Raw genomic sequence first — 57,671 nt, 5'->3', positions numbered from 1 at the left:
CTGGATTTAAAAACCTATATCTATGCACGGATCATATTGGATTCTACGAAAAAATTGGTTTTAAATACATCGGGCAAGGGTATCATCCTTGGGAAGAAGAATCCAGAATTTATCAAATAGATTTGTAAACTTATTTTAGGAAAAGACAATGAACACAATCTAAATAAAAAAAGTCATGAGAACGGAACTTGCGCTAGCAGAGAAAATATTCCGTTAGGAATATCTCGTCGGTAGAAATAATTGTATCGTTTTGTATTGTGTCCTGTAGGGACACTTGTTTTGCGGATAATATATCTGTTACATTATTCAAACGTTCCTACGGAACGTATAAACACAAATCTTTTTTTTGGCTACCAACGAGACATTCCTAACGGAATGAAGCCTCACTGGCCAACTCACCGGCGAAAAAACCTGAAACCTGAAACCTGAAACCTGAAACCTGAAACCTGAAACTTGAAACTTGAAACATTTTTAATCTCAAAATGCAGCTTCGCGTGAGGGATAGAGCTAAGCTACCGAAGTAGCAGCGAAAGCCCGACAGCAATAAAAAAAATACCCAATGAACGCAAAGTTGATTGGGTATTTTTTGTATTGGTGGCACGCCCTGCTATTTAATTATTAGAACTTGGACTTGATCGATATGGAACTGGCGGTACAGTTTTTTCTGTTGGAATTTCTTCTTCTTCGAACAATAATTTGATATTTTCGTAAGAGTTTTTTAGCGCTTCTTTGATTTGCTCTGGGTTTAACCAGGCTACTTTTTCGATTCCTTCTTCGATCTGGCCTTTTGGAGTTCCTTCAAAATCGGACTGCATTTCGAACCAATGCGTGATTTTGAGTTTGTATTTTCCGTTGCGTTTGAAAATATGATAGGTTTTTTGAAGTTTATTTATGATTCTGAGTTTACCTACACCCGTTTCTTCTTCGACTTCGCGCATTGCGGTGTCTTCAATATCCTCCCCTTTTTCGATACCGCCCTTTGGTAAATCCCATTTTCCGTTTCTAAAAATGAACAAAACCTCGCCTTTCTTGTTGTACACAAAACCGCCGCCGGCTTTGTTTACTGGGATTTTGGCTTTTAGGGTTTTCATTATTTCACTTTCATCGGGATGATATAAAATAGCTTTTTGAATTTTATTTTGAAAAATTTTTATGATAAGATGTTCTATATCAATACTCTCCAACAAGAACAATTGGAAATCTGTTTCTTTGGAGATTTCATTTGTCAAAAAAAGTGGTTTGTCGTTTACAAAAACTTTATACATTTGTACTATGATTTTTAATAAAGATACTGCCGAAAAAACAGCCGAATTGCTTTTGCAAATAAATGCAATTAAATTGAATCCCGAAAATCCTTTTACATGGGCTTCTGGTTGGAAATCTCCTATTTATTGCGATAATAGGTTAATTCTTTCATTTCCGAGCATCAGAAATTATGTTCGTGATGAATTTGCAAAGAATATAGAAAAACAATTTGGAAAACCTGATGTAATTGCTGGTGTTGCCACTGGAGCCATTGGAGTTGGGATTTTGGTTGCCGAAAGTTTGGGACTTCCATTCGTTTACGTGCGCCCAGAACCTAAAAAACACGGAAGACAAAACCAAGTTGAAGGTTTTTTGCAAAAAGGCCAAAATGTTGTAGTTGTCGAAGATTTAATTAGTACCGGAAAAAGCAGTTTGATGGCTGTTGAAGCTTTAAGAAGCGAAGGTGCAAACATTAAAGGTATGGCTGCAATTTTTACATACGGTTTTGGTGTTGCAGAAGAAAATTTCAAGGAAGCTAATATTGATTTATTCACTTTGAGCAACTACGAAAACTTATTAGATTTGGCGGTTCAAAAACAATATATCACCGAAGAGCAACAATCGACTCTGCTGGAATGGAACGAAAGTCCGTCTACTTGGGGACAGGAAGAATAGATTTTAGTCCCGAAACCTCGGGATTGGATTTTAGATTTTAGATTTTAGATTTTAGATTTTAGATTTTAGATTTTAGATTTTAGATTTTAGATTTTAGATTTTAGATTTTAGATTTTAGATTTTAGATTTTAGATTTTAGATTTTAGATTTTAGATTTTAGATTTCTAAAAGTCGCTTTGCTCCTTTTGAATTTATTTAAAGTTTAAGCTTTGCGAACTTAAATAAAGTCAAAGTAACATAAAAAAAACCTTGCGTCCTTTGCGGTAAAAAAACATTTGCAGTAAAATAACAAAACAAAAATAAAAAACAATATGAACTTAGAAAGTCCAAAAGTTACTGTTCAGAAATCAGCTCAAGATTTATTTGATCAATTGACTGATGTTAAGAATTTTGAAAAATTAATGCCGGATAATATCGCTAAATTTGAAGTGACTGGTGAAGACGCTTTTATTTTTGGATTGAAAGGGATGCCGGAAATCAAATTAAAAATGAAAGACAAAGTGGCTCCAAACAAAATTGTTTTGGGTGCTGCAAGTGATAAACTTCCATTTACTTTGACTTCTAATATCGATAGTATTTCTGATTCTGAAAGTGCTGTTCAGTTATTTTTTGAGGGCGAGTTCAACGCTATGATGGCGATGATGGTTAAAGGACCAATTAGTAAGTTTATAGAAACTTTGGCAAACAATATGAATAAACTTTAATTAATGGTTAATTATTAATTGTGAATTATAAATGGAAGCCTGATCTAAATGATTGGGCTTTTTTTTATGAGGATTTTTTTCTGCGTTTATTAGTGAAATTACTGTGTGGTAACTTTGCGTTAGACACACTGCAGTGTGTCTCTACAGAAAAACCTTTGACGCTTTGTACTTTGAACCTTTGCACCTTTGTCGCTATGCACCTTTTCACCTTTGCACCTCTCAATAAAGCATTTTAACCTCTTTTATTTCAAATTCTACAACAGAATCGTCTTCTAATAAAACCTGTAGTTTTCCAATTGGAGAAACGCCTTGGATTATCCCCATGAAATTTTGATCGTTTAGGTTTTTAAAAGGCATTGGAACTCCTTTTTTGAATAAAGAATCAAAATAATCTTTCCATAAATCATTTGATGACGTCTGCCATAATTGGATGTTCTCTTTTATTTTTTCTACGATTAAGATTGCAAGTGTTTCTTTATCGAAAAATCTGCCTGAAATGACAGCAAGAGAAGAAGCATTTGGCAAATCGATGTAATCGGTTTGATTTACATTGATTCCGATTCCGACAACTGACACGATCCTGCCATCGCTTTTTATAGTGTTTTCGATTAGTATGCCAGCCAGTTTCTTATTGTATGACAGAATGTCGTTTGGCCATTTTATAGATATATCAGGAATATTTAACGATTTTAAAACGGCTGTAACGGCTAACGAAACTACGATGCTTAAATCAAAAACCTGCTCGTTATTAAAAAGAAAATCCTTTACCAATACACTCATAATTAAGTTTTTACCGACTTCAGACTCCCACTTTCCGCCCATTTGTCCTTTGCCTTTTGTCTGATTTTCAGCTGTTACCACAGTAAAATTCTCCTGCTGATCCTGACTTGACAATGCTTTCAGGAAATCATTTGTTGAATCTATGGCATCGAGTTTGATTAGTTTCATTAAATAATTTAAATAACTTAATTTAATATTTTGTTAAGGTTCAAAAATAATCACAAAATTTGGTAACTTTACAAATTCACATATAAAATAATTCATGGCGAAAAAGACGATTAATAATGATGTTCTACTGGCGAACATAATAAAAGGGATAGAGGAAGTAAAAGGAAATGATATCGACATTCTTGACTTAAGAGAAATAGATACAGCTGTATGCGATTACTTTGTAATCTGCAACGGTAGCTCGAATACCCAAGTTAACGCCATCGTAAACTCAATTCAAAAAACAGTATCAAAAGACTTAAAAGATAAGCCTTGGCACGTAGAAGGAACCGATAATGCAGAATGGGTTTTAATGGATTATGTACACATTGTGGTACACGTTTTCCAAAAGCATATTCGCGAATATTACAATATCGAAAGCCTTTGGGGCGATGCCAAAATAACTACAATCGAGAACAAATACTAAAGAAACTTTCATTAAATGGCTAAAGATAATAATCCAAATCCGAATAAATTTAAAATAAGTCCTTGGTTAATATATACCGCAATACTTTTAGTTTTTTTATTCATAAGTTTTGCCACAGGAGGATCAAGCTTAAGCGAACCTGCTCAATTAACTTCTTCTAAATTCAACGTTCTTTTAGAAAAAGGCCAGATTGATAAAGTTATTGTTTACAATAAGGCAGAAGCTGAAGTATATTTAAATACTGCCGCTCTTAAAGATCCGGCAAATAAAAAAGTAGCTGAAGATATTTTCAAACAGCCAAACAAAGGTCCGCACTACACTTTGGAAATTGGTAATGATCAAATTTTTCAGACTAAACTTGAAAAAGCGGTTAGCGAAGGCAAACTGAAAGATTTTAATTTCCTTCAAAAAAACAATTGGAGCGATATTTTAATCAGCTTACTTCCTATCATCATCATTGTGGGTGTATGGATTTTCATTATGCGTAAAATGTCTGGCGGAGGAGCTGGCGGAGGCGGGCAAATTTTCAATATTGGAAAATCTAAAGCCAAACTTTTTGATGAAAAAACAGATATCAAAACAACATTTAAAGATGTTGCAGGTCTAGAAGGTGCGAAAGAAGAAATTCAAGAAATTGTTGAATTCCTTAAAAACCCTGAAAAATATACCAACTTAGGAGGTAAAATCCCTAAAGGAGCTTTACTTGTAGGACCTCCAGGAACTGGTAAAACTTTATTAGCAAAAGCTGTTGCTGGTGAAGCTCAGGTACCTTTCTTCTCTTTATCAGGTTCTGATTTCGTAGAAATGTTCGTAGGAGTTGGTGCTTCACGTGTACGTGATTTATTCAAACAAGCAAAAGAAAAATCTCCTGCTATCATTTTCATCGACGAGATTGATGCTGTTGGTAGAGCGAGAGGAAAAAGCAATATGTCAGGCGGAAATGACGAAAGAGAAAATACTTTGAACCAATTACTAACAGAAATGGACGGTTTTGGTACAAACTCTAACGTAATTGTACTAGCAGCAACAAACAGAGCTGATGTTTTAGACAAGGCTTTAATGCGTGCAGGACGTTTTGACAGACAAATTTTTGTTGACTTACCAGACATTCGCGAAAGAGCTGAAATCTTCAAAGTGCACTTAGCTCCTATTAAAAAGGTTGAAGGTCTTGATTTAGATTTCTTAGCGAAACAAACTCCAGGTTTCTCTGGTGCTGATATTGCCAATGTTTGTAACGAAGCTGCTTTAATCGCTGCACGTAATAACAAAGCAGCTGTAGACAGACAAGATTTCCTTGATGCTGTTGATAGAATTATCGGTGGTCTTGAAAAGAAAAACAAAATCATTACTCCAGAAGAGAAAAGAGCAATTGCTATTCACGAAGCGGGTCACGCAACGGTAAGCTGGATGTTAGAGCATGCTGCGCCACTTATTAAAGTAACTATTGTGCCTCGTGGACAAAGCTTAGGTGCTGCTTGGTATTTACCAGAAGAGAGACAAATCGTAAGAACAGATCAAATGTTAGACGAAATGTGTGCTACTATGGGAGGAAGAGCCGCTGAAAAGGTAACTTTCGACAGAATTTCTACTGGTGCTTTAAGCGATTTAGAAAAGGTAACCCGTCAGGCTCGTGCTATGGTAACGATCTACGGATTGAACGATAAAATCGGAAACGTTACTTATTATGATTCAACTGGACAAAGCGAGTATAACTTCTCGAAACCATATTCTGATGAAACGGCAAAAATCATTGATGCTGAAATTTCAGAGTTAATCGAAGGTCAGTACCAAAGAGCAATCCAGATACTAGAAGAAAATAAAGATAAATTAAATCAACTAGCTGATATTCTGATTGAAAAAGAAGTTATCTTTAAAGATGATCTAGAAAATATCTTTGGGAAACGAACTTTTGACAAAAATCTAGAAGAAGTAGTTTCATAAATAATTACGAAATACGTAATAATTTTTCAAAATCTTAATTCAAAACACCCTTTTGAATTAAGATTTTTTTATCTTTGAACGTTTTCAATTAACATGTAAAGTATTTCATATAAAAAATGAATTTTTTCAAAAAAATATTTGGCTCAAGTGAAGCCGCTTCTGACGAAGAGAACGAAAGCGAATATGCAGGTACATCTGCGCAGAACAGTCATTTATCTTTAGACGAACAATTTATTTTCAATTTTAAGAAAAATGGAGGTAAATTCTTATACTGTGAAAACTCTCAAGAAGTTGCTGAACAGTTTGAAAACATACTAGAAGAAAATGACTGGTTTGAAAGTGAAGTTTTATGTTACGAACAAGCTTTTTTTAATTTATTAGACGAAAATAAATTATTCTATATCGCTCCTTCAAAACCTAAATTCTTATTAGCAAGCTGCGAAAATCTTATTGCTGATGAAGGTTCAATTTTATTTTCATCCAAACAAATCAGACAAAACAAACCAAACGAATTACCTGCAAATATTGTTATTATAGCAACCACAAGCCAAATCCTGCCAATGAAAAGCGACGGATTAAGCGCTATAAAACGAAAATACGAACGAGACTATCCTACTAATATCACTACAATAAAATATTTCGAAAAAGCGAAAGAAGAAGACTTTACTCAATACGGAAGTGTTGCCAAGAATCTTTATTTATTGCTTTTAGAAGATCTTTAAGATGAATGAAACGCTGAAGAGAACCATTTCTGGTGCTGTTTATATCGCTCTATTATTAACTTCGATATTGTTTTCTACCGAAAGCTTCATTACTCTTTTTGGTGTTTTCTTAATTATCACAGTTTATGAATTTTCTAATTTAGTAAACTTAAATAAAGTATTTTCGATCGTTTTTGGAATGTTAATCTATGCGACAACAATTCTCATAAGCCATTACAACAAACAAACCAGTAAATTCTTAAACGAGACTTTCAATTCTAACATCACTTTAGAAACCAATATCAAACAGCTGGATTTAGTTCTTTTAGCCGTTACACTTGTTGTTTCTATAAAATGTATCATCTTCTTGTTTTATGATTCTGTTCAAAAAATAAGTACTTCATCAAAATATTTGTATCTGCTTGGATACATTACACTTCCTTTTATTTTTATAGTTAAAATTTCATTTGGAACAAACGATTATAATCCGAAAATTATTTTAGGTTTATTCGTTTTGATTTGGACGAATGATACTTTTGCCTATTTAGTTGGAAAATCCATTGGAAAACATAAATTATTTGAGCGTGTTTCTCCTAAAAAAACTATTGAAGGATTTCTGGGCGGTGTTGTTTTTGCAGCATTTGCAGGTTTTTTGATTTCCAAATTTTACATTCAGCCAAATCCTGAATTCAGCGCAAAATCAATTTTAATCTGGACAATAATTGCTTTAATTGTGAGCATTTTTGGAACTATCGGCGATTTGATTGAATCTAAATTTAAAAGAATTGCAGGCGTAAAAGACAGCGGTTCGATAATGCCAGGCCATGGAGGTATTCTAGATCGATTAGATAGTGTTATATTTGTAGCACCAATTATATTTTTATTTTATCAAATTTTATATTATGTTTCATAAAGAAGGAGGCCCATCCATTTTATTAGGAGTAGTTTTTACGGTTGTTGTGGTTTTATTAGCTGATAAATTTATTGACATCACTTGGCTAAGAACACTTGTTCAAATTGCAGCACTGGTAATTTTGATCATTATTTTACAGTTCTTTAGAAATCCTAGAAGAATTGCAGTTAGAAACAGCGATCACATCCTTGCTCCTGTTGATGGAAAAGTTGTGGTTATCGAAGAAGTTTATGAAGGAGAATATTTTAAAGATAAACGTTTACAGGTTTCTATTTTTATGTCGCCAATCAATGTTCACGTAACACGTTACGCGATGGATGGTATTATTAAATTTAGCAAATACCACCCTGGGAAATTTCTTGTTGCATGGCATCCAAAAGCAAGTGAAGAAAACGAAAGAACGACAGTTGTGATCGAAAATGAAACTTTCGGCGCTATTTTATACCGACAAATTGCTGGAGCATTGGCTCGTAGAATTGTAAATTATGCTCAAGAAGGCATGCAGGTTGTTCAAGGAACAGATGCAGGTTTTATTAAATTTGGATCGAGAGTAGATTTATTTTTACCTTTAGGTACACCAATCAATGTTGCGTTAAATCAAAAAGCGATTGGTGGAAAAACAATTATTGCTACGAAAGCATAAATGGCTGAAAAAGATTTAGATATTCGCTTTGCGGAAGCTGTAGAAATTGCATTGACAATGACTCAGGCTTCACTGCCGCAAGATGTGCAGTTAAGACTTTACGCTTTTTACAAACAGGCTACTTTTGGTACAGCAATTTACAATCAATCTGAAAATTTTGATTTACGAAATGCTTTTAAAACTAATGCCTGGATGCAGATCAGTCATATGTCTACCGATGAGGCCAAAGAACATTACATCGAGATCATTAATTCATTAACATCAAAATAAATATCATTATGAAGAAAAACGTTGTTCTTTATAGCATTTTAGCTTCATTTTTACTATTGTTTTCTTGTAAAGAAGATAAGCTCACAGAAGTTGTTGAAGTGCCGCTTCCTACCAAAGAAGAAAAAATAACAATTGGTTCGCCAAACGATGTTAAAGCTGATCCCGGTTCTTTTGAAATGACAAAACTGTCTTTTAATTATGATGGTCTTGCGCCTGACATCCGAACTTTGACTTTAGAAACACATTATTCCAAACATTATTTATCGTATACAAACAATTTTAATAAAGAAATTGTTTCGACTGAGTATGAAAATATGCCTATCGAGGATATCTTGAAAAAGATGGATTTAAATAATGCAAAACTTCGTCAGAATGCAGGAGGTTATTACAATCATACGCTTTATTTTAATGTTTTAACACCAAAAGAGCTGACTCCAAAAGATACGCTTGCAGGCTCTATTAATAAGGAATTTGGTTCTTTTACTAATTTAACGAATCAATTTAAAGCACAGTCTGAAAAGCAATTTGGTTCTGGGTGGGTTTGGTTAGTAGTCGACCGCTATGGGAAACTTCAAATTACGACAACTCAGGATCAAGATAATCCGTTAATGAGAAATGCTTTGATTCCAGGAACTCCTATTTTAGGAATTGATCTTTGGGAACATGCTTATTACTTAGACTATCAAAATAGAAAAGGAAGTTATATTGATGCTTTTTACCAGCATATTAATTGGGAAAAAGTAAACGAATATTATATTGAGGCACTGAAAAAGGTCAAAAAAGTGTAAAAAAAAAGCTGATACAAATTAAGTATCAGCTTTTTTTTATACCTTTTATATCCTATAACTGAATTAATATGAAAGACATTGCCCATCGTTTTGCAGAAAATCCGCTGCTTTCACCAGCAGATTTACCACCAAGCAGAGAAGGATTGGAAATTACCTGCCTTCTTAATCCTGGAGTATTTCAATTTCAAAATAAAACCTGGCTGGCTGTCAGGGTTGCCGAAAGACCAAAACAGCTGGAAAACATCATTTCTTTTCCTGTACTTACAGAAACAGGGGTAATTCAAATTATTGAAATCCTAAAAGATCATCCTGAACTTATTGCAACAGATGCGCGTGTCATAAACTATCAAGGAATTGATTATTTAACGACTTTATCGCATATCCGATTACTATGCAGTGATGACGGAAAACATTTTTATGAGCCTGAAGATTATCCTCATTTAGTCGGTGAAGGAATATTGGAAACTTTTGGAATTGAAGACTGTCGTGTTGCATTGGTTGAAGGAAAATATTACCTGACATTTACATCGGTATCTGGAGATGGCGTTGGTGTAGGCTTGCGCACTACAACGGATTGGAAGAATTTTCAAAAACATGGATTGATATTACCGCCACATAATAAAGACTGTGCAATCTTTGAGGAAAGAATAAACGGCTTATTTTACGCATTGCATCGTCCGAGCAGTGTTTCTCTCGGTGGTAATTACATTTGGATTGCTTCTTCTCCAGACGGTATTCACTGGGGAAACCACAAATGTATTATTAAAACCAGAAAAGGAAACTGGGACAGTGTAAGGGTTGGCGCGGGAGCAGCTCCAATAAAAACAGAAAAAGGCTGGCTGGAAATTTATCATGGAGCCAACGAACATCATCAATATTGTCTGGGTGCTTTTTTATTAGATCTTGAAGATCCATCAAAAGTAATTTCCAGAACGGAAACTCCTATTATGTTTCCACAAACTGATTATGAATTGAGCGGCTTTTTTGGGAATGTAGTTTTTACAAACGGACATATTTTAGAACCAGACGGCGATACACTTACGGTATATTATGGTGCTTCTGACGAATTTGTCTGTGGTGCAAAATTTTCAATCCAAGAAATACTTTCACTTCTAAAATAATTTTAAAAAAACAAACCTGCTTAGAATCCAGTAGATTAAGCAGGTTTTATTTTAAACTATTTATTTTATTTCTTAGTTAACTTCATAAATAAATGATTCAGACGGCTTTATTTTAACTCGAGCCGAACCTTCACCATTTTTGACTGTAAGATAAGTTTTGTTCTCTGAATACAATTTATCTACAAGCACATAAGAACCATCTTTTAAATTCCATTTTGAAATCAGAGATGATGGGATTTTTAGATTGAATTCACTGGCTTTTTCAGAAGAGAAATTAGCAACTACAATGAGTTTTTGATTTCCTGACCAACGTGCGTACGAATACAATAATGCATCATAACCCTCATTGTTTTGACGATTTGCAGATTGAATTTCTTCAAAACTTCCCATCAAGGCACTGCTGTTAATCGTGAAATTTAATAAACGTTTGTAAAAATCACGAAGTTCTTTTTCAGAAGTAGAAAGCTGACCTCCATCAAATTTTCCCTCGTTCATCCAACGCTGATGATTTGGTACTCCGATATAATCAAAAATTGACGTTCTGGAACGTTTTCCAAAACCAGCGTCTTCATTTCCTGCCTCTCCTACTTCTTGTCCGAAATAAATCATTGTCGGCGAAGTGCTTATCGTTGCTGAAACCACTATTAATGGTTTTCCTCTTTCTGGAGTTCCCGCAAATTCTGGACTTGCTAAACGCTGTTCGTCATGATTATCTAAAAAGTGAAGCATGTGATGCTCAATATCCGACATTCCATTTTGAATATTTGTCAATTCATCTGGGGAAGATTTTCCGTGAATAACATCCTTCAACTTATCATAAGTTTCTACTTTGTCGTATAAATAATCCATTTTTCCTAAACGGATATAGTTGCGATACTCATTCGGATTGTAAACCTCTGCCAGTAAAAATGCATTCGGATTTTTCATTTTAATGGAAGAATTCATATAACTCCAAAACTCATATGGTACCATTTCTGCCATATCGTAACGAAATCCGTCTACTCCTTTTGCTGTCCAATACAAAGCAATATCTCTAAATTTTTTCCAAGAATCCGGCACATCTTTATCCTGCCAAAAAGCAAAATGCTCTTGATACGATTTTTGGTCAAAACCTGCGGGAAGTTCAGGAAAATCTTTACTGCCATCTGTGCGTATTCCGTAATTTACTTTTACGGTTTCGTACCAGTCATTTTGATCTGGCTTCGCTTTACGCGATCCGTTTCCTGTCCATTTTGCTGGATTTTCGTCAAATTTCCCATCAATCAATGCGTTTGGCTCTCCATTTAATGGAATATCTCCATTTGGAATTTCAAAATGCTCTTTTGGAATATAATAGAAATTATTATCTCTTTTATATTCAACAGTAACATCATCATTGGCACCAAAATCTTTTACACCTTCAGGATTCGTTTTTCCTTCATATTTACGTGCAATATGATTTGGAACAATATCGATGATCAATTTTAGTCCGGCATTGTGTGTCCGCTTAATCAAAGCTTCGAATTCTTCTAAACGTTTCGCTGGGTTTTCGGCCAAATCTGGATTTACATTGTAATAATCTTTAACAGCATAAGGCGATCCTGCTCTTCCTTTTACCACTTCTGGATCGTCATTTGATATTCCGTAAGCGGTATAATCACGTACCAGAGCATGATGCGGCACGCCAGTATACCAAATGTAAGTAACCCCTAGATCTTTTATTTCATGAAGCGCTTTATCTGTAAAATCATTAAATTTTCCAACTCCATTCTCTTCAATGGTTCCCCAAGGTTTATTCGTTTTATTTTTATTTCCAAATAGGCGTGTAAAAACTTGATAAACTACCACTTTCTTTTCTGTCGCAGTTTCTTCTTTTGCTGTACTCATTTTTAATCCTTGTGTTTTACAGGCCGAAAACAGTACAGTTAACGTAATTCCAGCTGCAATTAATCTTTTACTTATCATATAATTGTTGAACTAATCTAAATTTAGTCTTTATAATTTTAATTGTCTTAACAGCGATATTAAAACAATTTTCTAAATGTAACTCATTTTTTAAAATTCAGAACACGCTCTTTTTAATTTGCATCATTTAAGAACTGAAATAGTGTAACTACAACGTGAGAGTTCTATGTTTTGTTGAAAAAATAAATGAAGTCTAATTTATCATTCAAAGTGTTGATGACTTATTATAAATTAATCCTAATAGCAGCCATAGGTTGTAACCTTTTTTATAAATTTGACAAAAATTTAATCAGTTGAAGAAATCACTCTTTTACATATTTATTTGTCTGTCTTTTTTAAGCAGTCAATTCATTTCCGCGCAAGCAAAAAAGAAACCTGCACAGGCTCCAAAACAGATTATTATCGAAAACTCTGATAATGCAGATGTTAATCAGGATCTAGTACCTGATGGTTTATTATTGTCTGGTAATGTCAAAATTAACCATGATGGTGTTGTGCTTACCTGTAATAAAGCGTATTTCTTTCAAAAAGAGAATTATTTAAAAGCTTTTGGAAATGTACAATTAGTACAGGGCGATACTTTGTTCCTAAATAGTAAATATGCGGAATACAGCGGTAATGAAAAAAAAGCTTTTGCAACAGGAAATGCTGTTTTGACTTCACCAGACGCTACATTACAAACGGATACTATTAATTTTGACAGAAATATTCAGGAAGTTTTTTATAACACTAAAGGTACGATTGTTAATAAAGACAATACTTTGGTCAGTAAATCTGGTAGATATTATGTAGAACAAAAGAAATTTCAGTTTTTAACTGAAGTTACGATTACGAATCCTAAATATGTAATCAAATCAAATCATTTGGATTATTACAGTAATTCTGGACATACGTATCTTCTTGGTCCTTCAACAATTACAAGTCAGGCGAATTACATTTATACTGAAAAAGGATTTTACGACACAAAGAAAAACCTTGCCCATTTTCTGAGGAAATCTTATATCAAATACGATGACAGGCGTATAGAAGGCGATAGTTTGTTTTACAATCGAAATACCGAATTTGCTTCGGCAACCCGAAATGTAAAGATTACAGATTCTATCAATAAAGGAATTGTAAAAGGGCATTATGCGGAACTTTACAAACTAAAAGATTCCATGTTTGTAACCAAAAGAGCGGTTGCGATCAATTTGGTTGAAAATGATTCGGTTTACATTCACGGACAAAAACTATTGGTTACAGGAAAAGAAGGCGAAAGAATTTTAAGGGCTTTTAAAAATGTTCGTTTCTTTAAAATAGATATGAGCGGAAAATGCGACTCTATTCATTCAGATTCTAAAAGCGCTTTGACCAAATTAATTGGAAATCCGATTTTATGGAATGGAGAAAGTCAGATTACTGGAGATTTAATGCATTTGATTGGTGATAATAAAACGAGAAAAATAGATTCTTTGAAAGTAATTAATAATACTTTCCTCATCTCCAAGGATACGCTCGGAACTGGTTACAATCAAGTAAAAGGCCTCAATTTGTTTGGAAAATTTCGGGATGGAAAACTGCATGATGTTGATGTCGTCAAAAATACCGAAGTCGTTTATTTTATGCGGAACGATGCCAATGAGCTTATCGGAATTAATAAAAATGTCAGCAGTAAAATCAATTTGATTTTAGAGAATAATGCTGTTGAAACCATTACGTTTTTCAATAAAGTTGACGGAGATATTTTTCCAGAAGATGAACTTCCCGAAAACGCCCGAAAACTGCGAGGAATGGTTTGGCGTGGAGACGAAAGGATAAAATCTAAAGATGATATTTTTACCGCAGAAGAAAATGAACTTAATGACAAACTGATTAAGCAAGGTAAAGACGAGGAAGAGAAAGGAAAAAATATCCCGATGAAAGTCAGGAAGGAAACTTTGAATTACGACAAAAAGAAGCCCCAGCCTACAGCTAAAAAATAGTTTTCAGTCGCGGTCCCAGTTTTCAGTTTCAAACTTCACTGCAAGCTGACACTGAAAACTGAGACTTAACTTAGATCTTAAAAAAATGAATCCAGACTTTATAAAATACCAGGCTCAGACTTCTCCTTATCCTTTAGGAATGGAGGTTTCGCACGCCATTGGATCTTACATATACGACACAAACGATAAAAAATACCTAGATTTTGTAGCTGGAGTTTCGGCTTGTACACTTGGACATCAGCATCCTAGAGTAAATCAGGCTATAAAAGATCAATTGGATAAATATTCACACGTAATGGTTTACGGTGAATATTCGCAAAGTCCAGCTGTTGAATATTGCAAATTAATGGCTTCCCTCCTTCCAGAATCTTTAAACAAAACCTATTTGGTAAATTCGGGCACAGAAGCTATTGAAGGCGCTTTAAAGCTTGCTAAGAGAACAACAGGACGCAGCCAGCTTATTTCTTGTCATAATGCCTATCATGGCAATACAATGGGTTCTATGAGTGTTATGGGATTTGAAGAACGCAAACAAGCTTTTAGACCTTTGCTCCCAGATGTTGATTTTATTACTTTTAATAACGAAGCAGATTTACAAAAAATAACCACCCGCACGGCAGCAATTCTTCTTGAAACAATTCAAGGTGGTGCAGGATTTATTCAGCCGGAAAATGATTTTCTGCAAAAAGTCCGCAATCGATGCGATGAAGTTGGAGCATTGATGATTGTTGATGAAATCCAGCCTGGATTTGGAAGAACAGGTAAACTATTTGGTTTTCAGAATTATGATGTTGTTCCTGATATTGTTGTAATGGGAAAAGGTATGGGCGGTGGAATGCCTGTCGGAGCTTTTACTGCTTCTGCTGAAAAAATGGATCTTTTAACAGAAAATCCTAAATTGGGCCATATAACAACTTTTGGAGGGCATCCTGTCATTGCGTCAGCTTGTTTGGCCACTTTGCAAGAATTAACTGAAACAAATTTAATGGCAGAAACACTGGAGAAGGAAAAGCTCTTCAGATCGCTTTTGGTACATCCTTTGATAACAGAAGTAAGAGGAAAAGGATTAATGCTGGCTGCAATGACAGAATCGGCAGAAATTACCAACGAAGTCATTTTAAATTGTCAAGACAAAGGACTTATTTTATTCTGGCTTTTATTTGAAGGATGTGCTATACGAATTACACCTCCTTTAACTCTTTCAGAAGACGAAATCAAGGAAGGATGCGCCATCATTTTAGATGTTATGAATGAAATAATGAAAAAGAATACTAAATAAAATTACGGATCCTATTTTAATACCTTGAAGAACATTGAGTTAGTTTTAATTGAATTTAAATTGCAGCAAAACTATCCAGCATTAATAAAAAAATAATAGAACGGAAGTTAATCCCTTAAGAATAAAGGAGATTTCTTCCCAAAACAGAATAAAAAACGCTATATATTGTTAATTAAATTGTTCAAAACAATTAATTCTCTTTCCTTACAACAACTATATGGTTGCCTAAATTTATAACAGGCTAATTTCAAAAATACGAAGTATGCAATTAAGCAACGAAGAAGAAGATTATAACCTATCCCTATCCAAATTTGAGTCGATGTTAAAAACTAACAAAGTACTCTTTTTTGATTCTGAAGAATTTGAAGAAATCATTCTTCACTATTTAGATATAGGCAAGGCTAATTTAGCAAAAAAGGCCTTGAAACTTGCATTAGACCAACATCCAAAATCTACAGGCTTAAAATTAGTACAAGTAGAAATGCTGGTTTATGATGATAAACTCGAGCTGGCTGAAAAGCTGTTGAACGAGTTATACGCAATTGAACCCAACAACGAGGAAATTTACATCCAGAAAGCTAATATTTGTTCCAAAAGAGATCAGCACGAAAAAGCAGTTGAACTGTTAAAAATCGCGCTGCAATACACTGATGATTATGCTGATGTATATAACTTGATTGGAATGGAATATCTTTTTATGGATAATCTGGAACTGGCAAAAGAGAGTTTTATCAAATGTCTTGAAGAAGACTTAGAAGATCAATCTGCTCTTTACAACGTGGTATACTGTTTTGAATTTTTAGATCAAAATCAGGAAGCTATTGTATATCTAAATGATTACATCAATAAAAATCCATACAGCGAAATTGCATGGCATCAGCTTGGGCGACTTCATTACGGAGTGAAAGAGTATGAAAATGCTATTCGTGCGTTTGACTATGCGACGCTTATTGACGATGAGTTTTTAGGCGCTTTTATGGAAAAAGCAAAAGCTTATGAGCGTCTGAAAAAATACAATGATGCCATTGAAAGTTACAACAGAACGATTGAACTGGACGATGCAACATCCTATGCCCTGCTTCGAATTGGTAAATGTTATGAGAAACTTGGAAATTTAGCGAAAGCGATTCAATACTATAACCAAACGGTTCATGAAGATCCGCTTTTGGACAAAGGCTGGATTGCGATTACTGATTTTCATCTTCGCCAGAAAAACTATCAAAAAGCATTGTTTTTTGTAAACAAAGCATTGGCAATTGACAATCAAAATCGTTTGTATTGGAAAAGATACGCAACAATCAACAAACACATGAATTTCTTTGAAGAAGCCGAATTTGGTTTTAGAAAAGCAGTTGAGTTTGGAGATTACGCATTAGACACTTGGTTGTATTGGGTTGACATTCTTCAGTTTTTAGGAGAATTTGAAACGGCTGTTCAAACTTTATTACAAGCTTCAGAATATTTTCCGGAAGAAAATGAAATTGAATATCGTTTGGCTGGATTATACTTTATGATTCAGGACAGCACGAAAGCTAAATTTCACTTAAGTAATGGTTTACGTCTAAATTTTGACAACTATATCTTAATTGAAGATTTGTTTCCAGTTGTATGGGCAAAGAAAACAGTAAAAAATTATATAGAAAAACATCGTAAATAATAATGGTTGATATTTTACTAAGAAGACGTTTTGGATTATTGGGCCGTAACATTAGTTACTCTTTTTCAAAAGGTTACTTTACAGAGAAATTTAATAATGAAGTATTTGAAGGCAACAGCTATGAGAATTTTGACATTTCTGAAATAAACTACTTTACTGAACTGATTAAAAACAATCCAGATTTAAAAGGTTTAAACGTTACAATTCCGTACAAAGAACAAGTTATTCCTTTCTTAGATAAACTATCAAAAAAAGCAGCCTTAATTGGCGCTGTCAATACTATTAAATTTACCAGAAACGGTAAGTTAAAAGGATACAATACGGACTATTACGGATTCAAGAAATCGCTAAAACCTTTATTGGAACCGCATCATAAAAAGGCACTTATTTTAGGTACCGGCGGAGCTTCTAAAGGCGTGGCTTTTGCTCTGGATGAACTTAATATCCCTTACACTTTTGTTTCAAGAGAAGCCAAAGAAAACATAATTGATTACGATTTGATTAATGCCACAACTTTCGACAATTTTCAAATTATAATTAATTGTACGCCAGTTGGAACAAGTCCAAATATTGAAGCATGTCCAAATCTGCCTTATGAGTTTTTTACAGAAAAGCACATCGCATACGACTTAATTTACAATCCGGCAGAAACGACTTTTTTGAAAAAAGCTAAAGAAAAAGGAGCTGTAATCAAGAATGGTCATGACATGTTGATTTTTCAAGCAGAGAAAGCCTGGAAAATCTGGAACAAATAAATAAGAAATAAAATAAAATGTTAATGTATTTTTTGTATTTTTAAATCACTTATTAACAGGTGGTTATGAGAAAAATACAAGTAGTTAGCATTTTATTTTTTTTATGTAATAATCTACTTTCGGCTCAAGAAAATGATACTTTGCAAGGTCCTTTTTCCGAGCCTCGCTATCATTATTTTCTCAAGACAATCATTTTATTTGATGAATATCTAGACACTGATAACGGATCTTTTAATACCACTCAAGTACGAGTTTTACTGCCAATAGGAAACAAAGCCTGGAATTTACGTTTTGATCTTCCGCTGATTTCTGCAAATACCAATTCCATTAATAAAACAGCAATTGGCGATGTTGGTATGGGCGTTACCTATATACCTTTTATGCAAAATAGTAACGGTATAGCTTTACGAACGCGAGTGTATGCTAATACTGCTGCAGATCCAAATTTTGGAACTGGAAAATGGGTCGTTATGCCGGCAGTTGTTTATGGAAAATATCTTTATGAGAAGAAATTTCTCTGGCTTTCAACTTTAGAATATCAAGGCAGTTTTGCGGGCGCTGAAGACCGAAATGACATTAGCGTCACCGTTTTTGAAAATGTTATACTTCATTTTTTTGGCAAAAACTGGATTGCCGGAGATGTAGCATTTAGATATAACGCTATTTTAGAAGGATTTCAAAACAATGCTTTTCTTGAATTCGGTCGTAAAATTACGCCAACCAATTTAGTCTACATACATCCGAGCGCAGGATTTGGTGTTAATCGAACCTATAATTTTGGTATTGAAATGGGAGTGCTGATCCTTTTTTAAATATTAAAAATTAGAAAATACTTTTATAAATTTACAGATATAGAAGAATATTGTAAAAAGAATATATAATTTGAATTTATAGATACTGTAATAATTCAATAAAAATATATTCAACATAATAGCTAATAAGTCCAAAGAATAAGAATTTCATCGTAAAATACAGCATAAACAAGCGATTTATTTTGTATTTAGAAACACCTTTACTATCTTTCGCACTGTTAAAAACCAAAACCTTACACATTTTAAAGATGTTAGAAGAAAAGAATGACAACCTGCATGAAGCAGACGGAAAAACAGGAATCGAAATAAACGATTCTATAACAGATGATGCAGCTGAAATATCTAATTCAGAAACTCTAGCTGAAGATGCAGCTCCAGAGAATGAAAGTACATTAGATACAAATGAAAATGATCATCAAGAAGCGCTGGATGTAATTACTAATTCAAATGCAGCAGAAAGTGAAGACGAAACATTAAAAGACCGTCATGACATTCCTATGCAGGATTACAACACATTTTCTCTAGATGCTCTTGTTGACGAACTTAAAAAATTAGTTAGTACAGATAAAGTAATGTCTGTAAAAGACCATATTGAAGAAATTAAAAAAGCTTTCTTACTACAATACCACCATCTTCTAGAGGAAAAAAGAGAAGAATTTAATGCTTCTAATCCAGATCCAAACGAAGAATTTGAATATCATCTGCCGCTTAAGTCAAAGTTTGACGAATATTATAACGTTTTTAGAGACCAAAGAAATGCTCACTTTAAACATTTACAGACTAATTTAAAAAGCAATTTAGAAAATCGTCTGGCAATTGTTGAAGAACTAAAAGAGTTAATTAACCCTCAAGAAAACATTAAAGACACTCTTAAACATTTTAATGAATTAAGAGAAAGATGGAAAAATGCAGGTTCAATTCCAAAAGACAAATACAACCACGTTTGGAACAATTATCATTTCCATGTGGAGAATTTCTATGATTATCTTCATTTAGACCGTGAGGCCAGAGATTTAGATTTCAAACACAACTTAGAATTAAAACAAAAAATAATTGCCCGCGTTGAAGAATTAGTAGAAGACACTGATGTAAGTAAATCTTTCCGAGAATTACAGGATTTACACAGAATCTGGAAAGAAGAAATCGGACCAGTTTCTAAAGAACACCGTGATGCTATTTGGAATAGATTTAGTGAATTAACTAAAAAAATCCACGATAAGAGAGAAATTTTATTTGAAAACCAAAGAGCCAACGAACAGCAAAATCTCGAAGTTAAAAAAGAGATTATCGCTAAAATTGAAGTATTAGGAACAGAAAAAGTGAATTCTCACTCGCAATGGCTGGTACAAATTCAAAAAGTAGAAGATCTTAGAAACGAGTTTTTTGCAGCAGGAAAAGTGCCTTCAGAAGTAAATGAAGAAACTTGGGCCGCTTTTAAAACAGCCGTTAGGAATTTCAATGCATTCAAAAATTCTTTCTACAAGGATATCAAAAAAGACCAAAACGACAATCTGAATAAAAAATTAGCTCTTGTTGCTAAAGCCAAAGAACTCCAAGAAAGTACCGATTTTCAAGCTACAACTCCTGTAATGAAACAAATTCAGGAAGAATGGAAACAGATTGGCCACGTTCCTAAAAAGTATTCAGACAAAATCTGGAAGGAATTTAAAGATGCCTGCAATCACTATTTCGACAAGTTAAAAGAACACAAATCGGAAGAAAATGGTGAAGAAGTTGCTGCTTTTGACAACAAAAAAGCATATTTAGAAACACTTAGAGCTTTTCAGCTAACAGGAGACCACAAAACAGATTTAGACGCTATAAAAGCTCATATTGAGACTTGGAAAGGATTTGGAAAAGTTCCTTTTTCAAGACGTCATATCGAAGGGAAATTCAATAAAATTTTAGATGCCCTTTTTGAAAAATTAAGTTTGAGTAAAAAAGAAACTGAAATGATGCGTTTTTCTAACAGAATCGATTCTCTGTCTGACAGCAACGATACTCGTAAATTAGACAATGAAAAGATTTTCTTAATGCGTAAAATTGAAGAAGTACAAAATGAGATTTTCCAATTAGAAAACAACATTCAGTTTTTTGCCAACACAAAAAATGCTAAAAAAGAAAATTCAATTGTTCTTGAAGTTCGAAAAAACATCGCCATTCACAAAGAAAGCCTTGAAGTTTGGAAAGAGAAATTGAAACAATTGAGAAACTTAGGTCAGGAATAAAAACCAAGTTGTGTTTTAAATATAAAAAAAGTGTAATGAGAAATCATTGCACTTTTTTTTTTGAATTAACTTTTAGCTAATAAATTCATAAAACTTCATGATAAACTTTTAGGTATATTTGATAGATTAGTATCTTTATGATAATCAAACAAATAATAAAACTATTTATTAATCTTAATAATTACTAAAATGAAATTTACAAGAAAAGCACACGCCAACTGGCAAGGAACTGGTATGGAAGGAACTGGAAAAATCAGTACACAAAGCACGACGTTAGATAATGCACAATTGTCATTTAAAACCAGATTCGCAGACGGCGTTGGAACAAACCCTGAAGAATTAGTTGCAGCAGCGCATTCTGGTTGCTTTACAATGCAGTTAAGTTTTTTATTGAATGAAGCTGGGTTTACAGCAGATGATTTAACCACAGAAGCTACAGTAACTTTTGAAGATGGTACAATAACATTAATTCATTTGGATTTAAAAGGAAAAGTACCTTCTATCTCTGCTGAAGAATTTGCTTCGACAGCTGCTAAAGCAAAAGAAATTTGTCCGATTTCTAAATTACTAAACACAACTATTACACTTTCTGCAGAATTAATCACTTAGAAAATAGAACACATAAAAAAACCATTCGCCGCGACGAATGGTTTTTTTTATACACTCAAATGAGTTTATTTATTACATTTTAGCTTTTAAAGCTTTAGCTTCAGCAGTCATTTCAAGAGCACTGTAAACCCCTAATAAAGTTTTAGCAACATCTTGATTTTTAGGATCTAATTCGTTTGCTTTTTTAAGGTAAGGAATTACACCTTTGAAAACATTTTCTCTCTGTGCTTTTAAAACATCATAACGCTTCATATCTTTTGCAGTTGTACCCAATTTATTCATTTCATCAATGATTGGTTTCTCAGCTTCTAATTTTAAAGCAGCAAGATTTAAATAAGCATTAGTATACTCAGGGTTGATTTCAATTGCTTTTAAGTAATATTTCTCTGCATCTGCATTGTTTTTTGCACCTGCACTAATAACTCCTAAGTTGAATACTAAATCAGCATTTTTTGGATCTTTCTCTAAAGCTTCACCAACCAATTTTTTGTACATATCAAAGTCTTTAGTCTCTAGGTACAAATTAGCTTCAGTTAGTAGCAATGAACTATCTTCTGGATTCGCTTTTCTAGCTTCAGCAATTGCTTTTTTAGCATCTTCTGTACGTCCTTTTTGAACAAGGATTAAAGCCAAGTTTTTGTAGATTTCGCCTCTTTTAGACGGAACTGCTTCTGTTCTTGGTTTTTCATGTGTTCCCAATTTAACAGCCATGTCTCTATCTTTAGCACTTGCGAAGTTATCTTCATTACTGTTAACTTTATTTGTAGCTAAGTATAAAGTTCCTTTTCCAGAAAAGTTCAATTGTTTTAACTCTTCGTACATTGGTAAAGCAAGGTCAAAATCTTGTGCATTTACAGCAGTTGATGCAGCGTAGTACAAGTTAATTGTATCTTTTTTATCCAATGCGTATGCATCATATAATTTTTTCGCTCCTTCTGCATTTTTATTAGCCTGCGTATCAGCGATAGCAGCATTGATTAATTTTCCTTTAATCTGCCCAATTGAAGTTGCAGCTTCTGTAGAATATTTCTGTTTTCCCGAAGCTTTTTCAACTTCGATTAACTTTTTATAGCTTTCAGCAGAAAGAGATAAATTTTTGCTTGTTTCAATATTTTTATCAGCAAGATTCAAATAAGCATTTCCTTTTACATAATAAAATTGAGCCTGCTCTGTATCTTTAGCATTAGCAACCATATTTTCAGCGTCATTTAAAATTGAAACTGCTCCTTGAGCATCGCCGCTTTTCAAAGCTTTTTCAGCACTTTTAATTTGATCCTTTTGCGCAAAAGAAGCTACAGAGATCAATAACGCTGAAGCAAGTATTACATATTTACTTTTCATAGTGATATTTATTTGTATTTAATTTTGTTTTAATCTAATTTAATTATTCTTCTGATTCTTCTTCGTCAGCATCTTCACCTTCATCATCAATTACTTCGTCGTCAGAATCGTCATCGTCTTCAACAGGTCCTTCATCTTCTAAAACTTCCAAATCAGGCTTAACTCTTTCAATTACAGATTCGATTACATTGCCGTCTTCATCAACAACAACTTCTTCTACATCGTCTTTCATAACTTTTGTTACAGCTGCGATAGAATCTTTTCCTTTAAGGTTAATCAACCTAACTCCTTGAGTTGCACGTCCCATTACACGTAAATCCTCAATTGCCATTCTGATTGTTAATCCAGATTTATTAATGATCATTAAATCATCTGCATCTGTAACAGCATTAATAGAAATCAATTTACCTGTTTTCTCCGTAATATTTAGAGTTTTCACACCCTTACCTCCACGGTTTGTAATTCTATAAACATCTTCTCCATCTTCGTCAACCAATTTGGTACGTTTTCCGTATCCGTTTTCAGTTACAACCAAAATTTGCGAATCGTTAACATCATTTTTTCCAACAGTAACCATACCAATTACTTCATCGGTATCGTCTTTTAACGTAATTCCACGAACTCCAGAAGCTGTTCTTCCCATCGGGCGTGTTTTAGTTTCTTCAAAACGAACTAGTTTACCAGACTTAACAGCCAAAATAATCTGGCTTTCACCATCTGTTAATTGCGCTCCCATTAATTCGTCACCTTCCTTAATAGTAATAGCAGCAACACCATTTACCCTTGGTTTAGAATATTTCTCTAAAGAAGTTTTTTTAACCTGTCCTTGTTTGGTAACCATTACAAGGTTATGACTATTGATATAATCTTTATCTTTTAAGTCTTGTGTACAAATGAAAGCTTTTACTTTATCATCACTTTCAATGTTTACCAAGTTTTGGATTGCTCTACCTTTTGCCGTTTTACTTCCCTCAGGAATTTCGTAAACACGCATCCAGAAACATTTTCCTTTCTGGGTAAAGAACATCATATATTGGTGGTTGGTTGCAACGAACATATGCTCAAGGAAATCCTGATCTCTTGTTCCTGCACTTTTTTGTCCAACTCCTCCTCTATTCTGCGTTTTGTATTCTGTTAAGTTTGTACGTTTAATATAACCTGCGTGCGAAATTGTAATTACTACATTTTCATCGGCAATTAAATCTTCGATACTTACATCTCCACCAGAATATTCGATTTTAGAACGACGCTCATCTCCGTATTTCTCACGAATTTCTTCAAGTTCTTCCTTAATTAAGTTAGTTCTTAAATTTACATCTGCTAATAAAGCTTTTAAGTGCTCGATTAATTTCATTAATTCCTCAAACTCAGCTCTTAATTTATCTTGCTCCAGACCTGTTAACTGACGTAAACGCATCTCAACAATAGCACGAGCTTGAATATCTGATAATTTAAATCTTTCGATTAATTTTTCACGAGCTTCCTCTGTGTTTTTAGAACCTCTAATTATAGCGATTACTTCGTCAATATTATCAGAAGCAATAATTAAACCTTCTAAAATATGTGCTCTTTCTTCTGCTTTGCGTAATTCAAATTGTGTTCTACGAACTACTACATCATGACGGTGCTCAATAAAATAGTGAATCATATCTTTTAGATTCAACATTTGAGGACGTCCTTTTACCAATGCAATATTGTTTACACTGAAAGAAGATTGTAATGAAGTAAACTTATATAAGGTATTCAAAACTACGTTTGGCGTAGCGTCACGTTTTAAGATATAAACGATACGCATACCGTTTCTGTCAGACTCGTCACGAATATTGGCAATACCTTCGATTTTTTTATCGTTAACTAAATCAGCCGTACGTTTGATCATTTCGGCTTTATTAACTTGATATGGGATTTCAGTAACGATGATACATTCTCTTCCGTCAACTTCCTCAAAACCAACTTTTGCACGCATTACAATACGTCCTCTACCAGTTTTAAAAGCTTCACGAACACCTTCATAACCATATATTACACCTCCAGTTGGAAAATCTGGAGCTTTAATATGTGTCATTAATTCATCAACTTCAATATCATTATTATCAAGGTATGCTAAAGTACCATTGATAACTTCAGTTAAATTGTGTGGCGGCATATTGGTTGCCATACCAACCGCAATACCAGTTGCTCCATTTACTAATAAAGTAGGAACTCTAGTAGGCATTACTTTTGGTTCATATAAAGTATCGTCAAAGTTTAGTTGAAAATCAACTGTTTCTTTTTCGATATCTGCCATAATATCTTCTGAGATTTTACGCATTCTAGCCTCAGTATAACGCATTGCTGCCGGACTGTCACCATCGACAGAACCAAAGTTACCCTGACCGTCCACTAATAAATATCGCATACTCCATTCTTGGGCCATACGCACCATCGCATCATAAACAGAAGTATCTCCGTGCGGGTGATACTTACCCAGAACCTCCCCTACGATTCTTGCAGATTTTTTATGGGCAGATCTTGAAGTTACACCTAAATCATACATTCCATAAAGAACTCTTCGATGCACTGGTTTCAAGCCATCTCTAACATCAGGAAGCGCTCTCGATACGATTACTGACATCGAATAATCGATGTAAGCTGATTTCATTTCATCTTCTATGTTAATAGGAATTAACTTTTCTCCTTCAGACATAAGTTGTTATATTAAATAATTATATTAGTTTCAAAGCGTGCCAAGATACGTTTTTTTGAAATTTTTTCAGCTATTTCCTTACACTTATTTCAATGATTTATTAACAACTTTATTTTGCTATTTAGTTAATAAATTAAGCGTTTTTTAACGCTTTTATTGTCTTTTTTTTCGTCTATTAGCTGTCAGGAGTTCTTGAAGGGTACGGTTTTTGTTTTTAAAACTGTAATTCACTAAATTTACAATACCAATTATATATTATGGATGATAATTTTTCACCAAGAGTAAAAGATGTTATTACATACAGCAAAGAAGAGGCTTTACGTTTAGGCCACGACTTTATTGGTACAGAGCATCTAATGCTGGGCATTTTAAGAGATGGTAACGGAAAAGCTATTCATATACTTAATAACCTGGCAGTCGATCTAGATCATTTACGCAGAAAAGTAGAAATACTAAGCCCTGCCAACCTGAGCGTTGAAGTAAATGCAGAAAAGAAAAACCTTCATCTGACCCGACAGGCCGAAAGGGCACTGAAGACCACTTTTCTAGAGGCAAAAGTATTTCAAAGTTCATCAATTAGCACGGCCCACCTGCTGTTATGTATCTTACGCAACGAAAACGATCCAACAACCAAGCTATTGAATAAACTAAAAATAGATTATGACGTAGCAAAAGAACAGTATTTAAATATGACTCCAAACGAAGAAGAATTCTTAGAAAACTTGCCAAGAAACGAATCGTATAATGACGATTCAGGACAAGATGACAGTCTTAAAGAAAGTAGTTTTAATAATCCCGCCAATAAGTCAAACAAAAAATCTAAGACACCGGTTTTAGATAATTTTGGGAGAGATTTAACAGAAATGGCTGAAGAAGGAAAATTAGATCCAGTTGTAGGACGCGAAAAAGAAATTGAGCGTGTTTCACAAATTCTAAGCCGTAGAAAAAAGAATAATCCGCTTCTTATTGGAGAACCTGGGGTTGGTAAATCTGCTATCGCAGAAGGACTTGCTTTACGCATTATACAAAAGAAAGTATCCCGCATTCTTTTCAACAAACGTGTTGTAACTCTTGATTTAGCAAGTTTAGTTGCTGGAACAAAATACAGAGGACAGTTTGAAGAAAGAATGAAAGCCGTAATGAACGAGCTGGAAAAAAACGATGATATTATTCTTTTTATTGATGAGATCCATACTATTGTAGGTGCTGGAGGAGCAACAGGTTCACTTGATGCTTCAAATATGTTCAAACCTGCTTTAGCAAGAGGAGAAATACAATGTATTGGTGCCACTACTCTTGACGAGTACAGACAATATATTGAAAAAGATGGCGCTTTAGAAAGACGTTTCCAAAAAGTAATTGTTGAACCAACTTCTGTTGAAGAAACTATTGCAATTTTGAATAACGTAAAAGACAAATACGAAGATCACCACAACGTAACTTATACTCAGGAAGCAATTGAAGCTTGTGTTAAATTAACGAACAGATATATGTCTGAGCGTTTCTTGCCAGACAAAGCTATTGATGCTCTTGACGAAGCTGGTTCTCGTGTACACATTACGAATATTGATGTTCCAAAACAAATTTTGGATTTAGAACGTCAGTTAGAAGAAGTGCGTGAAAACAAAAATATGGTTGTTAAAAAACAAAAATATGAAGAAGCAGCCAAACTTCGCGATGATGAAAAACGTATCGAAAAAGATCTAGCTATTGCACAAGAACAATGGGAAGAAGATTCTAAAAATAACAGAATTGAAGTTACAGAAGATAATGTAGCCGATGTTGTTTCTATGATGACTGGAATTCCTGTAAACAGAATTGCGCAAACGGAGAGCAACAAATTAGCTCAATTGCCTGAATTAATTCAGAACAAAGTAATTGGTCAAAATGAAGCTGTTCTTAAAATTGCACGTTCTATTCAACGTAACAGAGCCGGACTTAAAGACCCTAATAAACCTATTGGTTCATTCATTTTCTTAGGACAAACTGGAGTTGGTAAAACACAGTTGGCTAAAGTATTAGCAAAAGAATTATTTGATTCTGAAGATGCTTTGGTTCGTATCGACATGAGTGAATACATGGAGAAATTTGCGATCTCTCGTTTAGTTGGAGCGCCTCCAGGATACGTTGGTTACGAAGAAGGTGGTCAATTAACTGAAAAAGTTCGTAGAAAACCATATTGTGTTGTTCTTTTAGATGAGATCGAAAAAGCACATCCAGATGTATTTAATATGATGCTTCAGGTTTTAGATGACGGATATTTGACAGATAGTTTAGGTCGCAAAATTGACTTTAAAAACACTATCATTATCATGACATCTAATGTGGGTGCTCGACAATTGAAAGACTTCGGACAAGGTGTTGGATTTGGAACTGCTGCGAAAGTGGCGCAAGCCGATGAAAACTCAAAAAGCATTATCGAAAATGCATTGAAAAAAACTTTTGCTCCTGAATTCTTAAACAGAATTGACGACGTAATTGTATTCAACAGTTTAGAAAAATCTGATATTGATTTGATTATCGAAATCGAATTGAAAAAACTGTATTCTCGTATTGCTGAACTAGGTTACAAATTAAGCTTAACAGACAGAGCGAAAGCATTTATCGCCGAGAAAGGTTTTGACAAGCAGTTTGGAGCTAGACCATTGAAAAGAGCAATTCAGAAATATGTTGAAGATTTATTGGCAGAAGAAATCATTACTTCGAAAATACATTCAGGTGATGAAATCATGATGGATCTAAAAGATGATTCTCAAGAACTTTCAGTAGAAATTCATAAAGCCGAAGAGCCGACTAATCAATAAATTAGTTTAATTTTATAACAAAAATAATTTACCCGTTACGTTTTCATAACATAACGGGTATTTTTTTTGCGGAAATTACTATCTTTAGTAAAAGCAATTAGCTATTTTTGATTTTAAATTCTATAATAAAAAAACAATATATGCTTCAAAACAAAGTCATTTTAGGCAGCGAAGAATGGTGCTCATTTCCAGAACTTGGAATCCCGACAATCAAGGCTCGCGTTGATTCTGGTGCTAAAACTTCTGCAATGCACGCTTTAAACATAGCTCCTTTCATAAAAAATGATGCCAATTGGGTAAAATTTGATATTAATCCAATTCAGAATAATATTAAAACCATTATCCATTGTGAAGCACCTTTGGTAGATAAACGAATTGTAAAAAGTTCTAGTGGTTTTAGAGAACACCGTTATGTAATTCAGACGAGTATTAAAATTGGCGATTCAAAATGGCCGATCGAAATGACTTTAACGAATCGTGATTCAATGGGTTTTCGTATGCTTTTGGGCCGCGAAGCCATGAGCGGACGCGTATTAGTAGATCCTGAAGAAAAATATCTTTTAGGACAGCCTACTCCAGAATCTCTTAAGGAATTATACCAAAACTCAGAAAAAGCAAGCTCTGGTTTACGAATTGGACTTTTAGCTAGTAATCCTGAATTGTACAGTAATAAAAGAATCATGGAAGCCGGCGAAATGCGCGGTCACGAAATGCATTTTTTGAATATCAAAGAATGTTACATGAAACTGGACGCAAAAACTCCTGAGATTCATTATAGAGGCGGAAAAATATTGAATCAATTTGATGCTATTATTCCCAGAATCAGACCAAGTATTACTTTTTATGGCTGTGCATTAACTCGTCAGTTTGAAGCGTTGAAAGTTTTTGTTTTAAACTCGGCTACGGCAATAACACAATCTAGAGATAAATTATATTCATTACAACTGCTTTTAAACAGCGGGATAGACATTCCAACAACTGGATTTGCTAATTCTCCGCTTGATACAGACAATTTAATTAAGATGGTTGGCGGTTCACCTTTAATTGTGAAATTATTAGAAGGAACGCAGGGAAAAGGCGTTGTTTTAGCTGAAACCAAAAAAGCGGCAGAAAGTGTTATTAACGCTTTTAAAAGTTTAAATGCCAATATTTTAGTTCAAGAATTTATTAAAGAAGCAAACGGAAAAGATATCCGTTGTTTTGTTATTGACGGAAAAGTGGTTGCGGCGATTCAGCGTGAAGCTATGCCAGGCGAATTTAGAGCTAATATTCACCTTGGAGGAACAGCTTCTGTCATAAAAGTAACTGCCGAAGAAAAAAAGATAGCTATTAAAGCAGCAAAAGCAATGGACTTAAAAGTTGCTGGTGTAGATATTATTCGTTCTTCTAAAGGTCCTTTATTGCTTGAAGTAAACTCTTCTCCAGGTCTTGAGGGAATTGAAGGCGCCACAAACAAAGATGTTGCAGGTGAAATGATTAAAGCAATTGAAAAGAATTTCAAATTATAGTTAAAGTCATTTAAACTTAATTACTCTTAAATAATTTAGCAGCTTTGTCAAAGTTTAGAACTTTGGCAAGGCTTTTTTATTTAACTTTAAGATAAAAAATATGCATTTTCCTTATATAGATATTATTATACGCAGTGTTGCCGTTTATTTTTTTATGACAATCGCTTTACGTATTTTCGGCAAAAAAGAACTTTCGCAATTAAATACTGCCGATATAATCCTGATTTTACTGATTAGTAATTCTGTACAAAACGCCATGGTTGGTCCAGACACCAGTCTTGTCGGAGGTTTGGTTGCTGCTTTGGTTTTATTTGTGATTAATTTTGTCATAAAAAAACTGACACGCAGATATAAATTTTTTGGAAACTTATTACTTGACAAACCAGAAGTTTTAATTCATGACGGAAAACTAGATTTTAAAGCTTTAAGCCGACTAGATATTTCCGACGAAGAATTAAAAGAAGCCATGAGAGAACACGGAATCGAATTTTTTAAAAATGTAAAACTGGCTATGTTAGAGATTGACGGAACAATAAGTATTATTTCAGAAGATAAAAAACATTTGAAACAGACGCATTATAAGAGAAAACATAATCATAAGAATTTTCAAAAGTTTTAATTTTACCCAACAAAAAGCCGATTTCAAATTTGAAATCGGCTTTTTGTTTATTTCCAAAATTGAAACCATTTTCTTTTACGTGATGCAGTCGTTTTAAATTTGTATATTTCAATAGTTTTTATTTCTGTAGAAGACAATCCAAAATCTTCAAGATTGCGGTTTAAATTTGATAAGATGTAATCCTGCTCTTTCGGATATCGCTCTGCAATCATTTTATAATATTGCAACAGTTTTTCATCTTTAATTCCATTTAAAGCCTGTAATGCAGCATGTACAACCCAATTAGATTTGTCTTTTAACCCTATTATAAATGTATCAAGGTAATCTTTTTTATTTTCTAATTGTCCAAGCGAATAATAAAGCTGTCTTCTAATTTCTTCATTTTCATTGAATGCAAATGGAACAATCATGACTCCATAATCCAACTTCATTTCTTTTAGCAGATAAGTACAGAATTGAAATGTTTCTTCATCATTTATTCTTTCAATATTTTCTTGTATAAATTCAAGCCAGTCGGTACTTCTATCTTTTGCATACCAAAACACAAATTGAAACACAGATAGAGTATCCTCTTTAGCAAATTCCATCAAATAAGGATATGCCCTGTTATAATCAAACTTCGTAAGTATTTGAAGCAGCTTTTTCTGGATTTTATCTTTACTTGATTTATACTCTTTTTCTAAAATATCTAATGTTTGCGAAACTATCTTTTTCTTTTTTAAAATTGCAAACAAACATTCTAATTTGATTTCCTCATCATCAGCAGATTTGTACACCTCTAAAATATGAGTTACAACGCCACCCAATGTATGATTAAACAGATCATTATCATCATTTGCATTTTCTGCTGTGATTTCATCAAGCCAGCGTTCATACCAATCTAAAAAGTCAGATTCAAAAGCAAAGTATGGTTTACGTCGATCGACATCAATATTAACAACCCTACCCTTAAATTCCCCATTTAAAATAAGACCATAATAGTAGGTACAGCCTTCTGTTCCAATAGGCAAGATCCCTGCGAAAATTTCACCTAATTCGTCTTCAAAATCCTCATCAGAAATATCTCCATCAATTTTCTTGTTTAATTCTTTCCAAAAATCGTCACTCATTTCAGGATGAATTTTGCAATCTTGTTTTAAGGAATTTTCAGGATTACTATAAACAAATTCTGCAATATTTTTACCAAAAGGAAATATTCCGTACCCAGGGCCTGCAGCAGATTTTTCATAAGACATTCCTCCATTGCCAATATGCATTAAAAACGCCTTGTAACATTCAGGAAGAGAAATATTATAATCGCTTTCAAATTTCAAAATATTTTCATTAGGCACCGCTTCTCCAACAACATAATTATGACTATCCGCAGCAAATACTTCAAAATCACTATCAGTATCTTTTGCTAAAATCAGCTTCTTTTTTATTCTCTCTATTTGGCTTAAAGTTTTTTGATCGATCATAAATGGCTTTTAAATTGACATCAAATATATTACTTTATAAGTATTGAAAAAGATGTTTTAGAAACAAAAAAAAAACCGATTTCAAAATTGAAATCGGCTTTAAAATATTTTGATAAATGTGATTTTATCCCTCACATTTCACAATAATCATTTATTAAATAAATACGCTCAGTATAAAATAAACTAATCCTGCTAATAAAGCCGAAATTGGAATAGTTAAAATCCAAGCCCAGATTAAGCTTACGGTAACTCCCCAGCGAACTGCAGATACACGTTTTGTTAATCCAACTCCAATAATAGATCCTGTAATAGTATGTGTTGTACTTACTGGAATTTTTAAATGTTCTGTAAAGTAAAGCGTTAAGGCTCCAGCAGTTTCAGCAGCAACACCTTCAAATGAACTTACTTTTGTGATTTTAGAACCCATTGTTTTTACAATTTTCCATCCACCACTCAAAGTTCCAGCAGCAATTGCAGAATAACACGCTAAAGGAATCCAGCTTGGCATTTGACCTTTTACACCTAAATCATCATTTGGCAGAACCACATCAAGCCAAGAATCTAAATGAACACCAGGATTTGTATTAATATATACCGCAACCGCAGCAGCGATAATACCCATTACTTTTTGAGAGTCATTTCCTCCGTGACCTAAACTAAAAGCTGCAGAAGATAATAACTGCATTTTCTTCAAAGCAGCATCTGCTTGATGTAGATTTAAACTACTAAATATCAAACAAAATGCACTAACAGTTAAGATAATAAAGGCAACTAAAAACCATTTAATATTATGCGGATCAAAAGCTACGCTCCAAAAATGAGAGTCAAATCGAGGTTTTCCATTTTTTACAATTTCTTCGTAAGGAACCATCAAACTCCAAACTGCCCAGATTGTAGCAATCATTAAAGCTACTGTAAATATCTTAGGACCAATATTTTTACGAGAAGCATTTAATAACCAAATAGATATTAAATAAGAGGCTAAAGCTCCTAATAAAGGTGCCAATACAATAAAAGCAATAATAATAAGAACTCCAGAAGGCATTCCACCGTCTTTACCGGCCTTATACCAGCTTACAATTTCATACCAATAATGTGTTGTTCCATCTTCTCCAACATAACCTGAGAAACCATGGACCGCGATTGCATGCGCAACAGCCGCTCCGGCAAAACCTCCAATTAATGTATGTGAAGAACTTGAAGGAATTCCAAGCCACCAAGTCAATAAATTCCAGCAGATTGCTGCAATTACTCCGGCAAGAATTACAACCAGGTTAATTTCCATTGTGTGCGCTGTTTTTGCAACAGTATCCGCAACACCAAATCCGAAAACCCAATAAGCCAGAAAGTTAAAAAATGCTGCCCAAAGAACGGCCTGAAAAGGCGTTAAAACCTTTGTAGCAACAACAGTCGCTATAGCATTTGCCGCATCATGAAAACCATTGATGTAATCAAAAATTAAGGCTAATACTATAATTAATATAAGTAGCGTCATAAAGTTATAACTTCAGAATGAAAAATTGAATTAAGAATGTTTTACAGAAATAGATTCTAGTATGTTTGCAACACTCTTACATTTGTCTGTTGCTGATTCTAAAACAGATAACACTTCTTTATATTTAATAATATTTTTAGCGTCTGTTTCGTTTTCAAAAATTTCAAAAACTGCTTTGTTATAAACGTTATCAGATTTGTTTTCCAGTTTATTAATTCTAGAACAAGCATCTTTAATAACCTTGAAATTCTTTAAATTTCTCAATTCTTTAACCGCACTGTCAATGTTTTGACAAGCCTCAAGGTTGATTTCTGTCATCTTTCTGATAGATTTTGTAATCTTATCAACTTGATACAATCTCATACGGCTTGCAGCACCGTGAAGGTAATCTGCAACGTTGTCAATAGAAGTAATCAGGGTGTGAATATCTTCTCTATCAAAAGGAGTAATAAAGTTTCTGCTTAATTCCAAATTGGTCTGACGGGTAATGTCTTCACCTTTTTGTTCTAATTCGTCAATCTTTTGAAAAAGAACTTCTCTTTCTTTTAATGGTAAATTTACAGCTTCGTGTAAGTTAGAAGCTAATTCAATTAAATTGCTTGAAGCCTCTTCAAAAAGTGGAAAGAATTTTTTGTCCTTCGGCACTAAAAATTGGAAAATACTGTTTATTGACATTGTTTTATTTTTGATAGTGCAAAATTACTTCAATAATATTTTGCAATGTTAAGCCATTGTTAACAAATCGTTTTCTATTTGGAAACTCTCCAAGAATAAAACGGTGTTTTCTATATCGTTATGTAAGATTCTGTCTTCTTTTACCAAAGGCACAACTTCTCTGTAGCTATTTAGGAACATTTCGATGAAATCACTTGATTTTAGAGGCTCTCTGTAGGCAATTGCCTGAGAAGCATTCAACAATTCGATTGCCAAGATACGCTCTAAATTATCTAAAACTCGTAAGGCTTTTGTAGCTCCGTTTGCTCCCATACTCACGTGATCTTCCTGTCCGTTGCTCGAAACAATGCTGTCAACACTTGACGGCGTTGCCAATTGCTTGTTCTGGCTTGCAATACTTGCTGCAGTATATTGCGGAATCATTAATCCTGAATTTAATCCTGGATTATCTACTAAAAATGCGGGAAGATTGCGCAGTCCTGAAATCAATTGATAGGTTCTTCTTTCAGAAATACTTCCTAATTCTGCCAAAGCAATTGCCATAAAATCTAAAGCCAATGCTAAAGGCTGTCCGTGGAAATTTCCGCCAGAAATAATCTGATCGGCTTCAATAAATATATTAGGATTATCTGTAACAGAATTAATTTCTGTTTTAAACACTTTTCGAACATAATCAATGGCATCTTTTGAAGCACCGTGAACCTGTGGCATACAACGGAAAGAGTACGGATCTTGAACATGTTTCTTTTCCTGAGCGATAATTTCGCTTCCCTCCAAAAATTCAGTAACGCGCTGTGCAGTTATAATCTGCCCTTTATGCGGACGTATATAATGTATCAATTCGTTAAAAGGTTCAATTCTTCCATCAAAACCTTCTAAAGATATAGTTCCAATTAAATCTGCCAAGTACGAATATTTGTATGATTTGATTAAAATATGAGCTCCATAAGCGCTCATAAACTGCGTTCCGTTCAACAAAGCCAAACCTTCTTTTGACTGTAAAACAATTGGCTCCCAGTTAAAATGCTGCAGAACTTCTGCTGATGCTGTTTTCTTTCCTTCAAAAAACACAATGCCTTCTCCTATTAAAGGTAATGACAAATGTGCCAAAGGTGCTAAATCTCCAGAGGCTCCAAGTGAACCCTGCGTATAAATTACAGGTAAAACATCATTATTATAAAAATCAACTAAACGCTCTAACGTTTTCAACTGCACTCCAGAATGTCCGTAGCTTAAAGATTGAATTTTAAGCAAAAGCATCATTTTTACAATTTCCGACGGAACTTCTTCTCCCGTTCCGCAAGCATGAGATTTTACTAAGTTTTCTTGAAGTTTAGATAAATTTTCATTCGAAATCTTCACATTACAAAGTGATCCAAAACCTGTATTGATACCGTAAATTGGTTCAGAATGTGATGCCATTTTTTTGTCTAAGTAATCACGGCACTTTTGAACATTTACTTTTGCTTCTTCAGATAATTCAAGCGATTTATTATTAGACAATATTTCTTGTAAAGTTTCTAAAGTTATAGTTTCAGTACTTATATAATGGATTTCTCTCATGACGTTTTTCAATTTAAGATGTCAAAATTCAACAAATCAATATTAAAAAGCAACATTTTATCACAATAATTAAAATTTCGGCATTGGCTATTCTAAGCTTTTATCTTTTCATCAATATTAAAAATCAAGCTGATTAACGTATTTCAGTCATTTTTTCATTAAAAATCAAATCATTATAAGCCATAAACGAAAGAAAATGAAGTCTTAAATATATCAAAACCTCAGTTTAGCATCTTTAATTTTAACAAATGCTCAATATTAAATTATTGATATTTGAATTATTAAAATATTCGCAAAAAGCCTTTAAAAATTTTTAATGCTTTTAAAAAACTGTACTTTTGAAAAATCAAAATGAAAAGTAACAGCACAAAATATCAATCTACAATGACAACTCCAACTCGAGTTGCAATTGCTGCTACAATTATTTCTACTACAACAACTACTACCCCTTAGGGGTATACATTTTTACATATAATCCTTGGTTGTCTATACTTTTTTCTAAAAGAAGAAAGGTATTGGATACATGAAAAACAGTTACAAAAGAAAAAAAAACAGCGCAGTTTTCGGTTTCAGTTCACAGTTCATAATCTTTGAACCTTTGTTACTTAAAACCTTTGCACCTTATTAAAAAAATATCATAAAATGAAAGTATTAAAATTTGGCGGAACTTCGGTTGCCAATGCTCAAAATATAAAACTCGTTCTCGACATTATCAATCAAAAAGCTCAAAAGGACAAACTAGTTGTTGTAGTTTCTGCACTTAGCAAAGTAACCGATTTATTGCAATTGGCAGCGGCAAAAGCGGCAGCAAACGACGAAAGTTTTAGAGAAGTTGTTGCCGAAATCGAGAAAAAACACCTTGATACGCTTAAAGAACTTATTCCGGTAAGCGAGCAAAGCAGTTTGTTAAGCCATGTAAAAAGAATCATCAATCATCTTGAAACTTTATTAGACGGTTGTTTTTTATTGGGCGAATTATCTCCAAGAACTGCCGATACTATTTTGAGTTTTGGAGAATTGCTTTCATCTTATATTATCGCGCAGGCTTATCAGCAAGTTGATAAAAGTGCAGCATACAAAGACAGCCGTGAATTGATTAAAACAAATGCTGATTTCGGAAAGGCTGTTGTCAATTTTGAAGTTTCAAATAAATTGATTCAGGAGTATTTTGCTTCAAATGAATCAAAAATCAATATACTGCCGGGTTTTATCGCGCAGACTGTAGACGGAATTACTTCTACTTTAGGACGCGGCGGATCAGATTATACTGCTGCCATTATTGCGGGTGCACTTGATGCAGAACAATTAGAAATTTGGACTGACGTAAACGGAATGTTTACTGCTAACCCGAAAATCGTAAAACAAGCCCAGCCTATTGCAAACATTTCGTATCAAGAAGCGATGGAATTGTCGCATTTTGGTGCCAAAGTATTGTATCCGCCAACAATTCAGCCGGTTTTAAGAAAAAACATTCCTATTTTAATCAAAAATACTTTTGAGCCTGAAGCTGTAGGAACTTTGATTTCTGATACTATTTCTTCTAAAGATTCGGTTGTAAAAGGAATCAGTCATATCGATCATATTTCACTTCTGACACTTGAAGGTCCTGGAATGATTGGAGTTGCAGGTTCGTCAAGACGTTTGTTTGAAGTATTGTCTCAGGAAAAAATCAACGTCATTTTTATTACTCAGGCTTCTTCCGAACATTCGATTTGTATCGGAATTTTAAATTCGGATGCAGATAATGCCGAAGCAGCGATCAACCGAGCTTTCGAAATCGAAATTTCGCAAAACAAAATCGATCCTTGTCATGTAGAAAAAGACTTGTGTATTATTGCTTTGGTGGGTGAAAACATGAAAAATCACCAAGGTTTAAGCGGAAGAATGTTTAGCACTCTTGGAAAAAACAACGTAAACATTCGTGCAATTGCGCAGGGAGCTTCTGAACGTAATATTTCGACTGTAATTAACGAAAGAGACGTTAAAAAAGCGTTGAATACTTTACATGAGAATTTCTTCGAAGAAAATACAAAACAGCTGAATTTATTCGTAATGGGAGTTGGAAATGTGGGTGAAAAATTCATCGAGCAGATTCACAGCCAGAAGAAATTCTTAAAAGAAAATTTGAAAATTAATGTTCGTGTAATCGCTTTATCTAACTCAAGAAAAATGCTTTTTGATGAAGACGGAATTTCATTAAAAGAGTGGCAGTCGGCTTTGGATAATGGTGAAACTGCAAACAAAGAAGATTTTATCGCTCGTGCGAAAGAACTGAATTTGCGTAACAGTATTTTTGTGGACATCACAGCAAATGCAAGTGTTTCTGAAACCTATGAGCAGTTTTTAAAACAAAGTATGGCGGTTGTAACTTGTAACAAAATTGCTTGTTCCTCTGCTTACGATAATTATAAAAAATTAAAAAGCTTATCACGCCAATACAACGCTCCGTTTTTGTTTGAAACGAATGTTGGTGCGGGATTGCCGATTATCGATACTGTAAAAAACTTAATTGCTTCTGGCGATAAAGTGCATAAAATTCAGGCGGTTTTATCTGGAAGTCTGAACTTTATTTTCAACAATTTTGATGAGAATAATTCTTTCCACGATGTGGTTAAAGAAGCAGGAGTTCAAGGTTTTACAGAACCAGATCCAAAAATTGACTTGAGCGGCATCGACGTAGCACGTAAAATCCTGATCCTTATTCGCGAAAGCGGTTACGAAATGGATATTGACGCCATCGCAAACGAATCATTTTTACCAGCAGAATGTTTGGCCACAACAAACAACGAAGACTTTTTTGCATCGTTAATCAAACACGCGCCGCATTTTGAAAATATCTACAAAGAAGCTTTAGCAAAAGATTCTCGTTTGAAATATGTAGCACAATTCGAAAACGGAAAAGCAAGCGTTGGCCTGCAATTCATTCCAAAAGATCATCCTTTCTACAATTTAGAAGGAAAAGACAATATCGTATTGTTCTACACAGATCGCTACGTAGACCAGCCTTTATTAATCAAAGGCGCCGGTGCAGGAGCTGCGGTTACAGCATCAGGAATTTTTGCTGACGTAATTCGAATTGGGAATATTTAAAGGCGCTAAGGTTCTAAGATGCTAAGGTTCTGAGTTTTTTTCAAAACTAATCTTAGCTTCTTAGAATCTCGAAACCTTAGAAACTAAAAAAAAAAAAGTTGCTATAGAAACCTTAGAATCTTAGCATCTTAGAACCTCAGAACCTTAGAAATGGAAATTAAACTATTTTGCCCAGCAACTATCGCCAACCTCTCATGCGGATTTGACGTACTTGGACTTTGCTTAGACAATGCGGGCGATGAAATGATTGTTCGTAAAGTCGATCAAAAAGGAGTTCGAATCACTAAAATTGTGGGTGCTGACCTGCCTTTGGAAACCGAAAAAAATGTTTCTGGAGTTGCAGCTTTGGCGATGCTTGAAACATTAGACGAATTGGATTTTGGATTCGAAATTGAAATCTATAAAAATATAAAAGCCGGAAGCGGAATTGGAAGCAGTGCTGCAAGTTCTGCCGGAGCGGTTTTCGGAATTAATGAATTATTAGGCAAACCTTATTCTCGTAAAGATTTGGTTCAGTTTGCGATGCAGGGCGAGAAATTAGCCAGCGGAAACGCACATGCAGACAACGTTGCTCCTGCCCTTTTAGGAGGCTTTACTTTGGTAAGAAGTTATGCTCCGCTCGACATTATTCGAATTGACAGCCCAGAAGAATTATATGCGACGGTTGTTCATCCGCAGATTGAATTGAAAACGTCTGATGCTCGTTCGGTTTTAAAACAAAACGTTTCGCTGAAAAGCGCCATCATGCAATGGGGAAATGTAGGCGGACTTATAGCTGGTTTATATACAAAAGATTACGAATTGATTGGAAGATCGCTTCATGACGAAATCGTAGAACCTTTAAGAAGCGTTTTAATTCCAGGTTTCGATTTAATCAAACAAACGGCATTAGAAAATGGCGCCTTAGGTTCTGGAATTTCAGGTTCTGGTCCGTCGATTTTTGCTTTAAGCCGAGGAAAAGAAACCGCCGACCAAATCGCCAAAGCCATGAGCGAGGTTTATGAAAACATGAGTCTGCCGTATGAAATACACGTTTCAAAAATTAATCCGGATGGCGTTAGGATTTTGTAAAATGTGAGATGTATTAAGTAAAAAGAATTAAGACACAGTTTGTCATTTCGAGGAACGAGAGTAAAAAAATAATAAAAATGTTTTGTTGTTTGTCAGACTGAGCGAAGTCGAAGTCCGCAAAGTACGGCACACAAAGTATAGCACACACAGTTTGTCATTCCGAGGAACGAGGAATCCCCGCGAGAAACTCGACAAAGATTGGCGATTTAGCCTGCGGAGCTACTTGCGGGGATTCCTCGTTCCTCGGAATGACAAAACAGACTTAACTAATATAAATATCTGGAATTTGGAATTTAAAAAATTGGAATTTGATTGTACAGAAAGTCTATTTTCTTTACTCTATACTCTATTCTCTCTCTTCTAAAATCCAAAATCTAAAATCTAAAATCTAAAATTAGAAATGAAATACTATAGTTTAAACCATAATGCCCCAAAAGTTTCGTTTCAGGAAGCTGTAATTCAAGGATTAGCGAGTGATAAAGGCTTATATTTCCCAGAGAATATTACGCCATTAGATCCGTCATTTTTTGATAAAATTGAAACTTTGAGTCACGAACAAATCGCTTTTGAAGCGATCAAACAATTTGTGGGCGACGAAATTCCAGAAGAAAAATTAAAAGAAATCATTGCCGATACTTTAGTTTTTGATTTTCCAGTTGTAAAAGTCGAAGACGGAATTTATTCACTAGAATTATTCCACGGTCCAACAATGGCTTTTAAAGATGTTGGAGCGCGTTTTATGTCGCGTTGTCTAAGCTATTTCAATAAAGACAAAAAAGACGCTAAAAACACGGTTTTAGTAGCCACTTCCGGCGATACAGGCGGAGCTGTTGCAAGCGGATTCCTTGGCGTTGACGGCGTTGACGTTGTCATTTTATATCCGTCAGGAAAAGTGAGCGATATTCAGGAAAAACAATTGACTACTTTAGGACAAAACATTAAAGCGCTTGAGGTTGACGGTGTTTTTGATGATTGTCAGGATATGGTGAAAAAAGCGTTTTTAGATGAAACTTTGGCGCACAAAAACCTGACTTCGGCAAACTCTATTAATATTGCGCGCTGGTTACCGCAAATGTTTTATTTCTTCTTTGCTTACAAAGCGTTGAAAAGCCAAAACAAACCTTTGGTTTTCTCTTGCCCAAGCGGAAACTTCGGGAATATCTGTGCCGGAATTATGGCAAAAAAATTAGGATTGCCAATTGAACATTTTGTAGCGTCTACAAACGTAAACGATACAGTACCAAGATTCTTAGAAAACGGAAAATACGATCCAAAACCTTCTAAAGCGACAATTTCTAACGCCATGGACGTTGGAAACCCAAGCAACTTTATTAGAATTCAGGAATTGTACAATAATGATTTAAAAGATTTCGAAAAAGATTTCTCTTCTTATAGTTATACTGATGAAGAAACTCTTGAAGCGCTAAAGAAAATTTACAAAACAGACGGTTATATCGCAGAACCACACGGTGCTGTTGGTTATTTAGGTTTGAAAAAAGAACTGGAAAAACACCCTAACGCAATTGGTATTTTCTTAGAAACAGCGCATCCTATTAAATTTTTAGATGTTGTTGAACGGGCGCTAGGGATTACGCTTCCGATTCCTGCTCAAATTGAGAGTGTTATTAATAAGGAGAAAGTTAGTGTGAAGATTGGGACTTATGAGGAGTTGAAGGATTTCTTGGGGTAAAACTTGCTGTTTATAAAATTTTTAGAACCACAATTTACATTTGATTTTAATGTAAGTTGTGGTTTTTTGTTTAGAATTAGTTTTTTGTGAGATTAATTGGTATGTTTGATTTGTATTTTTAAATTAAATTCAAGATAATTAATCATGGAAATAAAGGATGTAGACAATAAGGAATTTGAAGAAAGAGCTGATTTCATTGCTGTTGACGATTTAATAAATTGGACTGTAGAAACTTCATTTTTTGAAAAAATACAAAGAAAGATAATTGAGCGAGGAGCAAAACTAATAGTTGGTCCGCGAGGCACTGGTAAAACACACCAATTTAGACACGCATATATTAAATGCTTAGCAGATAATTCTAAACCTTTACCATTGTATATCTCTTTTGGAAAATATTATCATTTAGAGCCTCTGCTATTTAAATCAGCAAATGCATTAAATGTTTTCCATACTTGGATTTTAGCCAAAATATCAAATGAAATTATACAAGTTGCGTTGTCTTTAGAAATTGACTTTTTGGAAAATTTTATTGAATATGAAATTGAACATAGTGATATAATTGAGTTTATACAAAATGCTGAAAGAAATTTAATTAACAGTAACAATGATTTATTAATCACTAAATTAAGTATTCAAAAAGTAATTTTACTAATTGAAGAATTATTAAAAATAACTAAGCGAAAAAGATGCATCCTTCTTCTAGATGATGCTGCATTGACCTTAACTCCAGATTACATGGTTGAATTCTTTGATGTTTTTAGAAGTTTAAAAACTCAAAATATTTCTCCTAAAGCAAGTGTTTATCCAGGAACAACTCAATATGGTCCAAGATTTCATATTGGTCAAGATGCAGAAGAAGTTTTGGCATGGTTAAATGTAGAAGACGAAAATTACAGTGTATTTATGTCTGAAATTTTAACTAAAAGATTAAATTTAAAAGAAATCAACAATGAAATAGTTGAAATTTTTAAATTCTCTTCTTTTGGGATACCAAGAGCATTTATAACATTGCTACGAGCATATATACAAACAGAAAGTAAAACTACACAACAAAAATTTAATAAAGTTATAGAAACTCAAAAAAATCTATTAGAAAAAGAATATTTATCACTTTCCTTAAAACTACCACAGTATAAATCAATAATTAAGATTGGTTTTGAATTTTATGATAAAATAATTAATGAAGTTTTCGAAGCAAATAAAAACAACCCTGAAGAAAAGAAAACTCATATTGGTATTCGTCAAGACAGTTTAGTTTATAAATCATCTAGAATGGTAAAATTTTTAATTGAAGCTGGTTTATTATATGAATTGCAATCTATAAGTGATGGTCCTGATAGAATATTTAATAGATATATACCACATTATCTTTTTTTAATTAATGCAAAAGTCTTTACCCATACGAAAGGTTTTAATACTAAATCAATGTTAGAGGCAATTAATAAAAAAAATGACAAAAGACCAATTCGTAAACAACTGAGCACTATTTTAACTGCAACCCAAATAGAAAATTTAAAACTTGACTTACCATCATGTAATAAATGTGGAATACCGAGATTATCAGAAGAACAAAAATTTTGTCACAATTGCGGAAATCCTTTAGTTGGACAATCAACATTTGAAGCAACATTAAAAATAAAAATTAAGGATCTACCATTACCTAAATGGCAAATTGAAGCAATATCAATGGGCACTGAATTAAAAACAATTGAAGACATTTATTCATCACAAAACTTGGCTAAAGATTTAAAAGATGCAAAGGGCATTGGTAAAGTAAGAACAACTAATATAGACAATATTGTTAAAGAACTTTTAGATGAATTTTTAGCATAATGGCAAATAATAGTAAAGAATATATATACAATATAAATGCAGATGCAACTACAATAAATAGTTTTGCTACTAATAGTTGTTTTGACGATACATATATTGAAAGTGACACTTCACCAATAGATAATTGTTTAAGTAAAATTAATCAACTAAATTTAATACATACGCAATATTCTGCTTTAGCTCCAAATCCTGCAAATATTCCAACTACTTACAATTTAGTTTTACTCGGATATATTTCAGCTATAGAAAGTTATATTAGGGAAATCATAAGAAAGATTATATTGATTGATAAAATTTCAAGAATTTCATGTGAACTTGAAGAAATAAATTATGGAGCTGCAATAAGTTATCCTAAATCTCTTTTACCAGAAGTAATTTTAGAAAAAGCATCTTTTGCAAACAAAGACAATATTATAAATTCATTTAAAAAATATTTAGGCTTAAAAGGTTATCAACCAAATGAATTAATTAAGACTTTAGAAGAATTTGAAAAAATATGCCATTTACGACACTGCATTGTACATCGATTTGGAAAATTGGGAAGTCAAAATGCTATTAAATTTGGATTGGATAATCATTCAAATTTAATTGAGAAACCTTTAAAATTGGATACGGGCATGGTATACAATCTGTCTATAATATGTACTAATACAGTTCTCGTGATAAACAAATATTTATATAGTAGAATTTTGGAACGTACGGCAAGTAAAGAAAATAATATTTGGGCATGGGATTTAAGAAGTGATAAATCAAAATTTGAAGTTTATTATAAATTGTTTATGTCTACAGAAATGCCTCACACAGATACAAGCTTAAGAAATGCTTATGATAAATTAAAAGCCTATCATAATTCATTATAAAAAAAGAGATCTATCCAGGTCTCTTTTCAATTTAATATATCTTCAAAAACGTTTATTTCCCATTCAATAATTTCTCCAAATACTCCACTTTATCCTTTTCAGCTTGCACCAAACGTTCGTAAAGTTCAACAACTTTATCTAAAGGATTAAAATTACAATTGTAATTAAGTCCGGCATTTACAATACCATTATCGTGATAAGTATTACCAATAATATTTAAAACCGCTTCTTCTGAAAAGTTTTTAAGTGTTTCAACAGAAACATCAAGAGCTTTTGCTACCTCAATTAATCTTTGCTCGTCAACCGTTTCGCTGTTTTCAATATTCGAAACCATCTGCTGGCTTATGCCTAAAGCCAGTGCCAGTGCATCCTGCTTCATATCTTTAAGCTCTCTGATACGGCTTATATTTCTGCCGATATGTTTTGGTTTTATTGCTGTACTCATAATTCAAAGATATTTAAAATTCTTAAGGAAAAATAGATTTTTGTAAAAAACTAAGTCCATTTGTGATATACAAACGTAAATATTTTTGTAACTCAAAATCTCTGGCTTACTTGCCGCTAATTACACAAAAGTAAGATTTTTACATCAATTAAAACTATAAGCCATGACAGAACCAAGTAAATTATCAATAACCGATTTTTTAGAATTTGCAGCCAGAGTTAACTATTTTACACAATTAAAACCCAGTAAAAAGAACAGAAACTCTTTTAAAACCAAAATGACCATATCGTGTTACAACGAATTAATGCAAACCATTATTTCGCTATTAAGAACAAGTATTAACACGCTTCAACAGGAAGAATCTCAAACTGCCATTGATGTTATGCTTCTTCTTGAAATCGCGATACAGCTTTTGCCTTCTGATGAAATGGAATTGTTGGATGAGTTGTATAAAGTGCTTCATGACTAACACTAGCAGACAATTTTGCAAGATCGATCACGGAACACCGTTATTAATAAAAGTTGCTCCAATAGCGCGGATTATAAGGATTTTTTAATTTAATCAGTGTAAACCCGTTCTACGACGTATTACAATCGCTGTGCGTAGTCTCCCGACTTCGCACCCGTTCCAATTAGCCACAACGCAAATTACAATATATTGGAACGGAATATAGAAGCGTGTACGAAGTTAGGAGACTTCGCACAGCATGAGTTTCGGTAAAAAAAAGAAAGCTGTTTTTGTAAGATACTATTTTCATAATTTCTATATTAGCCAGCTCTAGAATAATTACCAATTATTAATCTTATCCTAAAATGGCAGTTTGGCAATATCTTTTAATTGTAGTTCCTGAAGATTCAATTGACAGTAATTACGAATGTATTTTTAAAAATAACAAAACAAAATTTCTACCAGAGACTGATGTTTTTTGGAAAAATTTTAATGGTGACATTTCTTCAATCATTTCCGAACTTGATCAAATTATTCCAAAGGCAAATTGGGGGAATGATACTTATTTGAATTGGAAAGGAAATGGAAATGATGAGGAAGATAATGATGCTTGTATTTGTTTAACCGATGATAAAGCAAAAATAGAAAGCTTTCAATTTCGAATTGATTTAAGAAAAGCCCCCAATATTACTGAGGTCTTGCAAGCTATTTTAAATCTTTGCAGAAAAAATAAATTGATTTTAATTGATTTAAAGGGAGAAATTTTTCAACCAAATTTAGAGGATATTTTCAAAAGCATTAAAGCCTCAAATGCAACAAGATTTTTAAATGATCCAATACAATTTTTTGAAGATTTAAGCAAAAATAGTTCAGATGAAACCAGAGCATAAACTTATCCTTGAGTTACTAGAATCTTATTTGGAAAAGAATCCAAGTCAGAGATTTGGACAGGCATTGTTCAATCTTAATATTAATGAATTTCAGAAAACTACTGATCCTAGAAATCCAAATTATAATATTAGAGATATTCATGGTGACAATGATTTAGATATTATTGAACGAATTAAAAATCGTTTAGATTTGATTGAATCACAGAAAAATAATTAGTTCTCTCGCGCTAACAAATGCACACAATATTAAAATCAATTGCCTCCAGTTTTAACTGGAGGTTTTATTTTGCATAGTAAAAGGCTTTAGCCAAAAATGCACTAAATGTTAGGCTAAAGCCAATTTTCTAATGTAATTTTGTTCCTCCAGCTAAAGCTGGAGGCAATTCATATTTTTATCCAATTAAAATTAGATAACATTTATTTTTTACAATACAGTCAGATTAACATGATTACAAAAGCATCACTCGAAGACATTCCCGCATTAACAACTTTAATAAACTCCGCATACAGAGGCGAAACTTCTAAAAAAGGCTGGACAACCGAAGCACATTTATTAGATGGCAAAAGAACCAACGAACAAGAAATTACCGAAATATTTCTGGATCCTAAAAACACGATTCTGAAATTCACTGGATATGATACAATTATTGGTTCAGTTTTATTGGTTCAAAAAGAAAAACAATTGTATTTGGGAATGCTGACGGTTTCTCCTGAATTGCAAAACAGCGGAATCGGAAAGAAATTATTGGCTGAAGCCGAAAATCATGCTAAAATGCTTGGTTTGTCAAGTATTATTATGACGGTTATCTCGGTTCGTGAAGAGCTTATCGAGTGGTACAAACGTCATGGATATGTTGATACAGGCGAAAGAGAGACTTTTCCTGAAAGTGAAATTCATATTACGATTTCTGATGTGCCTATGGAATTTATTTTCTTGGAGAAAAGGCTCTAAGTTTTTTGCCGCGAAGACACGAAGGCACGAAGTTTTTTTTAAAATCTCGTAATCCTGATAGCTATCGGGAGCAAAGTTGCTAAGTTTTTTATACAGTTTCTTAGCAGTTTGTCATTTCGACGAAGGAGAAATCACACTAGTAATTCTACAAAGATTGGCGACAAACGTTTCGGAATCCCGCGTGTGATTTCTCCTTTCTCGAAATGAAAAAAAAATGCTGTCAGGATTGCGAAATTTTCACATAATGGTAGACGCACCGAAGTGCGTCTCTCCAGAGAAACCTTTGTCTCTCTGCCCCTATGTTCCTTTGAACCTCAAAAAACTAAGAAACCCTTCGTTTGATTTTTGACAAGAACTCATGTGAGACTCCCAAATAAGACGAAAGATTCTTATTGTTTATAGTTTGGACTTTTTGAGGATAACGATCTTTAAAATCTAAATAACGCTGTTTTGAAGTTTTATTTAAAACATCTAAAAGTCGTCGCTGGATCGCGACATTCGCACGTTCTATCATGAGAACATGAAACTGCATTATTTTGGGAACTTCTTCAAACAATTGTGCTTTTTTGACTTTACTAATTACCAAAATCTCGCTATCTTCAATTGCTTTAATATTATACGTTGTTGGTTTTTGATGGTAAAAACTTTCGAGGTCACACATCCATTCATTTTCAAAGGAAAAGAAAATCACCGTTTCTGTTCCGTTTTCGTTAAGAACATACGTTTTAAAAGAGCCTTTTAAAATAAATCCTTCGTAACTGTTGTTGGAGTCCTGGGTTTGTAGAAATTGATTTTTTTTAAGTTTGATGAGTTCGGCTTTTGAAACAATTAAGTTCCATTCTTCATCTGTGAGCGGAATCTTTCGCTCAATGTTTTTTCTTAGTAGGTTGTACATCTTTGTGGTTTTTGTGGGGGAATAAATTTGTTTTCAATTCATTATTTATTAGGGGCTTAAAAAATGTAATCGATTACGTAAAAGTACGTTATTTATGTCTTTTTGTAAATTAATAACTGTTAAAAAAACATATTTATTAGAATTTTTTACAAAAGTTTGAACTTGTTCAATTTTTTTCCTACAAATTATAGTCAGTTTTGCGTTGTTAAAATTTTTATAAATAACCCAAACTCTTATTATGAAATTAAAATCGACACTCTCAATGTTTCTACTGACATTGACTTTCGGATTTACAGCATGTAATTCTGAAGAAATCGCTTCAAACACAGAAGCAAGCACTGAAACAACAGCTGAAACTGTAATTGACGCTGCTTCAAACGTTACAGCTAAAATTGGAAACTGCGCTGAAGTTCCAGGATGGGCTTCACAAAACGGAGGCACAACCGGCGGTGGTTCATCGTCAGAAACAACTGTTACTACCTACGCACAGTTGAAATCGGCTATTGAAAACACATCAGTAAAAGTGATCAAAGTTTCTGGAACTATTACAGTTACAACAAGATTGTCTTTCCAAGACCAAACTGGAAAAACGATTTACGGAGCAAATGGCGCTAAATTAGTTTCGACTAATCAGACTAAAGATGCGTCTGGAATTATCAACATTAAAAGATGTAAAAACATCATTATCAGAAATTTAATTTTTGAAGGTCCTGGTGCTTATGATACTGACGGCTGGGACAATGCAATTTTGGACGAATGTACAAATGTATGGGTTGACCACTGCGAATTTAGAGATGGTGTAGATGGAAACTTCGACATCAAAAACAAATCAGATTATATTTCGGTTACGTATTCTAAATTCCATTACCTAAAACCACCAAAAGCGGGAGGTTCTGGAGGATCTGATGATCACAGATATTCAAATTTAATTGGTTCTAGCGACGGTGCAACTGGTGACCGTGGAAAACTTAGAATCACATTTGCAAGATGCTGGTGGGCGCCTGGATGTAAAGAAAGAATGCCAAGAGTTCGTTTTGGAAAAGTACATTTAGTAAACAACTTCTTTAACAGCACTGTAAGCAACAAATGTGTTGCGGCAGGTTTTGAAGCTAGCATTCGTGTAGAAAGCAACGTTTTTGAAGGTGTAAAAACACCAATCGATTTAATGACAGGATTTACAGCTGTTACTGCAACTGATAATGTTTTCACGAATACAACTGGAAATCAAGCAGGAAGCGGAACAGCGTTTACGCCACCATATTCTATTGTAAAATTGAATAAAACTGCGGTTAAAGCTGATATTTCGGCTAACGCGGGAGCAACTTTAGGCGGTAACGTCTGCGGTTCATTTTAATTGACTCTGGATAGCAAAAAATGAGTTAGTTTAGTTTCTAAAACCATACATTATTTTATATAATGTGTGGTTTTTTATTTTTTACCGCAAAGTTTATCTGTAGAGACGCACCGCAGTGCGTCTAACACACAGTATGGACAATTGGAGCGTAGACGCACTGCAGTGCGTCTCTACAGAAAACCTTTGTCCCTTTGTCCCTTTGAACCTTTTTCCTTAAAGTACCAATTCTTCAAATAAACGTTGAATCGTTTTCTCCAAATCCTGACTTAAACCTGGATGAGGTCTTGAAGTTTGAATTGCCGAACTCCGAATTGCGGTTAACCATCTAAAACGTTCTGGAATATCAAATGCAGCAATTGGGCCACCGTCTTTGGCTCCGTTTGTTATTTTTTCTAATGAAGTTAAATTGCACTCGAATTGTTCGATATCAAAATCGGCAGAAAGTGCTTGGATTTTTTCTTTATTTAAATGAAAAAGGACTTTTATAAATTTAGCTTTTTTGCAAAATAAAATAATTCCGATATTCAGGAATTCTTCGCGCTCTACCCTCGGCACAACACGAATCACAGCATATTCGTATAAGTGGTTATCTTGCATTTTGAGCCTGATTTACAAAAATTTCTGAATTTTCTAATCTCGTTTTTAAAAACTGTAAGTATACATTTCGCAAACCTTCAGGTGTTTCGTCGGTATCTTCCCATTCAAGCCAGTCTACTGGAATTGTATTTACAATTTCTTCTAAAATTTCTGATGTTAAAAGCGCTTTAAATTCGGCATCAACTTCTTTTAAAAGTGAAGCTTGCGGCAGTAAAACATGGTCTTTTATCAATGCAAACGGACTTCTGGAATGTTGTTCCCAATTGTTCCAGGAATGGTGAAAATACAAACACGCTCCGTGATCAATCAGCCATAATTCTTTATGCCAGATCAGCATATTGGTATTTTTGAAAGTTCTGTCGACGTTGGTAATATAAGCATCCAGCCAAACAATCTGCGAAGCTAGTTTGGCGTCGACAGTAGTTACAACGGGATCAAAAGTAATAGCGCCAGATAAAAAATGAAGCGCGAGATTTAATCCCTGACTTCCCTGCAGTAAGTCCTGAATTTCTTCATCGGCTTCGGTTCTTCCAAATGCTTCGTCGAGATTAGCGAAAACCAATTCGGGAAGCTGTAATTTTAAAGCTTTTGCAATTTGTCCGCCTACTAGTTCGGCTATAAGGGCTTTTACGCCGTGTCCGGCACCTCTAAATTTTAATACGTATTTAAAATCGTCATCGGCTTCTGCCAAAGCGGGTAAAGAACCGCCTTCGCGCAATGGCGTGATGTAACGAGTAACATTTACCGTTCTAAGATCGAAGTTGTTTATCATTTTTAAAGATTCAAAGATGCTAAGGAACTGAGTTGCTAAGTTTCTAATCTTTGACATTACAAACTTACGATTTTTGATTTTAGATTGTATTTTTTACCGTAAAGTTCATAAAGGTTTACGCAATCCCGAAGTCTCGGAACGCAGCGTTTTTTAAGTATTCCTTTTAGTTCCCAAAGATTCATCGATATTTTTTGTCATCCTTGAGGCACGAAGGATCACACTAGAAGCTCCGTAAAGAAATTCGCCAATCTTTGTAGAGTTACGTGTGTGATCCTTCGTGCCTTTACAAGGATGACAAACTAAATGCAACTATCTAATTATCAAATTGGCACATTACCTAATTCTAAAAATGCTTTCCCGAGATTCTCTATAATATCTGAGGCTATAAAAGATTCATAACCCGTTTGGGTTACAGCAATATCTGCTGTTAAGCCATGAAGATAAACGCCAAATTTTGAGGCGTATTTGGGTTCGTAGCCTTGCGCGAGCAGACTTGTCAGGATTCCGGTTAAGGTGTCGCCGCTTCCTGCAGTTGCGAGTGCTGCGTTTCCTGTTGTGTTTTCGTAAACCGAATTTCTGTTGATGATAAATGTTGGCGCGCCTTTCATGACCACAATGACTTTGTATTTTTCTGAAAAAGCAATCGTTTTTTGAAACTTTTGAGATTCTGAGTTCCATTTGCCGATCAAACGTTCGAGTTCTTTTGGATGAGGTGTTAGAATTGTATCTTCGGGAACTAACTCCAGCCAAGATAAATTTTCTGAGATAATATTTAAAGCATCGGCATCGAGAACTAAGGGAACTTTGTTGGATCTTAAAAATTCAAATAAAGCTTTTTGGGTTGCCAATTCTTTTCCGATTCCTGGTCCGATTCCAATGGCTTGGGGAATTAATGGCAGGTGAATATTAGTAATGAAATTGGTATTTTCATCTGTAACTGTCATTACTTCTGGAATGGAAATTTGAAGGATTTGATAACCGCATTTTGGTACAAAAGTCGTAACAAGTCCGCATCCTGATTTTAAGCAGGCCTTGGAAGCCAGAACCGCTGCGCCAATTTTTCCGTAACTTCCTGCAATAATTACGGCGTGTCCCTGAATTCCTTTGTGCGTGTGCGGATTTACGGGTTTGTAAATCTTTAAAATTTCTTCTTTGTTAATTAAAAACGGAGACTTCATTCGGCTTCTTTTATATATTAAAGTTACAAAAAAATTGAAAGCACGAAATCTTTCTTTTGAACGGTCAGCCCTAGCCCCGGGAGAAGCGGCATCCTTTTTGTTTTTTCTTTAAAAACAAAAAGATATAGCGGATCACGGGAAATAGCTCCTAATCATTGCGAAATTTATAATTTAGTGTATCATTTTTCGATATTTTTTGAATAAATTTGCGACTCAATTTTATAAAACAACACAATGAAAAATACTGCGCTTACGCACATACATGAAGGTTTAGGAGCAAAAATGCTTCCTTTTGCGGGTTATAACATGCCTATTACTTATGAAGGGGTTAATGCTGAACACGAAACGGTTCGTAACAGTGTGGGCGTTTTTGACGTTTCGCATATGGGTGAATTTTTGTTAACAGGTCCAAATGCTTTGGCTTTGATTCAGAAAGTGACTTCGAATGATGCGTCTACTTTAACAATTGGCAGAGCGCAATATTCTTGTCTTCCTAATAATGAAGGCGGAATTGTAGACGATTTGATTGTTTATAAAATGAAAGAGGAGCAATATTTACTGGTTGTAAATGCTTCGAATATTGAAAAAGACTGGAACTGGATTTCGTCTCACAATGATTTGGGTGCCGAAATGAAAAATCTTTCTGATGATTATTCATTGTTGGCTATTCAAGGTCCAAAAGCGGTTGAGGCTATGCAGGCTTTGACTTCTGTAAATTTAGCATCGATTCCTTATTATCATTTTGAAGTAGGTGATTTTGCGGGAATTGAACATGTAATTATTTCTGCTACAGGATATACTGGTTCTGGAGGATTTGAAATTTACTGCAAAAACAACGAAGTAGAACAGGTTTGGAACAAAGTTTTTGAAGCTGGTGCTGCTTTCGGAATCAAGCCAATTGGTCTTGCTGCGCGTGATACTTTGCGTCTTGAAATGGGATTCTGTTTGTACGGAAATGATATTAACGATACGACTTCTCCACTTGAAGCTGGTTTAGGATGGATTACTAAATTCACAAAGGATTTCACTAATTCTGAGAGCTTGAAAAAACAAAAAGAAGCGGGTGTTACTAAAAAATTGGTTGCTTTTGAAATGCAGGAACGTGCAGTACCAAGACATGATTATGAAATCGTTGATGGTTCTGGAGCTGTAATAGGAATTGTAACTTCTGGAACTATGTCTCCTTCTATGAATAAAGGAATTGGTTTAGGATATGTTACTGTTTCAAACAGTGCTGTTGACAGTGATATTTTTATTAGAATTAGAAAAAATGATGTTCCAGCTAAAGTGATTAAACTTCCGTTTTACAAGAAATAATTTTTCTAGACATATATAATTTAAGAGTGCATTGCTTGTAAAGTATTGCACTCTTTTTTTTGCTTTAAAACTAAAAATTTATTGATAAAAATTAGCGTTTTATGCATTTCGCAGCTAAAAACTTTTGGTTGTCGATATTTTAGTAAAAAGACTACTATTTGTAAAAAAATTAGTGTAACTTTAATCTGAACGATGAATTTCCATTTATGAAAAAGATTTCACTACTCCTACTTTTACTGACTTCAACAGTCTTTTTTGGTCAGAACAGCGCAGAAACTTGTGAAATATTAAACAAAATAAATGCGCTTATTCAAGCCGAACATCTTCGCCCTAAACCTGTTGACGACAGTTTGTCTGTGTTTGTTTTTGATAATCTCATTAACGAACTGGATCCTTCCCGAAATATCTTTTTTAAGAGTGAATATGAAGAACTGGCTTCTAAATACCGTTATAATTTAGATGATCTGATTCTTAAAAATGACTGCAGTTTCCTTACTGAAATTAAAGCGAAATATGTAAATGGTCTTGTACGCACTAAAAAAACGTTAGAAAAGATACAGACTACAGCGATAGATTATGCTAAAAAAGATACGATTCGTTTCTATAAAAAATCATTTGATTTTTACTTAAAAAACGAGGATTTAGAAAGAGTCTGGATTAAAAAACTTCGCTATCAAATACTGGACGATATTGCTGAAACAAGCACTAACTTAGATTCTATTAAAGCTAATTTTAAATCGATTGAACTGGTCTCAAAAAACAAGATTCTTACTAATGAAATCTGCCGTTTTACTACTTTATTAGACACGAATACAAAACAGGAAGAAAAATTGTATAATTATTTCTGTACTTATTTTGATCCGCATACTGCTTATTTTAGTGATGATTCGAAAACGAGTTTTATGGCTTCTTTGTCTAAAGAACATTTATCTCTTGGAATGACTGTTAACTTAAATGAAAAGAATGAAATTATAATTGATGAGGTCGATCCGAATGGGCCTGCGTATCAAACTGGACAAATAAAAAAGGGCGATCAGATTATTTCTATTTCCAATCAAAAAGATACTTTGCAGGTTTCTTGTGCTTCTTTAGAATCTATTTCGACTATGATTTTATCGGAGACAAATAGACAAATTACGCTTACTTTAAAGCGCAATTCTGGGAAAACTTTTGATGTTTATATCGAAAAGCAAGTGATGAAAGATGAGGACAATTCAGTTTTCAGCTTCATAATTGGTAAGGATAGTAAAATAGGCTATATCAAAATTCCGAGTTTTTACGCTGATTTGGATGGAAACAGTCGAAAAGGCTGCGCTGATGATGTCGCGCGAGAAGTCGTAAAGCTAGAAAGAGACAATATAAAAGGACTTGTAATTGACTTAATTGACAATGGCGGCGGTTCTATGGAAGAAGCTATAAAACTGGCTGGTATGTTTGTAGATTATGGGCCAATCTCAATTGTGGTTGATAATCGAAAAGAAAAATCGGTGATTAATGATCCTTTTAAAGGCGTTATCTATAGAGGTCCGATTGTGGTATTAGTAAACAGCAACACTGCTTCTGCAAGTGAATTTTTTGCTTCTATTATGCAGGATTACAATCGAGCTTTATTATTAGGAAGCAGTACGCTGGGGAAAGCTACTATGCAAACCATTCTTTCGCTTGACGAAGAAAAAAATACCGATTTCTTAAAAATCACGATTAATAAATTTTACAGAATTACAGGTAAAAGTCATCAATATATTGGCGTAAAGCCAGATGTTGTACTGCCTGAATTTTATGAGGATATTTACCAGAAAGAAAGTGATTTTCCGACTGCTATGAAAAATGACAGTATTGCCCCGTTTTTGAAGTATAAAACATATGTAAAACGAAATTTAATCGATAAAATTGCTAAAAATAGTTCTGCAAGACTTGCTGATAATTATTTCTTTAGCAACATAAAAAAGATTAACCTCAAAATTGACCAGCTTGTCAATACACCAAAAGCAGAAATTCCGATGACTTTAGATGCTGTTTTTAAACAAAAAAACTCCTTAGAAGCGCTTTGGACAGAGATTAATACTTTTAATGATGAAAATAATCCTCTTGATGTTTATAATTCTAGTATTAATCAGCTTTTATTGGGGGCTTATCCAACAGATAAAACGATCAATCAGTCTCAAATGGATAATCTTAAAACAAATCCGTACCTAAACGAAGCGGTGAATATCATTAATGAATTTAATGGTGGGAGTAAGTAGTTTTTTGTTTCAGTTTTAACCGTGGTAGACGCTTTTTTTAACCGCGAAGTCCGCAAAGATTTACGCAAAGTACACAAAGATATTTTTTAGTTAATTTTATAAAACAAAAAGAGTTCGTAAAGCAATGTAGATAAAGCGTTGTGAACTTTGCTTTTATAAACACAACTTTATACAAAAAATCTTTGCGGACTTTGTGGTTAAATCCAACACAAGAAACAGGACTTGAAAGATTTTTTTTAACCGCGAAGTCCGCAAAGATTTACGCAAAGTACACAAAGATTTTTTGGGTTCACTTTATAAAATAAAAGAGTTCGCAAAGCTATGAGGATAAAGCTTTGCGAACTTTTCTTTTATAAACACAACTTTATACAAAAAAATCTTTGCGGACTTTGCGGTTAAATTCAAGATACAGGACTTGAAAGAATATTTTTTTTAACCGCGAAGTCCGCAAAGATTTACGCAAAGTACACAAAGATTTTTTGGGTTCATTTTATAAAATAAAAGAGTTCGCAAAGCTATGAGGATAAAGCTTTGCGAACTTTTCTTTTATAAACACAACTTTATACAAAAAAAATCTTTGCGGACTTTGCGGTTAAATTCAAGATACAGGACTTGAAAGAATATTTTTATACCGCAAAGTCCGCAAAGATTTACTCAAAGTACACAAAGATATTTTTTAGTTAGTTTTATAAAATAAAAAAAGTTCGCAAAGCTATAAGAGTAAAGCTTTGCGAACTTCTCTTTTATAAACACAACTTTATACAAAAAAATCTTTGCGGACTTTGCGGTTAAATTCAAGATACAGCACTCGTAAGAATCTTTTTTTTACCGCAAAGTCCGCAAAGATTTACGCAAAGTACACAAAGATTTTTTGAGTTAATTTTATAAAATAAAAAGAGTTCGCAAAGTTATGTAGATAAAGCTGTGCGAACTTTTTCTTTTATAAACACAACTTTATACAAAAAATCTTTGCGGACTTTGTGGTTAAATTCAAGACACAGGACTTGAAAGAATGTTTTTTTGACCGCAAAGTCCGCAAAGATTTACGCAAGTACACAAAGTACAGAAAGATTTTTTGAGTTAATTTTATAAAATAAAAAGAGTTCACAAAGTTATGTAGATAAAGCTTTGCGAACTTTGCTTTTATAAACATAACTTTATACAAAAAAATCTTTGCGGACTTTGCGGTTAAATTCAAAATAAGATACAAGACACAGGACCTAAAACCTCAACACCAAAACATTCCATAAAAAAGAGTTGTTTTGATTTTGGAAAAATAAGGAATAACCGTATTTTTGCATTACAAAACTTAAAATTAGAAATGGGAAGAGCATTCGAATTTAGAAAAGGAAGAAAAATGAAACGCTGGTCTGCAATGGCCAAAACTTTTACCAGAATTGGTAAAGATATTGTAATGGCTGTTAAAGAAGGCGGTCCTAACCCAGACGCCAATTCTAGATTAAGAGCTGTTATACAAAACGCGAAGGCTGCCAACATGCCGAAAGACAATGTGGAGCGCGCGATTAAAAATGCAAGTAATAAAGATACTGCCAACTATAAAGAAATTTTGTTTGAAGGATATGCTCCTCACGGAATTGCAATCTTAATTGAAACTGCATCTGATAACAATAATAGAACTGTAGCAAACATTAGAAGTTATTTTAATAAATGCAACGGAACTATGGGAACTCAAGGTTCTGTTGAGTTTATGTTTGATCATACTTGTAATTTCAGAATTGCAAAAGGCGATCTTGATCCAGAAGAATTAGAATTGGAACTTATTGATTTTGGTGCCGAAGAAGTTTTTGAAGACGAAGACGGAATTTTAATCTATGCTCCTTTTGGAAGTTTTGGTGCTTTGCAAAAAGAATTAGAAAACAGAGGTTTGGAGATTTTATCTTCTGGTTTTGAGCGTATTCCGCAAATCACAAAAGAACTTACGGAAGCGCAAATCGCTGATGTTGAAAAATTAATCGAGAAAATCGAAGAAGATGATGACGTTATGAACGTTTATCATACAATGCAGGAAGAAGCATAATTTTTTCTTTTTATAAATTATACTAAAGCTCTAGATTTTTCTAGAGCTTTTTTTATTTAATAAATGACTAGTCCTAAATAATCGATACAGATTATTAGACAAATATATTTAATTAGACACCTGTAATATTTTTTATTGCAGGTGTTTTTCTTTTATAAGTTCTCATCTTTACTACACTTTGTTGATGCAT

General features: G+C 33.8%; 48 protein-coding genes (1 of these 48 running past the window's edge). 34 read left to right on the top strand and 14 right to left on the bottom strand.

What is annotated here, in order from left to right; translation table 11 throughout:
- On the top strand, positions 1 to 128 hold the 3' end of the coding sequence (locus BSF42_RS19145) for a GNAT family N-acetyltransferase (protein WP_095954714.1). 322 nt of this gene lie to the left of the window's left edge; 128 of the gene's 450 nt are visible here — the last part of the coding sequence; its start codon lies off the left edge, out of view; its stop codon occupies positions 126 to 128.
- Positions 129 to 611: 483 nt separating this feature from the next.
- Here BSF42_RS19145 and BSF42_RS19140 read toward each other — a convergent pair whose 3' ends face one another.
- Positions 612 to 1,265 (bottom strand): NUDIX hydrolase, encoded by a 654-nt coding sequence (locus BSF42_RS19140; RefSeq protein ID WP_095954713.1) that lies wholly within the window; start codon positions 1,263 to 1,265, stop codon positions 612 to 614.
- Between the two features lie 7 nt (positions 1,266 to 1,272).
- Here BSF42_RS19140 and pyrE point away from each other — a divergent pair, with 7 nt between their 5' ends.
- Together pyrE and BSF42_RS19130 are read left to right on the top strand one after the other, a co-directional pair.
- Positions 1,273 to 1,920: an orotate phosphoribosyltransferase gene (gene pyrE, locus BSF42_RS19135; RefSeq protein WP_095954712.1), complete on the top strand. Its 648-nt coding sequence runs from the start codon at positions 1,273 to 1,275 to the stop codon at positions 1,918 to 1,920.
- Positions 1,921 to 2,231: 311 nt separating this feature from the next.
- Positions 2,232 to 2,624 carry an orotate phosphoribosyltransferase gene (locus tag BSF42_RS19130; RefSeq protein WP_095954711.1) on the top strand — a complete coding sequence of 131 codons (393 nt, stop codon included), beginning with the start codon at positions 2,232 to 2,234 and terminating at the stop codon, positions 2,622 to 2,624.
- A 219-nt stretch (positions 2,625 to 2,843) separates the two neighbouring features.
- Here the strand turns inward: BSF42_RS19130 and BSF42_RS19125 are convergent, their stop codons facing one another.
- Positions 2,844 to 3,572 (bottom strand): biotin--[acetyl-CoA-carboxylase] ligase, encoded by a 729-nt coding sequence (locus tag BSF42_RS19125; RefSeq protein ID WP_095954710.1) that lies wholly within the window; start codon positions 3,570 to 3,572, stop codon positions 2,844 to 2,846.
- A 94-nt stretch (positions 3,573 to 3,666) separates the two neighbouring features.
- Between BSF42_RS19125 and rsfS the strand changes: the two genes are divergently transcribed.
- The 8 genes from rsfS (at position 3,667) to BSF42_RS19085 (ending at position 10,415) form a co-directional block, all read left to right on the top strand.
- Entirely contained in the window at positions 3,667 to 4,038 is a 372-nt protein-coding gene (gene rsfS / locus BSF42_RS19120) for a ribosome silencing factor (RefSeq protein ID WP_007809313.1), read from the top strand.
- Between the two features lie 15 nt (positions 4,039 to 4,053).
- The gene (ftsH, locus tag BSF42_RS19115) at positions 4,054 to 5,979 is read left to right on the top strand and encodes an ATP-dependent zinc metalloprotease FtsH (protein WP_095954709.1); all 1,926 of its coding nucleotides are present in this window, start codon (positions 4,054 to 4,056) and stop codon (positions 5,977 to 5,979) included.
- Positions 5,980 to 6,095: 116 nt separating this feature from the next.
- Complete coding sequence (locus tag BSF42_RS19110) at positions 6,096 to 6,701, top strand: lactate utilization protein B/C (RefSeq protein ID WP_095954708.1); 606 nt, start codon at positions 6,096 to 6,098, stop codon at positions 6,699 to 6,701.
- A gap of 1 nt (position 6,702) precedes the next feature.
- Complete coding sequence (locus BSF42_RS19105) at positions 6,703 to 7,593, top strand: phosphatidate cytidylyltransferase (RefSeq protein ID WP_095954707.1); 891 nt, start codon at positions 6,703 to 6,705, stop codon at positions 7,591 to 7,593.
- On the top strand, positions 7,583 to 8,236 hold the full coding sequence (locus BSF42_RS19100; protein WP_095954706.1) for a phosphatidylserine decarboxylase family protein: 654 nt from the start codon (positions 7,583 to 7,585) through the stop codon (positions 8,234 to 8,236). Before BSF42_RS19105 ends, BSF42_RS19100 begins: the two co-directional genes overlap by 11 nt.
- Positions 8,237 to 8,506, top strand: coding sequence for an acyl-CoA-binding protein (locus BSF42_RS19095; protein ID WP_095954705.1), 270 nt, complete (start codon positions 8,237 to 8,239; stop codon positions 8,504 to 8,506). It abuts the gene before it with no gap.
- Positions 8,507 to 8,514: 8 nt separating this feature from the next.
- Positions 8,515 to 9,294 carry a superoxide dismutase gene (locus BSF42_RS19090; protein ID WP_095954704.1) on the top strand — a complete coding sequence of 260 codons (780 nt, stop codon included), beginning with the start codon at positions 8,515 to 8,517 and terminating at the stop codon, positions 9,292 to 9,294.
- A gap of 68 nt (positions 9,295 to 9,362) precedes the next feature.
- A complete protein-coding gene (locus BSF42_RS19085; protein ID WP_095954703.1) occupies positions 9,363 to 10,415 on the top strand; it encodes a glycoside hydrolase family 130 protein in 1,053 nt (350 codons plus the stop codon).
- A gap of 72 nt (positions 10,416 to 10,487) precedes the next feature.
- On the opposite strand, the gene BSF42_RS19080 is transcribed toward BSF42_RS19085, so the two are convergent.
- Positions 10,488 to 12,359, bottom strand: a complete 1,872-nt coding sequence (locus BSF42_RS19080) for an alpha-amylase family glycosyl hydrolase (RefSeq protein WP_095954702.1) — start codon at positions 12,357 to 12,359, stop codon at positions 10,488 to 10,490.
- A 293-nt stretch (positions 12,360 to 12,652) separates the two neighbouring features.
- Between BSF42_RS19080 and BSF42_RS19075 the strand changes: the two genes are divergently transcribed.
- The 7 genes from BSF42_RS19075 to BSF42_RS19045 all read left to right on the top strand — a co-directional run bounded on the left by BSF42_RS19075 (position 12,653) and on the right by BSF42_RS19045 (position 21,660).
- The gene (locus tag BSF42_RS19075) at positions 12,653 to 14,320 is read left to right on the top strand and encodes an OstA-like protein (protein WP_253251127.1); all 1,668 of its coding nucleotides are present in this window, start codon (positions 12,653 to 12,655) and stop codon (positions 14,318 to 14,320) included.
- Between the two features lie 85 nt (positions 14,321 to 14,405).
- Positions 14,406 to 15,599 carry an aspartate aminotransferase family protein gene (locus BSF42_RS19070; protein ID WP_095954701.1) on the top strand — a complete coding sequence of 398 codons (1,194 nt, stop codon included), beginning with the start codon at positions 14,406 to 14,408 and terminating at the stop codon, positions 15,597 to 15,599.
- Between the two features lie 262 nt (positions 15,600 to 15,861).
- Complete coding sequence (locus tag BSF42_RS19065; protein ID WP_095954700.1) at positions 15,862 to 17,256, top strand: tetratricopeptide repeat protein; 1,395 nt, start codon at positions 15,862 to 15,864, stop codon at positions 17,254 to 17,256.
- Positions 17,257 to 17,258: 2 nt separating this feature from the next.
- The gene (locus BSF42_RS19060) at positions 17,259 to 18,011 is read left to right on the top strand and encodes a shikimate dehydrogenase (protein ID WP_095954699.1); all 753 of its coding nucleotides are present in this window, start codon (positions 17,259 to 17,261) and stop codon (positions 18,009 to 18,011) included.
- Positions 18,012 to 18,076: 65 nt separating this feature from the next.
- Positions 18,077 to 18,823, top strand: coding sequence for a lipid A phosphoethanolamine transferase (locus tag BSF42_RS19055; RefSeq protein ID WP_095954698.1), 747 nt, complete (start codon positions 18,077 to 18,079; stop codon positions 18,821 to 18,823).
- A 248-nt stretch (positions 18,824 to 19,071) separates the two neighbouring features.
- Positions 19,072 to 21,051, top strand: coding sequence for a DUF349 domain-containing protein (locus BSF42_RS19050; RefSeq protein ID WP_095954697.1), 1,980 nt, complete (start codon positions 19,072 to 19,074; stop codon positions 21,049 to 21,051).
- A gap of 189 nt (positions 21,052 to 21,240) precedes the next feature.
- Entirely contained in the window at positions 21,241 to 21,660 is a 420-nt protein-coding gene (locus tag BSF42_RS19045; protein WP_095954696.1) for an OsmC family protein, read from the top strand.
- A 72-nt stretch (positions 21,661 to 21,732) separates the two neighbouring features.
- Here BSF42_RS19045 and BSF42_RS19040 read toward each other — a convergent pair whose 3' ends face one another.
- A complete protein-coding gene (locus BSF42_RS19040) occupies positions 21,733 to 23,001 on the bottom strand; it encodes a tetratricopeptide repeat protein (protein ID WP_095954695.1) in 1,269 nt (422 codons plus the stop codon).
- 43 nt (positions 23,002 to 23,044) lie between these two features.
- Complete coding sequence (gene gyrA, locus BSF42_RS19035; protein ID WP_095954694.1) at positions 23,045 to 25,687, bottom strand: DNA gyrase subunit A; 2,643 nt, start codon at positions 25,685 to 25,687, stop codon at positions 23,045 to 23,047.
- A gap of 257 nt (positions 25,688 to 25,944) precedes the next feature.
- Between gyrA and BSF42_RS19030 the strand changes: the two genes are divergently transcribed.
- The 3 genes from BSF42_RS19030 (at position 25,945) to BSF42_RS19020 (ending at position 30,618) form a co-directional block, all read left to right on the top strand.
- Positions 25,945 to 28,491, top strand: a complete 2,547-nt coding sequence (locus BSF42_RS19030) for an ATP-dependent Clp protease ATP-binding subunit (RefSeq protein ID WP_095954693.1) — start codon at positions 25,945 to 25,947, stop codon at positions 28,489 to 28,491.
- Between the two features lie 140 nt (positions 28,492 to 28,631).
- A complete protein-coding gene (gene rimK, locus BSF42_RS19025) occupies positions 28,632 to 29,999 on the top strand; it encodes a 30S ribosomal protein S6--L-glutamate ligase (protein WP_095954692.1) in 1,368 nt (455 codons plus the stop codon).
- A 100-nt stretch (positions 30,000 to 30,099) separates the two neighbouring features.
- Entirely contained in the window at positions 30,100 to 30,618 is a 519-nt protein-coding gene (locus BSF42_RS19020) for a DUF421 domain-containing protein (protein WP_095954691.1), read from the top strand.
- Between the two features lie 47 nt (positions 30,619 to 30,665).
- On the opposite strand, the gene BSF42_RS19015 is transcribed toward BSF42_RS19020, so the two are convergent.
- From BSF42_RS19015 to hutH, 4 genes are all read right to left on the bottom strand, one after another.
- The gene (locus BSF42_RS19015) at positions 30,666 to 32,075 is read right to left on the bottom strand and encodes an SMI1/KNR4 family protein (protein ID WP_095954690.1); all 1,410 of its coding nucleotides are present in this window, start codon (positions 32,073 to 32,075) and stop codon (positions 30,666 to 30,668) included.
- A 154-nt stretch (positions 32,076 to 32,229) separates the two neighbouring features.
- Entirely contained in the window at positions 32,230 to 33,570 is a 1,341-nt protein-coding gene (locus BSF42_RS19010) for an inorganic phosphate transporter (protein WP_095954689.1), read from the bottom strand.
- Positions 33,571 to 33,600: 30 nt separating this feature from the next.
- Positions 33,601 to 34,245 carry a DUF47 domain-containing protein gene (locus BSF42_RS19005; RefSeq protein ID WP_095954688.1) on the bottom strand — a complete coding sequence of 215 codons (645 nt, stop codon included), beginning with the start codon at positions 34,243 to 34,245 and terminating at the stop codon, positions 33,601 to 33,603.
- A 48-nt stretch (positions 34,246 to 34,293) separates the two neighbouring features.
- Positions 34,294 to 35,808, bottom strand: coding sequence for a histidine ammonia-lyase (gene hutH / locus BSF42_RS19000; RefSeq protein ID WP_095954687.1), 1,515 nt, complete (start codon positions 35,806 to 35,808; stop codon positions 34,294 to 34,296).
- Positions 35,809 to 36,450: 642 nt separating this feature from the next.
- Here hutH and thrA point away from each other — a divergent pair.
- From thrA to BSF42_RS18975, 5 genes are all read left to right on the top strand, one after another.
- Positions 36,451 to 38,898 (top strand): bifunctional aspartate kinase/homoserine dehydrogenase I, encoded by a 2,448-nt coding sequence (gene thrA, locus BSF42_RS18995; RefSeq protein ID WP_095954686.1) that lies wholly within the window; start codon positions 36,451 to 36,453, stop codon positions 38,896 to 38,898.
- 150 nt (positions 38,899 to 39,048) lie between these two features.
- Complete coding sequence (locus tag BSF42_RS18990; RefSeq protein WP_095954685.1) at positions 39,049 to 39,969, top strand: homoserine kinase; 921 nt, start codon at positions 39,049 to 39,051, stop codon at positions 39,967 to 39,969.
- A gap of 400 nt (positions 39,970 to 40,369) precedes the next feature.
- The gene (thrC, locus tag BSF42_RS18985; protein ID WP_095954684.1) at positions 40,370 to 41,659 is read left to right on the top strand and encodes a threonine synthase; all 1,290 of its coding nucleotides are present in this window, start codon (positions 40,370 to 40,372) and stop codon (positions 41,657 to 41,659) included.
- A 144-nt stretch (positions 41,660 to 41,803) separates the two neighbouring features.
- The gene (locus BSF42_RS18980) at positions 41,804 to 43,492 is read left to right on the top strand and encodes a zinc ribbon domain-containing protein (RefSeq protein ID WP_095954683.1); all 1,689 of its coding nucleotides are present in this window, start codon (positions 41,804 to 41,806) and stop codon (positions 43,490 to 43,492) included.
- Complete coding sequence (locus BSF42_RS18975) at positions 43,492 to 44,352, top strand: hypothetical protein (RefSeq protein WP_095954682.1); 861 nt, start codon at positions 43,492 to 43,494, stop codon at positions 44,350 to 44,352. The genes BSF42_RS18980 and BSF42_RS18975 overlap by 1 nt, the downstream gene beginning before the upstream one ends.
- 52 nt (positions 44,353 to 44,404) lie before the next feature.
- On the opposite strand, the gene BSF42_RS18970 is transcribed toward BSF42_RS18975, so the two are convergent.
- Positions 44,405 to 44,797, bottom strand: coding sequence for a helix-turn-helix domain-containing protein (locus BSF42_RS18970; protein ID WP_095954681.1), 393 nt, complete (start codon positions 44,795 to 44,797; stop codon positions 44,405 to 44,407).
- A gap of 163 nt (positions 44,798 to 44,960) precedes the next feature.
- Here BSF42_RS18970 and BSF42_RS18965 point away from each other — a divergent pair, with 163 nt between their 5' ends.
- The 4 genes from BSF42_RS18965 (at position 44,961) to BSF42_RS18950 (ending at position 47,087) form a co-directional block, all read left to right on the top strand.
- The gene (locus tag BSF42_RS18965; protein WP_095954680.1) at positions 44,961 to 45,266 is read left to right on the top strand and encodes a hypothetical protein; all 306 of its coding nucleotides are present in this window, start codon (positions 44,961 to 44,963) and stop codon (positions 45,264 to 45,266) included.
- A gap of 344 nt (positions 45,267 to 45,610) precedes the next feature.
- A complete protein-coding gene (locus BSF42_RS18960) occupies positions 45,611 to 46,135 on the top strand; it encodes a hypothetical protein (RefSeq protein WP_095954679.1) in 525 nt (174 codons plus the stop codon).
- On the top strand, positions 46,119 to 46,352 hold the full coding sequence (locus BSF42_RS18955) for a hypothetical protein (RefSeq protein ID WP_095954678.1): 234 nt from the start codon (positions 46,119 to 46,121) through the stop codon (positions 46,350 to 46,352). The genes BSF42_RS18960 and BSF42_RS18955 overlap by 17 nt, the downstream gene beginning before the upstream one ends.
- Before the next feature lie 228 nt (positions 46,353 to 46,580).
- Complete coding sequence (locus BSF42_RS18950) at positions 46,581 to 47,087, top strand: GNAT family N-acetyltransferase (protein WP_095954677.1); 507 nt, start codon at positions 46,581 to 46,583, stop codon at positions 47,085 to 47,087.
- 322 nt (positions 47,088 to 47,409) lie between these two features.
- On the opposite strand, the gene BSF42_RS18945 is transcribed toward BSF42_RS18950, so the two are convergent.
- On the bottom strand, positions 47,410 to 47,982 hold the full coding sequence (locus BSF42_RS18945; protein ID WP_095954676.1) for a Crp/Fnr family transcriptional regulator: 573 nt from the start codon (positions 47,980 to 47,982) through the stop codon (positions 47,410 to 47,412).
- A 238-nt stretch (positions 47,983 to 48,220) separates the two neighbouring features.
- Between BSF42_RS18945 and BSF42_RS18940 the strand changes: the two genes are divergently transcribed.
- Positions 48,221 to 49,336: a polysaccharide lyase family 1 protein gene (locus tag BSF42_RS18940; RefSeq protein ID WP_095954675.1), complete on the top strand. Its 1,116-nt coding sequence runs from the start codon at positions 48,221 to 48,223 to the stop codon at positions 49,334 to 49,336.
- 213 nt (positions 49,337 to 49,549) lie between these two features.
- Here the strand turns inward: BSF42_RS18940 and BSF42_RS18935 are convergent, their stop codons facing one another.
- From BSF42_RS18935 to BSF42_RS18925, 3 genes are all read right to left on the bottom strand, one after another.
- Entirely contained in the window at positions 49,550 to 49,933 is a 384-nt protein-coding gene (locus BSF42_RS18935; RefSeq protein WP_095954674.1) for a DUF3037 domain-containing protein, read from the bottom strand.
- Positions 49,923 to 50,705, bottom strand: a complete 783-nt coding sequence (locus tag BSF42_RS18930; protein ID WP_095954673.1) for a HipA family kinase — start codon at positions 50,703 to 50,705, stop codon at positions 49,923 to 49,925. Before BSF42_RS18930 ends, BSF42_RS18935 begins: the two co-directional genes overlap by 11 nt.
- Before the next feature lie 320 nt (positions 50,706 to 51,025).
- A complete protein-coding gene (locus BSF42_RS18925; RefSeq protein ID WP_095954672.1) occupies positions 51,026 to 51,883 on the bottom strand; it encodes an NAD(P)H-hydrate dehydratase in 858 nt (285 codons plus the stop codon).
- Between the two features lie 234 nt (positions 51,884 to 52,117).
- On the opposite strand from BSF42_RS18925, the gene gcvT reads away from it, so the two are divergent.
- From gcvT to BSF42_RS18910, 3 genes are all read left to right on the top strand, one after another.
- Complete coding sequence (gene gcvT / locus BSF42_RS18920; RefSeq protein WP_095954671.1) at positions 52,118 to 53,200, top strand: glycine cleavage system aminomethyltransferase GcvT; 1,083 nt, start codon at positions 52,118 to 52,120, stop codon at positions 53,198 to 53,200.
- Between the two features lie 206 nt (positions 53,201 to 53,406).
- Positions 53,407 to 55,443 (top strand): carboxy terminal-processing peptidase, encoded by a 2,037-nt coding sequence (locus BSF42_RS18915; RefSeq protein WP_095954670.1) that lies wholly within the window; start codon positions 53,407 to 53,409, stop codon positions 55,441 to 55,443.
- Between the two features lie 1,321 nt (positions 55,444 to 56,764).
- Entirely contained in the window at positions 56,765 to 57,481 is a 717-nt protein-coding gene (locus BSF42_RS18910) for a YebC/PmpR family DNA-binding transcriptional regulator (RefSeq protein ID WP_095954669.1), read from the top strand.
- The last annotated feature ends 190 nt before the right edge of the window (positions 57,482 to 57,671 follow it).

This window comes from Flavobacterium sp. ACN6 (assembly GCF_002304005.1).
In the GTDB taxonomy this organism is placed as follows: Bacteria; Bacteroidota; Bacteroidia; order Flavobacteriales; family Flavobacteriaceae; genus Flavobacterium.
The sequence above is the reverse complement of the archived record's forward strand: the minus strand, read 5'-3'. Positions and strand labels throughout refer to the sequence as shown.

What these genes read in the sequence shown, in the direction of transcription:
- BSF42_RS19140 (WP_095954713.1), bottom strand. Translation starts at nt 1,265, where the DNA reads ATGTATAAAGTTTTTGTAAACGACAAACCACTTTTTTTGACAAATGAA.
- pyrE (WP_095954712.1), top strand. Translation starts at nt 1,273, where the DNA reads ATGATTTTTAATAAAGATACTGCCGAAAAAACAGCCGAATTGCTTTTG.
- BSF42_RS19130 (WP_095954711.1), top strand. Translation starts at nt 2,232, where the DNA reads ATGAACTTAGAAAGTCCAAAAGTTACTGTTCAGAAATCAGCTCAAGAT.
- BSF42_RS19125 (WP_095954710.1), bottom strand. Translation starts at nt 3,572, where the DNA reads ATGAAACTAATCAAACTCGATGCCATAGATTCAACAAATGATTTCCTG.
- rsfS (WP_007809313.1), top strand. Translation starts at nt 3,667, where the DNA reads ATGGCGAAAAAGACGATTAATAATGATGTTCTACTGGCGAACATAATA.
- ftsH (WP_095954709.1), top strand. Translation starts at nt 4,054, where the DNA reads ATGGCTAAAGATAATAATCCAAATCCGAATAAATTTAAAATAAGTCCT.
- BSF42_RS19110 (WP_095954708.1), top strand. Translation starts at nt 6,096, where the DNA reads ATGAATTTTTTCAAAAAAATATTTGGCTCAAGTGAAGCCGCTTCTGAC.
- BSF42_RS19105 (WP_095954707.1), top strand. Translation starts at nt 6,703, where the DNA reads ATGAATGAAACGCTGAAGAGAACCATTTCTGGTGCTGTTTATATCGCT.
- BSF42_RS19100 (WP_095954706.1), top strand. Translation starts at nt 7,583, where the DNA reads ATGTTTCATAAAGAAGGAGGCCCATCCATTTTATTAGGAGTAGTTTTT.
- BSF42_RS19095 (WP_095954705.1), top strand. Translation starts at nt 8,237, where the DNA reads ATGGCTGAAAAAGATTTAGATATTCGCTTTGCGGAAGCTGTAGAAATT.
- BSF42_RS19090 (WP_095954704.1), top strand. Translation starts at nt 8,515, where the DNA reads ATGAAGAAAAACGTTGTTCTTTATAGCATTTTAGCTTCATTTTTACTA.
- BSF42_RS19085 (WP_095954703.1), top strand. Translation starts at nt 9,363, where the DNA reads ATGAAAGACATTGCCCATCGTTTTGCAGAAAATCCGCTGCTTTCACCA.
- BSF42_RS19080 (WP_095954702.1), bottom strand. Translation starts at nt 12,359, where the DNA reads ATGATAAGTAAAAGATTAATTGCAGCTGGAATTACGTTAACTGTACTG.
- BSF42_RS19070 (WP_095954701.1), top strand. Translation starts at nt 14,406, where the DNA reads ATGAATCCAGACTTTATAAAATACCAGGCTCAGACTTCTCCTTATCCT.
- BSF42_RS19065 (WP_095954700.1), top strand. Translation starts at nt 15,862, where the DNA reads ATGCAATTAAGCAACGAAGAAGAAGATTATAACCTATCCCTATCCAAA.
- BSF42_RS19060 (WP_095954699.1), top strand. Translation starts at nt 17,259, where the DNA reads ATGGTTGATATTTTACTAAGAAGACGTTTTGGATTATTGGGCCGTAAC.
- BSF42_RS19055 (WP_095954698.1), top strand. Translation starts at nt 18,077, where the DNA reads ATGAGAAAAATACAAGTAGTTAGCATTTTATTTTTTTTATGTAATAAT.
- BSF42_RS19050 (WP_095954697.1), top strand. Translation starts at nt 19,072, where the DNA reads ATGTTAGAAGAAAAGAATGACAACCTGCATGAAGCAGACGGAAAAACA.
- BSF42_RS19045 (WP_095954696.1), top strand. Translation starts at nt 21,241, where the DNA reads ATGAAATTTACAAGAAAAGCACACGCCAACTGGCAAGGAACTGGTATG.
- BSF42_RS19040 (WP_095954695.1), bottom strand. Translation starts at nt 23,001, where the DNA reads ATGAAAAGTAAATATGTAATACTTGCTTCAGCGTTATTGATCTCTGTA.
- gyrA (WP_095954694.1), bottom strand. Translation starts at nt 25,687, where the DNA reads ATGTCTGAAGGAGAAAAGTTAATTCCTATTAACATAGAAGATGAAATG.
- BSF42_RS19030 (WP_095954693.1), top strand. Translation starts at nt 25,945, where the DNA reads ATGGATGATAATTTTTCACCAAGAGTAAAAGATGTTATTACATACAGC.
- rimK (WP_095954692.1), top strand. Translation starts at nt 28,632, where the DNA reads ATGCTTCAAAACAAAGTCATTTTAGGCAGCGAAGAATGGTGCTCATTT.
- BSF42_RS19020 (WP_095954691.1), top strand. Translation starts at nt 30,100, where the DNA reads ATGCATTTTCCTTATATAGATATTATTATACGCAGTGTTGCCGTTTAT.
- BSF42_RS19015 (WP_095954690.1), bottom strand. Translation starts at nt 32,075, where the DNA reads ATGATCGATCAAAAAACTTTAAGCCAAATAGAGAGAATAAAAAAGAAG.
- BSF42_RS19010 (WP_095954689.1), bottom strand. Translation starts at nt 33,570, where the DNA reads ATGACGCTACTTATATTAATTATAGTATTAGCCTTAATTTTTGATTAC.
- BSF42_RS19005 (WP_095954688.1), bottom strand. Translation starts at nt 34,245, where the DNA reads ATGTCAATAAACAGTATTTTCCAATTTTTAGTGCCGAAGGACAAAAAA.
- hutH (WP_095954687.1), bottom strand. Translation starts at nt 35,808, where the DNA reads ATGAGAGAAATCCATTATATAAGTACTGAAACTATAACTTTAGAAACT.
- thrA (WP_095954686.1), top strand. Translation starts at nt 36,451, where the DNA reads ATGAAAGTATTAAAATTTGGCGGAACTTCGGTTGCCAATGCTCAAAAT.
- BSF42_RS18990 (WP_095954685.1), top strand. Translation starts at nt 39,049, where the DNA reads ATGGAAATTAAACTATTTTGCCCAGCAACTATCGCCAACCTCTCATGC.
- thrC (WP_095954684.1), top strand. Translation starts at nt 40,370, where the DNA reads ATGAAATACTATAGTTTAAACCATAATGCCCCAAAAGTTTCGTTTCAG.
- BSF42_RS18980 (WP_095954683.1), top strand. Translation starts at nt 41,804, where the DNA reads ATGGAAATAAAGGATGTAGACAATAAGGAATTTGAAGAAAGAGCTGAT.
- BSF42_RS18975 (WP_095954682.1), top strand. Translation starts at nt 43,492, where the DNA reads ATGGCAAATAATAGTAAAGAATATATATACAATATAAATGCAGATGCA.
- BSF42_RS18970 (WP_095954681.1), bottom strand. Translation starts at nt 44,797, where the DNA reads ATGAGTACAGCAATAAAACCAAAACATATCGGCAGAAATATAAGCCGT.
- BSF42_RS18965 (WP_095954680.1), top strand. Translation starts at nt 44,961, where the DNA reads ATGACAGAACCAAGTAAATTATCAATAACCGATTTTTTAGAATTTGCA.
- BSF42_RS18960 (WP_095954679.1), top strand. Translation starts at nt 45,611, where the DNA reads ATGGCAGTTTGGCAATATCTTTTAATTGTAGTTCCTGAAGATTCAATT.
- BSF42_RS18955 (WP_095954678.1), top strand. Translation starts at nt 46,119, where the DNA reads ATGAAACCAGAGCATAAACTTATCCTTGAGTTACTAGAATCTTATTTG.
- BSF42_RS18950 (WP_095954677.1), top strand. Translation starts at nt 46,581, where the DNA reads ATGATTACAAAAGCATCACTCGAAGACATTCCCGCATTAACAACTTTA.
- BSF42_RS18945 (WP_095954676.1), bottom strand. Translation starts at nt 47,982, where the DNA reads ATGTACAACCTACTAAGAAAAAACATTGAGCGAAAGATTCCGCTCACA.
- BSF42_RS18940 (WP_095954675.1), top strand. Translation starts at nt 48,221, where the DNA reads ATGAAATTAAAATCGACACTCTCAATGTTTCTACTGACATTGACTTTC.
- BSF42_RS18935 (WP_095954674.1), bottom strand. Translation starts at nt 49,933, where the DNA reads ATGCAAGATAACCACTTATACGAATATGCTGTGATTCGTGTTGTGCCG.
- BSF42_RS18930 (WP_095954673.1), bottom strand. Translation starts at nt 50,705, where the DNA reads ATGATAAACAACTTCGATCTTAGAACGGTAAATGTTACTCGTTACATC.
- BSF42_RS18925 (WP_095954672.1), bottom strand. Translation starts at nt 51,883, where the DNA reads ATGAAGTCTCCGTTTTTAATTAACAAAGAAGAAATTTTAAAGATTTAC.
- gcvT (WP_095954671.1), top strand. Translation starts at nt 52,118, where the DNA reads ATGAAAAATACTGCGCTTACGCACATACATGAAGGTTTAGGAGCAAAA.
- BSF42_RS18915 (WP_095954670.1), top strand. Translation starts at nt 53,407, where the DNA reads ATGAAAAAGATTTCACTACTCCTACTTTTACTGACTTCAACAGTCTTT.
- BSF42_RS18910 (WP_095954669.1), top strand. Translation starts at nt 56,765, where the DNA reads ATGGGAAGAGCATTCGAATTTAGAAAAGGAAGAAAAATGAAACGCTGG.